Origin of the sequence: Pantoea sp. B65 (assembly GCF_047308185.1) — a bacterium.
Taxonomy (GTDB): Bacteria; Pseudomonadota; Gammaproteobacteria; order Enterobacterales; family Enterobacteriaceae; genus Erwinia.
The window spans coordinates 1-56,167 of the sequence record NZ_JAHXPU010000018.1 but is presented as its reverse complement, the minus strand read 5'-3'; the positions used below and the strand labels follow the sequence as shown (position 1 = coordinate 56,167).

Annotated in this window: 49 protein-coding genes, 6 tRNA genes, 1 rRNA gene and 1 pseudogene; 16 read left to right on the top strand and 41 right to left on the bottom strand. The window is 53.8% G+C overall.

Annotation, left to right across the window (positions count from 1 at the left end):
• The 4 genes and pseudogenes from JWF83_RS08665 to JWF83_RS08650 form a co-directional block, all read left to right on the top strand.
• A partial coding sequence (locus JWF83_RS08665; RefSeq protein ID WP_413649808.1) for an RHS repeat-associated core domain-containing protein occupies positions 1-637 on the top strand: 637 nt, incomplete at its 5' end.
• Between the two features lie 14 nt (positions 638-651).
• Positions 652-921, top strand: coding sequence for a hypothetical protein (locus JWF83_RS08660; protein WP_413649807.1), 270 nt, complete (start codon positions 652-654; stop codon positions 919-921).
• 104 nt (positions 922-1,025) lie between these two features.
• Positions 1,026-1,546: pseudogene (locus JWF83_RS08655) on the top strand (HNH/endonuclease VII fold putative polymorphic toxin); the annotation flags it as partial.
• Between the two features lie 13 nt (positions 1,547-1,559).
• Complete coding sequence (locus JWF83_RS08650; protein ID WP_413649806.1) at positions 1,560-1,949, top strand: Imm50 family immunity protein; 390 nt, start codon at positions 1,560-1,562, stop codon at positions 1,947-1,949.
• A gap of 566 nt (positions 1,950-2,515) precedes the next feature.
• Here JWF83_RS08650 and recQ read toward each other — a convergent pair.
• Both recQ and pldA read right to left on the bottom strand, forming a co-directional pair.
• A complete protein-coding gene (gene recQ, locus JWF83_RS08645) occupies positions 2,516-4,351 on the bottom strand; it encodes an ATP-dependent DNA helicase RecQ (RefSeq protein ID WP_413649805.1) in 1,836 nt (611 codons plus the stop codon).
• A 73-nt stretch (positions 4,352-4,424) separates the two neighbouring features.
• Positions 4,425-5,303, bottom strand: a complete 879-nt coding sequence (gene pldA / locus JWF83_RS08640; RefSeq protein ID WP_413649804.1) for a phospholipase A — start codon at positions 5,301-5,303, stop codon at positions 4,425-4,427.
• Between the two features lie 180 nt (positions 5,304-5,483).
• On the opposite strand from pldA, the gene JWF83_RS08635 reads away from it, so the two are divergent.
• Complete coding sequence (locus JWF83_RS08635; protein ID WP_413649803.1) at positions 5,484-5,954, top strand: thioesterase family protein; 471 nt, start codon at positions 5,484-5,486, stop codon at positions 5,952-5,954.
• A 30-nt stretch (positions 5,955-5,984) separates the two neighbouring features.
• Here the strand turns inward: JWF83_RS08635 and JWF83_RS08630 are convergent, their stop codons facing one another.
• The 8 genes from JWF83_RS08630 to lptM all read right to left on the bottom strand — a co-directional run bounded on the left by JWF83_RS08630 (position 5,985) and on the right by lptM (position 13,991).
• A complete protein-coding gene (locus JWF83_RS08630) occupies positions 5,985-7,031 on the bottom strand; it encodes an AbrB family transcriptional regulator (RefSeq protein ID WP_413649802.1) in 1,047 nt (348 codons plus the stop codon).
• 109 nt (positions 7,032-7,140) lie between these two features.
• Entirely contained in the window at positions 7,141-8,094 is a 954-nt protein-coding gene (gene corA / locus JWF83_RS08625) for a magnesium/cobalt transporter CorA (RefSeq protein WP_413649801.1), read from the bottom strand.
• Positions 8,095-8,386: 292 nt separating this feature from the next.
• On the bottom strand, positions 8,387-10,549 hold the full coding sequence (gene uvrD, locus JWF83_RS08620) for a DNA helicase II (RefSeq protein WP_413649800.1): 2,163 nt from the start codon (positions 10,547-10,549) through the stop codon (positions 8,387-8,389).
• A 58-nt stretch (positions 10,550-10,607) separates the two neighbouring features.
• Positions 10,608-11,324: a 5-amino-6-(5-phospho-D-ribitylamino)uracil phosphatase YigB gene (gene yigB / locus JWF83_RS08615; RefSeq protein ID WP_413649799.1), complete on the bottom strand. Its 717-nt coding sequence runs from the start codon at positions 11,322-11,324 to the stop codon at positions 10,608-10,610.
• Positions 11,324-12,232: a tyrosine recombinase XerC gene (xerC, locus tag JWF83_RS08610; RefSeq protein WP_413649798.1), complete on the bottom strand. Its 909-nt coding sequence runs from the start codon at positions 12,230-12,232 to the stop codon at positions 11,324-11,326. The genes yigB and xerC overlap by 1 nt, the downstream gene beginning before the upstream one ends.
• The gene (locus JWF83_RS08605) at positions 12,229-12,933 is read right to left on the bottom strand and encodes a DUF484 domain-containing protein (protein WP_413649797.1); all 705 of its coding nucleotides are present in this window, start codon (positions 12,931-12,933) and stop codon (positions 12,229-12,231) included. Before JWF83_RS08605 ends, xerC begins: the two co-directional genes overlap by 4 nt.
• Positions 12,930-13,754, bottom strand: coding sequence for a diaminopimelate epimerase (gene dapF / locus JWF83_RS08600; protein ID WP_413649796.1), 825 nt, complete (start codon positions 13,752-13,754; stop codon positions 12,930-12,932). The genes JWF83_RS08605 and dapF overlap by 4 nt, the downstream gene beginning before the upstream one ends.
• 39 nt (positions 13,755-13,793) lie before the next feature.
• A complete protein-coding gene (gene lptM, locus JWF83_RS08595) occupies positions 13,794-13,991 on the bottom strand; it encodes an LPS translocon maturation chaperone LptM (protein ID WP_413649795.1) in 198 nt (65 codons plus the stop codon).
• A gap of 239 nt (positions 13,992-14,230) precedes the next feature.
• Here lptM and cyaY point away from each other — a divergent pair, with 239 nt between their 5' ends.
• Positions 14,231-14,551 carry an iron donor protein CyaY gene (gene cyaY, locus JWF83_RS08590; RefSeq protein ID WP_413649809.1) on the top strand — a complete coding sequence of 107 codons (321 nt, stop codon included), beginning with the start codon at positions 14,231-14,233 and terminating at the stop codon, positions 14,549-14,551.
• A 35-nt stretch (positions 14,552-14,586) separates the two neighbouring features.
• On the opposite strand, the gene JWF83_RS08585 is transcribed toward cyaY, so the two are convergent.
• Positions 14,587-17,139: a class I adenylate cyclase gene (locus JWF83_RS08585; RefSeq protein ID WP_413649794.1), complete on the bottom strand. Its 2,553-nt coding sequence runs from the start codon at positions 17,137-17,139 to the stop codon at positions 14,587-14,589.
• Between the two features lie 289 nt (positions 17,140-17,428).
• Between JWF83_RS08585 and hemC the strand changes: the two genes are divergently transcribed.
• The 4 genes from hemC to hemY are packed head-to-tail and all read left to right on the top strand — an operon-like array spanning position 17,429 to position 21,502.
• Positions 17,429-18,370, top strand: a complete 942-nt coding sequence (gene hemC, locus JWF83_RS08580; RefSeq protein WP_413649793.1) for a hydroxymethylbilane synthase — start codon at positions 17,429-17,431, stop codon at positions 18,368-18,370.
• Complete coding sequence (gene hemD, locus JWF83_RS08575; protein WP_413649792.1) at positions 18,367-19,107, top strand: uroporphyrinogen-III synthase; 741 nt, start codon at positions 18,367-18,369, stop codon at positions 19,105-19,107. The genes hemC and hemD overlap by 4 nt, the downstream gene beginning before the upstream one ends.
• A 23-nt stretch (positions 19,108-19,130) precedes the next feature.
• On the top strand, positions 19,131-20,306 hold the full coding sequence (gene hemX / locus JWF83_RS08570) for a uroporphyrinogen-III C-methyltransferase (protein WP_413649791.1): 1,176 nt from the start codon (positions 19,131-19,133) through the stop codon (positions 20,304-20,306).
• A gap of 2 nt (positions 20,307-20,308) precedes the next feature.
• Positions 20,309-21,502 (top strand): protoheme IX biogenesis protein HemY, encoded by a 1,194-nt coding sequence (gene hemY / locus JWF83_RS08565; RefSeq protein WP_413649790.1) that lies wholly within the window; start codon positions 20,309-20,311, stop codon positions 21,500-21,502.
• Positions 21,503-22,093: 591 nt separating this feature from the next.
• Here hemY and JWF83_RS08560 read toward each other — a convergent pair.
• The 18 genes from JWF83_RS08560 to trxA form a co-directional block, all read right to left on the bottom strand.
• Positions 22,094-22,170 (bottom strand) — tRNA-Pro (locus tag JWF83_RS08560).
• A gap of 29 nt (positions 22,171-22,199) precedes the next feature.
• A tRNA-Leu gene (locus tag JWF83_RS08555) sits at positions 22,200-22,286 on the bottom strand.
• Positions 22,287-22,301: 15 nt separating this feature from the next.
• Positions 22,302-22,377: transfer RNA gene (locus tag JWF83_RS08550), tRNA-His, on the bottom strand.
• Between the two features lie 65 nt (positions 22,378-22,442).
• A tRNA-Arg gene (locus tag JWF83_RS08545) sits at positions 22,443-22,519 on the bottom strand.
• A gap of 190 nt (positions 22,520-22,709) precedes the next feature.
• Complete coding sequence (gene wecG / locus JWF83_RS08540; protein ID WP_413649789.1) at positions 22,710-23,450, bottom strand: lipopolysaccharide N-acetylmannosaminouronosyltransferase; 741 nt, start codon at positions 23,448-23,450, stop codon at positions 22,710-22,712.
• Between the two features lie 45 nt (positions 23,451-23,495).
• The gene (gene wzyE, locus JWF83_RS08535) at positions 23,496-24,848 is read right to left on the bottom strand and encodes an ECA oligosaccharide polymerase (RefSeq protein ID WP_413649788.1); all 1,353 of its coding nucleotides are present in this window, start codon (positions 24,846-24,848) and stop codon (positions 23,496-23,498) included.
• Positions 24,845-25,918, bottom strand: coding sequence for a TDP-N-acetylfucosamine:lipid II N-acetylfucosaminyltransferase (locus JWF83_RS08530; RefSeq protein ID WP_413649787.1), 1,074 nt, complete (start codon positions 25,916-25,918; stop codon positions 24,845-24,847). The genes wzyE and JWF83_RS08530 overlap by 4 nt, the downstream gene beginning before the upstream one ends.
• On the bottom strand, positions 25,915-27,165 hold the full coding sequence (gene wzxE / locus JWF83_RS08525) for a lipid III flippase WzxE (RefSeq protein ID WP_413649786.1): 1,251 nt from the start codon (positions 27,163-27,165) through the stop codon (positions 25,915-25,917). Before wzxE ends, JWF83_RS08530 begins: the two co-directional genes overlap by 4 nt.
• 1 nt (position 27,166) lies before the next feature.
• Positions 27,167-28,297 carry a dTDP-4-amino-4,6-dideoxygalactose transaminase gene (gene rffA / locus JWF83_RS08520; RefSeq protein WP_413649785.1) on the bottom strand — a complete coding sequence of 377 codons (1,131 nt, stop codon included), beginning with the start codon at positions 28,295-28,297 and terminating at the stop codon, positions 27,167-27,169.
• A 4-nt stretch (positions 28,298-28,301) separates the two neighbouring features.
• Complete coding sequence (rffC, locus tag JWF83_RS08515) at positions 28,302-28,997, bottom strand: dTDP-4-amino-4,6-dideoxy-D-galactose acyltransferase (protein ID WP_413649784.1); 696 nt, start codon at positions 28,995-28,997, stop codon at positions 28,302-28,304.
• Complete coding sequence (gene rfbA / locus JWF83_RS08510) at positions 28,975-29,856, bottom strand: glucose-1-phosphate thymidylyltransferase RfbA (protein ID WP_413649783.1); 882 nt, start codon at positions 29,854-29,856, stop codon at positions 28,975-28,977. The genes rffC and rfbA overlap by 23 nt, the downstream gene beginning before the upstream one ends.
• A 54-nt stretch (positions 29,857-29,910) precedes the next feature.
• Entirely contained in the window at positions 29,911-30,987 is a 1,077-nt protein-coding gene (gene rffG, locus JWF83_RS08505) for a dTDP-glucose 4,6-dehydratase (RefSeq protein ID WP_413649782.1), read from the bottom strand.
• Complete coding sequence (gene wecC / locus JWF83_RS08500; RefSeq protein ID WP_413649781.1) at positions 30,978-32,240, bottom strand: UDP-N-acetyl-D-mannosamine dehydrogenase; 1,263 nt, start codon at positions 32,238-32,240, stop codon at positions 30,978-30,980. The genes rffG and wecC overlap by 10 nt, the downstream gene beginning before the upstream one ends.
• Positions 32,237-33,367 carry a non-hydrolyzing UDP-N-acetylglucosamine 2-epimerase gene (gene wecB / locus JWF83_RS08495; protein ID WP_413649780.1) on the bottom strand — a complete coding sequence of 377 codons (1,131 nt, stop codon included), beginning with the start codon at positions 33,365-33,367 and terminating at the stop codon, positions 32,237-32,239. The genes wecC and wecB overlap by 4 nt, the downstream gene beginning before the upstream one ends.
• A 51-nt stretch (positions 33,368-33,418) precedes the next feature.
• Positions 33,419-34,471 carry an ECA polysaccharide chain length modulation protein gene (gene wzzE, locus JWF83_RS08490; protein ID WP_413649779.1) on the bottom strand — a complete coding sequence of 351 codons (1,053 nt, stop codon included), beginning with the start codon at positions 34,469-34,471 and terminating at the stop codon, positions 33,419-33,421.
• A gap of 22 nt (positions 34,472-34,493) precedes the next feature.
• A complete protein-coding gene (gene wecA, locus JWF83_RS08485; protein WP_413649778.1) occupies positions 34,494-35,591 on the bottom strand; it encodes a UDP-N-acetylglucosamine--undecaprenyl-phosphate N-acetylglucosaminephosphotransferase in 1,098 nt (365 codons plus the stop codon).
• Positions 35,592-35,947: 356 nt separating this feature from the next.
• A complete protein-coding gene (rho, locus tag JWF83_RS08480) occupies positions 35,948-37,207 on the bottom strand; it encodes a transcription termination factor Rho (protein WP_067434659.1) in 1,260 nt (419 codons plus the stop codon).
• A gap of 364 nt (positions 37,208-37,571) precedes the next feature.
• A complete protein-coding gene (gene trxA / locus JWF83_RS08475; RefSeq protein ID WP_017800639.1) occupies positions 37,572-37,904 on the bottom strand; it encodes a thioredoxin TrxA in 333 nt (110 codons plus the stop codon).
• Between the two features lie 117 nt (positions 37,905-38,021).
• On the opposite strand from trxA, the gene rhlB reads away from it, so the two are divergent.
• Positions 38,022-39,320: an ATP-dependent RNA helicase RhlB gene (gene rhlB / locus JWF83_RS08470; RefSeq protein WP_413649777.1), complete on the top strand. Its 1,299-nt coding sequence runs from the start codon at positions 38,022-38,024 to the stop codon at positions 39,318-39,320.
• 7 nt (positions 39,321-39,327) lie between these two features.
• Positions 39,328-40,812, top strand: coding sequence for a guanosine-5'-triphosphate,3'-diphosphate diphosphatase (gene gppA / locus JWF83_RS08465; protein WP_413649776.1), 1,485 nt, complete (start codon positions 39,328-39,330; stop codon positions 40,810-40,812).
• 22 nt (positions 40,813-40,834) lie between these two features.
• On the opposite strand, the gene rep is transcribed toward gppA, so the two are convergent.
• A complete protein-coding gene (gene rep / locus JWF83_RS08460; protein ID WP_413649774.1) occupies positions 40,835-42,856 on the bottom strand; it encodes a DNA helicase Rep in 2,022 nt (673 codons plus the stop codon).
• 88 nt (positions 42,857-42,944) lie between these two features.
• Here rep and ppiC point away from each other — a divergent pair, with 88 nt between their 5' ends.
• The gene (gene ppiC, locus JWF83_RS08455) at positions 42,945-43,226 is read left to right on the top strand and encodes a peptidylprolyl isomerase PpiC (protein WP_052900528.1); all 282 of its coding nucleotides are present in this window, start codon (positions 42,945-42,947) and stop codon (positions 43,224-43,226) included.
• Positions 43,227-43,321: 95 nt separating this feature from the next.
• Here the strand turns inward: ppiC and ilvC are convergent, their stop codons facing one another.
• The gene (gene ilvC, locus JWF83_RS08450) at positions 43,322-44,797 is read right to left on the bottom strand and encodes a ketol-acid reductoisomerase (protein ID WP_413649772.1); all 1,476 of its coding nucleotides are present in this window, start codon (positions 44,795-44,797) and stop codon (positions 43,322-43,324) included.
• 166 nt (positions 44,798-44,963) lie between these two features.
• On the opposite strand from ilvC, the gene ilvY reads away from it, so the two are divergent.
• On the top strand, positions 44,964-45,845 hold the full coding sequence (gene ilvY / locus JWF83_RS08445) for an HTH-type transcriptional activator IlvY (protein WP_413649770.1): 882 nt from the start codon (positions 44,964-44,966) through the stop codon (positions 45,843-45,845).
• A 40-nt stretch (positions 45,846-45,885) separates the two neighbouring features.
• Here ilvY and ilvA read toward each other — a convergent pair whose 3' ends face one another.
• The 6 genes from ilvA to ilvL form a co-directional block, all read right to left on the bottom strand.
• A complete protein-coding gene (gene ilvA, locus JWF83_RS08440; protein WP_413649769.1) occupies positions 45,886-47,433 on the bottom strand; it encodes a threonine ammonia-lyase, biosynthetic in 1,548 nt (515 codons plus the stop codon).
• 2 nt (positions 47,434-47,435) lie between these two features.
• Positions 47,436-49,286, bottom strand: a complete 1,851-nt coding sequence (ilvD, locus tag JWF83_RS08435; RefSeq protein ID WP_413649767.1) for a dihydroxy-acid dehydratase — start codon at positions 49,284-49,286, stop codon at positions 47,436-47,438.
• Positions 49,287-49,373: 87 nt separating this feature from the next.
• Positions 49,374-50,303 (bottom strand): branched-chain-amino-acid transaminase, encoded by a 930-nt coding sequence (gene ilvE / locus JWF83_RS08430; RefSeq protein WP_413649765.1) that lies wholly within the window; start codon positions 50,301-50,303, stop codon positions 49,374-49,376.
• Positions 50,304-50,321: 18 nt separating this feature from the next.
• Positions 50,322-50,579 carry an acetolactate synthase 2 small subunit gene (gene ilvM, locus JWF83_RS08425; RefSeq protein WP_413649764.1) on the bottom strand — a complete coding sequence of 86 codons (258 nt, stop codon included), beginning with the start codon at positions 50,577-50,579 and terminating at the stop codon, positions 50,322-50,324.
• A complete protein-coding gene (ilvG, locus tag JWF83_RS08420) occupies positions 50,576-52,222 on the bottom strand; it encodes an acetolactate synthase 2 catalytic subunit (RefSeq protein ID WP_413649763.1) in 1,647 nt (548 codons plus the stop codon). Before ilvG ends, ilvM begins: the two co-directional genes overlap by 4 nt.
• A 150-nt stretch (positions 52,223-52,372) precedes the next feature.
• The gene (gene ilvL, locus JWF83_RS08415) at positions 52,373-52,471 is read right to left on the bottom strand and encodes an ilv operon leader peptide (RefSeq protein WP_071590505.1); all 99 of its coding nucleotides are present in this window, start codon (positions 52,469-52,471) and stop codon (positions 52,373-52,375) included.
• A 347-nt stretch (positions 52,472-52,818) separates the two neighbouring features.
• Between ilvL and JWF83_RS08410 the strand changes: the two genes are divergently transcribed.
• Positions 52,819-54,345: a YifB family Mg chelatase-like AAA ATPase gene (locus JWF83_RS08410; RefSeq protein WP_413649762.1), complete on the top strand. Its 1,527-nt coding sequence runs from the start codon at positions 52,819-52,821 to the stop codon at positions 54,343-54,345.
• 26 nt (positions 54,346-54,371) lie between these two features.
• On the opposite strand, the gene JWF83_RS08405 is transcribed toward JWF83_RS08410, so the two are convergent.
• Positions 54,372-54,710 carry a DUF413 domain-containing protein gene (locus tag JWF83_RS08405; RefSeq protein WP_017800626.1) on the bottom strand — a complete coding sequence of 113 codons (339 nt, stop codon included), beginning with the start codon at positions 54,708-54,710 and terminating at the stop codon, positions 54,372-54,374.
• A gap of 121 nt (positions 54,711-54,831) precedes the next feature.
• On the opposite strand from JWF83_RS08405, the gene hdfR reads away from it, so the two are divergent.
• Positions 54,832-55,653, top strand: coding sequence for an HTH-type transcriptional regulator HdfR (gene hdfR, locus JWF83_RS08400; protein WP_413649761.1), 822 nt, complete (start codon positions 54,832-54,834; stop codon positions 55,651-55,653).
• A gap of 151 nt (positions 55,654-55,804) precedes the next feature.
• On the opposite strand, the gene JWF83_RS08395 is transcribed toward hdfR, so the two are convergent.
• The 3 genes from JWF83_RS08395 to rrf all read right to left on the bottom strand — a co-directional run bounded on the left by JWF83_RS08395 (position 55,805) and on the right by rrf (position 56,165).
• Positions 55,805-55,880, bottom strand: a tRNA-Trp gene (locus tag JWF83_RS08395).
• Between the two features lie 7 nt (positions 55,881-55,887).
• Positions 55,888-55,964, bottom strand: a tRNA-Asp gene (locus JWF83_RS08390).
• Positions 55,965-56,049: 85 nt separating this feature from the next.
• Positions 56,050-56,165, bottom strand: a 5S ribosomal RNA gene (rrf, locus tag JWF83_RS08385).
• Positions 56,166-56,167 lie beyond the last annotated feature (2 nt).

The following is a 56,167-nucleotide window of genomic DNA, read 5'->3' as shown; positions in this document are numbered from 1 at the left end:
CCCGGAGATTTACTGGTTTCACAACCAGGTGAACGGCATGCCGGAGCGGCTGACCGATGCGGAAGGCGGGCTGCGCTGGGAAGGACACAACAGCGCCTGGGGCAAACTGCTGCGTGAAACCTCGTCCCTGCGCGGCACGGGGTATGCGCAGAATCTGAGGATGCAGGGGCAGTACCTCGACAGGGAAACCGGGCTTCATTATAATCTGTTCAGATATTTTGACCCGGATTGTGCAGGGTTTACCCAGCCGGATCCGATCGGGCTGGCAGGTGGGCTGAATCTGTATGCTTATGCGCCGAATGCGCTGAGCTGGATCGATCCACTTGAGTTACCCAGGGAATACGGCACTACCAAAAGAAATGGCAAATATACCGAACCTGATTTACCTTCCAAAGTAGTAGCCGAGCAGGGAGATATTAAAATTGTCCACTACACCAGAAGTGGGGATCATGGCCCGGCACATCTACATGTCAAAGGTGGTGGACCTGAAACAAAAATAGGGCAAGCAGGGAAGCCAATCAAAGGTTCACCATCATTAACGTCTAAGCAACAAGTTGTAGTTGATGTCAATCGATCCGTAATTCGTAAAACTGTCGATAAAATACAACGATGGTTTAGATACCAAAATTTAGAGTGAATGGTTAATTACATATGAAAGAAGTATGGGTATTTAATGGTGCAATGGCTCGTTTCCCTTCGGGAATATTCCTTTCTTTGGAAAATGCTAAAGATTGGATAAAAAAAAATCGATTATCAGGAGCATTGACAAAATATCCTGTTGATAAAGGAGTTTATGATTGGGCAATTGAAAATGACCTTTTTTGTCCAAAGGAGGACAAGCATAAATCACCATCATTTATAGGTGGCTTCACATGTGCATCAATGGAGCATCTTCACTTTGAAAATGGTGAAGAAGACTAAAACTACTTATAAAGTGAAACGGTTAAGCCAGTTCGTGGCGGAGCCAGAGCGACGGTTTTCAGCGCTTTGAGGCGATAGCTGGATGCAGACGAAAAGATCGATTTCACTATAATCTGTTCAGGCATTATGATCCGGTGGTGGGGAGATTTACCCAGCCGGATCCGATCGGGCTGGCGGGTGGAATTAACCTTTGCCAGTATGCGCCGAATGCGCTGAGCTGGATTGATCCGCCTGGACTAACAAAATGTTCACCAAACAAGAAAACGACCTATGAAGGCGTCAGTCGGAGGGATGCGTTCAGACAGGCTAAACGTGATGCTGGAATACCAATGAACCAGCATCCGCAATCAATAACGCGACCTGATTTACTTGATGGTAATGGCAAAATAATTTCATATAATAATGGCAAGCCAATAACGACAAGGCAATAACAATAAGGCAATATGAATATATCAACAGTAAAAGAGAATCTGTTTTCCTACAAGAGCACAGCTTAGGGCATGTTAAAGCTATACCTGGGCATGGTGCAGAGCCGCATTTCAACGTAAGGCCATCGGACAAAATTACCGGGGAAGTATTAAATACAGGTAGTATCTTAGGTACTCATGGTCATTATAATTTTTAAGAAGAGAGGATGTATGTGGTTTGAACATGCAATAGGGAAGGAAAAAATTAACTTCTTGTTTAATAATGAGTTATCATTGATGGACGTTGGGCTGGAAAGCTTTTACTTTCATTCTTATTCAACTTTACGTTTTCATTTCATTTGCAAGAAAATCCCAAGTAGCTATCCTGAAAAATGGGATAAGGAAAAATTTAATTCACTTAGTCTAGTTTTTAATTTAGGTGAGGTTTTATCTTTTGAATCTAAAGGAAATAAAGTGGGTTTTATTTGCACGCCTGATGTAGTAACACACAAAGATAAATCCTCAATAAGTATTTTCAGTGATGATTTAATTATTAATTGTGAGGCTAAATTTTTAACGATTGAAGGAATAACACCTTATATTGATGAACGGTGGGATTAATTTTAACAATAAAATTTTCAAAAAATGGTCTAAAAAATCCTCTTGCTCTTTACCTTTTTCTGCCTAATGCCTGGGAAAGGAGCCAGTTTAATTAACAGTCACCAATGTCTACCTCTTGCATAGGAACCAAGTGATATGCACTACGATGCAAAAATGAGGGTGAATTATAACCAAAACTGATAGTACGACTCGGTAACCGGGCGGTTTACCCAGCATGATCTGATAGGGCTGGAAGATGGGTTAAACACATACGCTTACGCCCCAAATCCGCTGAGCTGGATCGATCCGCTGGGGTTATCCAGGGAATACGGCACTAGCAAAAGAAATGGCAAATATACCGAACCTGATTTACCTTCCAAAGTAGTAGCCGAGCAGGGAGATATTAAAATTGTCCACTACACCAGAAGTGGGGATCACGGCCCGGCACATCTACATGTCAAAGGTGGTGGACCTGAAACAAAAATAGGGCAAGCAGGGAAGCCAATCAAAGGTTTACCATCATTAACGTCTAAGTACGTGAACAGTGCGAGAGCACTGCCCGGATGTAAAATCGCAAGTAAGGTAGCTTATTCGTCGTCCCCGTCCACATGCTCTCTGATCATCACCATAAACGGCTTACCAAATCTCTCCAGCTTGCGCTGGCCGACACCGTTGACGCTCAGCATTTCGGCAGCGGTAAGCGGCATCTGTTCGGCCATTTCAATCAGCGTGGCGTCGTTAAACACCACATACGGCGGAATATTCTCTTCGTCGGCAATCGCTTTACGCAACTTGCGCAGTTTGGCAAATAGCTTGCGGTCATAATTGCCGCCATAGAATTTCTGGCTGCTATTTTTACTTTTGATCGTCACCAGACGCGGCACTGCCAGCATCAATGGCTCTTCGCCGCGCAGAATCGGGCGCGCAGCCTCAGTCAGCTGCAATGCGGAGTGCATCGCGATATTTTGCGTAACCAGCCCCAGATGAATCAGCTGGCGCAGTACGCTTACCCAATGCTCCGTGGTCTGTTCACGGCCAATACCATAGACCGGTAATTTATCGTGCTGAAACTCGCGGATGCGCTGGTTATTCGACCCGCGTAACACTTCAACGATATAGCTCATACCGAAACGCTGGCCAACACGGTAGATACTCGACAGCGCTTTCTGCGCCTCGACTAACCCATCATAGCGCCGTGGCGGATCGAGACAGATATCGCAGTTGCCGCAGGCTTGCTGGCGTCCTTCACCGAAATAGTTCAGCAGCACCAGACGACGACAGGTTTGCGCTTCAGCAAAGGCCCCCATCGCGTTCAGCTTATGCCGCTCGATATCCTTCAGCGCACCGGGGGCTTTCTCTTCCAGACACCGGCGCAGCCACGCCATATCGGCTGGATCATAAAACAGCAGGGCTTCGGCGGGCAGGCCATCACGCCCGGCGCGACCGGTTTCCTGATAGTAGGATTCAATATTGCGCGGAATGTCGAAATGCACCACAAAACGCACGTTCGGCTTGTTAATACCCATGCCAAAAGCCACGGTGGCGACCACGATTTGCAAATCGTCACGCTGAAAAGCTTCCTGAACCTGCGCGCGATGCAGATTATCCATACCGGCATGATAAGCGCCGACGCTGATGCCGCGACTCTGCAAACGCGCAGCGGTATCTTCAACTTTTGCCCGGCTGTTGCAGTAAATTATGCCGCATTTACCACGCTGATCCTGCACATAGCGCATCAACTGGTCGGTAGGTTTAAACTTTTCCACCAGCGTATAGCGAATATTCGGGCGATCAAAGCTGCTGATCTGAATCAGCGGATCGTTAAGCTGGAGCAGGCGCGCAATATCGTTACGCGTGGTTTCATCAGCAGTGGCGGTCAGCGCCATCACCGGCAGCGTCGGGAAACGCTGGCGTAGCTGACCGAGCGCACCATATTCGGGACGGAAATCGTGGCCCCACTGCGAGATACAGTGCGCCTCGTCAACCGCCAGCATCGCCGGATTCCAGTGGGTCAGATTATCAAGGAAGTTGTCCATCATCAGACGCTCTGGCGCAATGTAGAGCAGACGAATACGCCCGCTACGACATCCGGCCATCACTTCCTGCTGCTCTTCACGATTTTGCGTCGAGTTAAGACAGGCGGCTGCCACACCATTGGCCAGCAACTGATCGACCTGGTCCTTCATCAGTGAGATCAACGGTGAAACTACCAGCGTCAGCCCTTCACGCACCAGCGCGGGGATTTGGTAGCAGAGAGACTTACCGCCACCGGTGGGCATCACGACCAGACAATCACGCCCGTTTAGCGATGCCTGAATGATGGTTTGCTGGCCCGGACGAAACTGCTGATAGCCGAAGGTATCCTGTAATACCTTTTCCGCCAGCGCTTCATCTTGATCGTTGCTTACTGCAGCCGTTGACACATCTTCCCCGTTTATCTTGTTATGACATGATTGATCGTTGCTGGCGGGCCAGGCATCAGCCTGACCCGGAGCATCAGAACAGGTCGTTCAGGGTGACGCCGACGCCAAGACGCGTCTGGCGGTGGTTATAATCAATTAACGATTCGCCGTAGCCGCTAAATAACTGGGTATAGAAACGCACGTGTTCGCTGATTGGATAGCTCCAGCCCAGCTCTGCGCCGCCATAACCGCTGTTCCAGTTATAGTTGCTCTGCACGCTGAAAATGCTGTCGCCCACCATATAGCCCAGCTTCAGGCGGTAATAACCCATATATTTGGTGATATCCGGATTATCATCATTATTCTCATTTTCCGGCAGACGGTACCATGGTTTCACTTCCACCATAAAGTTGCCGTTCTGGGCCATCAGACGCGAATAGACGCGATTCCAGCTGCGAGAGGTGGGATCGGAACGTCCGTTCGACTCATGATCCAGACCGAACTCAACATCGCGTAACGTCCAGCCCGCCAGACTGTAATCGGTGGCCCAGCCGAGGAAAATCTGCGGCTCATAGTTGGTTTCACGGAATGGCGAAGAGGCCGCGCGATTAGAGAGCTGCCACCATGAACGCTGAGTATACGCGGCGGCCAGTACGGAGTTATCGCCAAGAATACCGCGCCACAGCGGGAAAGCCAGGCTTAGCTGAAATTTAACTTCATCTTTCTTGGCATTATCGGACCAGTTGTAAGACTGAATCGCTTCTTTATTCAGGTCGCTGGTGTAGGTGTAGAGTAAATAATTGTTTTCATAAGGATAAAGCACAAAAGGATTATCATGCTTCTCCAGCAGGTTGGCGATAATGCTGCCACGCACAGCCGGTGCATCATGAACATCTTTAATGGTCGCTTCCTGCGCCAGTGCCACAGCAGGCAATAACATGGCCGCTGCCAGCAGTCCCCGAAGCATACGCATAGTGTTCTCCAATAAAGCAAACGCTGCAAGATAGATGAGTAAAAAGCACGTCATTCTACACAGAAAAACGGCCCAACATTAGCGCTGATTTCTGAAACTGGAAAGCAGCCTGGCAGAAGCATAAGATATACAAATTCTTAACATTTTCGTTATCCCTAATTGCTTGCAGGAAGTCACAACATGTCGGGTACTTTGTTAACTCAGGATGCCGCTCGCCAGCTGATTGGTGAAATTTTTGTCTATGATATGCCGTTCAACCGCGCCCTCGGCCTGCAGCTCGATCGCCTTGAGCCGGACTACGCCGAACTGAGCTTTGTTAATCAGCAGATGCTGGTCGGCAATGCGGCGCAAAAAATTCTGCACGGCGGCGTCATTGCTTCCGTGCTGGACGTCGCCGCCGGTCTGGTCTGCGTCAGCAGCACGCTGACGCGCCAGGAGAGTATTAATGAACAGGAGATGCGCCAGCGCTTATCACGCATGGGCACCATCGATCTACGCGTTGATTACCTGCGTCCGGGACGCGGCGAGCGTTTTACCGCCAGCAGCAGCCTGCTGCGCGGCGGCAATAAAGTCGCGGTGGCGCGTGTTGAGTTGCATAACGACGCCGGAGTGTATATTGCCAGTGCAACCGCAACCTATATGATTGGTTAATTTGCCTGCGGGTCGCCTTTATCTGGCCCGTTAAGCATGCGCATAGCGTGAAATAAAACGCGCCAGCGCCGGGCCGGTAAGCAGAATGGTAAACAGTCGCAGGGTCTGCATCGCCATCACAAAAGCGATATCCACCCGGCTACCCGCCGCGATAATCGCCACGGTATCCAGTCCACCCGGGCTGGTGGCCAGATAAGCGGTCAGCAGATCGACATGCAATAGCTGCGTCAGCATCCACGCCATCGCACCGCATAACAGCATCAGGCCAATAATCGACAGCACCATTTGCGGCAGGGTACGCAACGCCAGCCGGAAGATCGGTTTGGTAAAGCGCAAACCCACACTCCAGCCAATCAGCGCATAAGCCAGCGCCAGCAACCACTCCGGCACCTGGAGCGAGAGCGTACCGCTGGCATGCAGCGTCGCGCCAAACAGCGCCGGCAACAGTAAGGCCCCGGAAGGAATACGGAACCGTTGCCCCAGCCAGGCGCCGCCGAGAGCAATAGCGAGAGTGGCGGCAAAACGCTGATCCAGCGGCGGAAACCACAGCAGCGGCGTGGCGCTTTGCGCGCTGTCGCCCAGTCCGATACGCGCCACTATCGCCGCCGCCGTCGCCACAAACAGCACGCGCAGATACTGCATAAAGGCGACCAGCCGCGCATCCGCGCCATATTCGCCGGCCATCGCCACCATCGCGGAGGCGCCGCCCGGCGACGATCCCCAGGCACCGGTGGCGCCAGGCAGATCGCTAAAGCGTACCAGCAAAAAACCGGATAGCCCGCTGGCGGCAAGCGTCAGCAGCAGCACGGCAAGCACTACCGGCCAGTCGGTGATCAAAGGTGTCAGGATCGAGGGTGACAGGCTCTGCGCAATCATGCAGCCGAGTATCGCCTGCGCCAGAATAAACAGGCGTTTATCAATACGTAAGGTGGCGCCGGTTAGCCCCATCACTACGCCGACAATCATCGGCCCCAGTAACAGCGCGGCGGGAACATGGAAATATTGCAGCAAACATCCCAACAGCAGCGAGACGCTGAGCAGGAGAAACCATTGCACTCTGAGTGACAGCCGTTCCATATTAAGCAAACTTGTGTTGGTAAAAGAACAGCTTATAACTTACGCGGATGTCAGACGATCTGCCAGCGGCAATCTGCCTTCACCCATCCCTGGGTGAAGTTCAGCGGCCTTACAGCCAGTTCCGGCGTTTAAAATAAGCGTACGGCGCCAGCCCGGCGAGGATCATCAGCGCAATGGCGCCGGGATAACCGAAGCTCCATTTTAACTCTGGCATAAACTCGAAGTTCATCCCGTAGCTGGAAGCCACCAGCGTTGGCGGCAGGAACACCACGGATACCACCGAGAAGATTTTAATAATGCGGTTCTGCTCGATATTGATAAAGCCCATCGCCGCCTGCATCAGGAAGTTGACCTTCTGAAACAGTGATTCATTATGCGGCAACAGTGACTCGATATCGCGCAGGATTTCCCGTGCCTGCTCCAGCTGCGTGGCCGGTAAACGCGCCTTGCGCACCAGGAAGTTCAGCGCACGCTGGGTATCCATCAGGCACAGACGCACTTTCCAGCCGATATCTTCCAGTTCCGCCAGTGTCGACAGCGCGCGGTCAAACTCATCGCCCTGCTGCCCTTCCATAATTACCCGGCTGAGTTTTTCCAGATCGCTGTAGACGTTTTCGATCTCATCCGCCAGCTGCTCAATTTTGGTTTCAAACAGATCCAGCAGCAGTTCAAAAGCGTTACCGTCGATCAGTACCTGATTGCGCGCCCGCATGCGGTAGAGGCGAAACGCCGGTAATTCACGCTCACGCAGAGTATAAAGACGTCCTTCACGGATGGTAAATGCCACGGTGGAGTTACCGGCATGATCTTCCGCATCTTCATAGAAGAAGAAGGAGTGGATATGCAGACCGTCTTCATCTTCAAAGAAACGCGCCGAAGCTTCGATATCTTCCAGTTCCGGACGGGTGGCAAGGCTCTGGCCTAATTCACACTGGACCCGTTCACGCTCCTCTTCTTCCGGTTCAACGAGATCAACCCAGACCGAAGAGGTCAGAGAGTCAGTCGCGTCATCCAGTTCCAGGCGGGATAAACGATTATGATCCAGTTTAAATGCGCTCAGCATAGCTGTACTCCCAATTGCAGTAACAAATGGGACATTGCGCCAGAACACGGGAAACGAAGACGTTTCAGTCAGTGACAGAGCTAACTCAAGCGACGGGAAATACGAGGTCGCTGACAACCACAAAGGCTACCAGCAGTAAAGAGGATAGCCTTAGGCGTTGCACCTGCTAAACAGGTTTTTGAGCCAGCATCGACTGGGTGTGTCCAAGGCGAATGTCCTCTTAGGGTAATCGTGGGCGCATGTTACGCTGAGTCGAAAAAGGCGTCAAGCGGCCCACTCTGCCGGTACGGTATCAGACTGTTTCCAGCCGGGCATATGCCGCCACCAGCCATTTAATACCCTGTCCCTGAAAGGCGACCTGTAGCCGACTATGTTCGCCGCTACCCTCCATATTAATAATGGTGCCTTCGCCAAACTTGCTATGGCGCACCCGCTGTCCCAGTGCAAAACCACTGTCGTTGCTGGTTACCGGCGTCCCCAGACGCTGATGATTAACCGGACGACTGACGCTGGCGCGCAGGCGCACTTCATCGACGCACTCCACCGGCAGCTCGCCAATAAAGCGTGATGGCCGGTGATACACTTCCTTACCATAAAGCCGCCGGGTCTCCGCATAGGTCAGCGTCAACTTCAACATCGCGCGCGTCACGCCGACATAAGCCAGACGACGCTCCTCTTCCAGCCTGCCGCCTTCATCCAGCGACATCTGACTGGGGAACATCCCCTCCTCCATGCCGACGATAAACACCTGGCTAAACTCCAGCCCTTTCGCCGCATGCATGGTCATCAGCTGAACCGCATCCTGCCATTTGTCTGCCTGGCCTTCACCCGCTTCCAGCGCCGCATGGGAGAGAAACGCCTGCAATGGCATCAGATCTTCATCTTCATCCTGATAGCTGTACTGACGGGTGGCGTTGACCAGCTCCTCTAAGTTTTCGATGCGCGCCTGACCTTTTTCGCCTTTTTCCTGCTCATACATTATCCACAGGCCGGAGTCTTTGATCACCCGGTCGGTTTGTACATGCAGCGGCATTTCCGCGGTGTCCTGCGCCAGCGCATCCACCAGTTCGCAAAAACGTTGCAGTGCCGAAGCGGCACGACCGGCCAGCACTTTCTCCTGCAGCAATACACGCGTCGACTGCCATAAGGTCAGCTGTCGTTCGCGCGAGGTCTGGCGCACCACATCCAGAGTACGGTCGCCAATGCCACGGGTCGGGGTATTGATCACCCGTTCAAATGCCGCATCGTCATTACGATTCGCCATCAGCCGCAGGTAGGCCAGCGCATCTTTAATTTCCTGACGTTCGAAGAAGCGCATACCGCCATAAATACGGTATGGCATGCTGGTCTGCAGTAATGCTTCTTCCAGCACACGCGACTGGGCGTTACTGCGATAGAGAATGGCGCAGTCATTTAAGGCGCCGCCGTTCTCCTGCCACACCTTGATGCGATTGACCACGAAGCGCGCTTCATCCAGCTCGTTAAACGCGCAGTAGAGGGAGATCGGTTCGCCATCGCTGCCATCGGTCCATAACTCTTTACCAAGACGGCCGTTATTATTGGCGATCAGGGCATTGGCCGCTTTCAGAATGTTATTGGTTGAACGGTAGTTCTGCTCCAGACGGATGGTTTCCGCACCGGAGAAGTCTTGCAGGAAGCGCTGAATATTTTCAACCTGCGCACCGCGCCAGCCATAGATCGACTGGTCGTCATCGCCGACGATAATCACCCGGCCGGTATCACCGGCCAGCATACGGATCCAGGCGTACTGAATGTTGTTGGTATCCTGAAACTCATCTACCAGGATATTGGTGAAACGTTCACGATAGTGATTCAGGATATGGGGTTTGTTCAGCCACAGTTCATGCGCGCGCAGCAGCAGCTCGGCAAAGTCCACCAGCCCGGCACGATCGCAGGCCTCCTGATACGCCTGATAGACGCGCAGCCAGGTCTGTTCAATCGGATTGCCATAGCTTTCAATATGCTTTGGCCGCAAACCTTCGTCTTTTTTGCCGTTGATGTACCACATCGCCTGGCGCGCCGGCCACTGCTTGTCATCAAGGTTCATCGCTTTGATCAGGCGCTTCAACAGGCGCAACTGATCTTCGCTATCGAGGATCTGAAAATCCTGCGGCAGTCCGGCATCGAGATGATGCGCGCGCAGCAGCCGGTGGGCTAAGCCGTGGAAAGTCCCGATCCACATGCCACCCTGACTGGTGCCGATCAGCTGCTCGATACGGTGACGCATCTCAGCCGCCGCTTTATTGGTAAAGGTTACCGCCATCACCGAATACGGTGAGCAGTTCTCTACCGTCAGCAGCCAGGCGATACGATGTACCAGTACGCGCGTTTTGCCGCTACCCGCACCCGCCAGCACCAGCAAATTGCTGCGTGGCGCCGCCACGGCTTCGCGCTGTTTGTCATTCAAACTGTTTAGCAGGTCAGAAACGTCCATAAGCACCATTCAGGCAGGGAAAACGCCGCCAGCGTTTTACTGGATATATTAACAGTTATTATACCAGCGCGGTCAGCGATGCCAACTGCGAAATTTCAAGGTGCGGTAACAGACGGCTGTCGCGGATATGCATCAGGTTACCGCCACGCAGATTAATCCAGCAGGCCTGCATCCCGCAGCGCACCGCACCGGCGACGTCGGTGGTCAGATCGTCGCCCACATGCAGAATGTTCTCCAGCGGTAAATCCAGCTTTTCTGCCGCCAGCTGATACATATCCGCGAAGGGTTTGGCGCGCCCGTGCGGACCGGCGCGCAGGATACATCGGAAATAGCCGTCGAGACCGAACAGGTGCGGCTCGGCATTGCCATTGGTAATCGCCACCAGCGGGACGCGCTGAGCCAGCAGCGCCAGCGCCTGGTGGGTCGCTTGCGCCACTTCAATCTGGCTGCGCCAGTGGGCAAAGTTGGCCATCACCGCGCGTGAACCTTTCTCCGCTTCCGCCGCCGGCAGACCGACGTTCAGCATCACCTCCGCGACCGCACGGCGTCGCCATTCGGTCACATCGTGATAGATTTCCGGCTCCTGCCGCAGCAGCTTATCGCGCAGCGCCTGATAGGCTTCGTGGCTAACCTCACGTAGCGCCGGATGGTAAGCCTGCAGAAAAGCATGGGATTCCTGTTGTGTACGCCGGATCACGTCATGATTGTCATACAGGGTGTCGTCAAGATCGAAGGTAATCGCTTTAACCGGGCGCAAAGTGCGGTAAAAGTGCATCAGGATTTTCCTCGTTTAGCACGGGGATGTGCCGCATCGTAAACCGATGCAAGATGTTGAAAGTCGAGGTGAGTATAGATCTGGGTGGTCGACAGATTGGCGTGACCAAGTAACTCCTGCACCGCACGCAGGTCGCCGCTTGACTCCAGCATATGCGTGGCAAAGGAGTGGCGCAGCTTGTGCGGATGAATATGGCTGTTCAGGCCCTGTTTCACGCCCCACTCCGCAAAACGTTTCTGCACATTACGCGCCGAAATACGTTTGCCCTGGTTGGATAAAAACAGCGCATCATCATCCGGAGCGAACAGTTCGCGCAGTACCATCCACTGCTCTACCCATTTCACTGCGGTTGACCCCACCGGCAGCCGGCGTTCTTTACTGCCTTTCCCCATCACCCACACTTCACCGGAGGCGAGATCAAGATGACGGCAGTCGATACCAACAAGTTCAGAAAGACGCAGACCGGCGCCATACATGATTTCCAGCATCGCCCGATCGCGTACCGCCAGCGGATCGTTAACATCGATCTCCAGCAGCTGACTCATTTCGTCGACATCAATATTTTTCGGCAGATGGCGCGGCGCACGCGGCGTGGCAATGCCTTTCGCCGGGTTCGCTTTCAGCTGTCCCTGGCCGACCAGCCAGTCAAGAAAGCTGCGCAGCGCCGAGAGCCGCAACGCCAGGCTGGCGGGTTGCAGTCCGGCACGACGGCTGCGCGACGCCAGCGAACGCACCTGAGCGGCATCGAGCTTCGCCCAGTCAGTGATTTTCATCTCATCAGCCAGCGCCACCAACACGCTAAGCTGATGGGTATAACTCTTTTGCGTCAGCGGACTCAGCTGCCGCTCCACTTTCAGGTAACGCAGGAAGCCCTCTACGGCTGGCTGTAGAGGCGAGTCGCTGCTCATGCCCGTTCAATCCAGCGTGACAGCAATTCCGGCATCATCAGCGCCAGGTGCTGCAGTAACAACGTCCCCATACCGGACTGATAATGCTGTGTATCACGGCTGCTGAAGAGCAGTACGCCGAGATCGCCGCGTTCGCCCATCAGCGACATGGCGACAGACCCGATCGCTTTGGCCTGTGGCAACAGCAACAGTAACTCCGGCCCGTTGAGGTTACCGAGATAATGTTGCTCTTTACCCAGACGCTGAATGCGCACCGCTTCAAATGCCTGCGCGGAGAGCGCCAGCTGGGTGAAGTCCGACGGGGCGCCAATGCGCCACTTGTCGCTGAACAGGCGCACATTGGCCCCGGCCAGACCGAGCTCACGCGCCCAGCGATGCAGACGGTTCAGCATATCATGCAGAGTCGGCGCCGCCGCCAGATGACCCTGTAGTGCCAGCAGACGGTCGAACAATTGATGGTTAGCGGTTGCCTGCTCCATCAGCAAAGTGATCTCTTCTTCCAGTTGAGTGATGTGGTTACGCTGGCGCGCCAGCTGCCACTCGACCAGCGATACCGTGCCGCGCACCGGATGAGGTATCACCATCTGCTCAGTCTGGCGCGCGTTGCGGATAAAGAAATCCGGATGTTGCAACAGGTAGTCACTCACCGCCTGATCGTCCAGCATCACCTCACTGGCCCTCTGTTCCCCGACATTTTTCATAAATGAATAAATCCGTCGTAAACGTGGGTGGCAGGTCCGGTCATAAACAGGGGATGACCTGGCCCTTTCCAGGCGATATGCAGCGTGCCGCCCGGTAGATCGACGCGGACTTTCTCCGCGAGTTTACCTTGTTGGATGCCGACGGCGACCGCAGCACAGGCGCCGCTGCCACAGGCTTGCGTTTCGCCGGCGCCGCGTTCATAGACGCGCAGGCGGATATGCTCGGGGTTAACCACTTCCATAAAGCCGACGTTGACACGCTCCGGGAAACGCTCATGGCTCTCCAGCACCGGGCCAAGGGTTTCGACCGCAGCGGTTTTCACATTCTCGACCTGGATCACGCAGTGCGGGTTGCCCATCGACACGACGCCACACATCACCGTCTGTTCCGCGACGCGCATCAGATACAGGTTTTCCGCTTTATTTGCGCGGAACGGTACCTGCTGCGGCTCGAAGTTTGGCTCACCCATATTCACGCGCACCAGATCGTCACTGGTGACACTCAACACCATGCGCCCGGTTTGGGTACTGACGTTGATATCGTTCTTATTGGTTAAGCCTTTCAGGCGGACAAAACGGGCAAAACAACGGGCGCCGTTGCCACACTGTGCCACTTCGCTGCCGTCAGCGTTGAAAATGCGATAATGGAAATCCAGATCGGGATCGTACGGCGGTTCAACGATCAGCAACTGATCAAACCCGATCCCCAGATGACGATCGGCCAGACGGCGAATCAGTTCTGGTGAAAAATAGACATTTTGCGTGACGGCATCAACGACCATAAAGTCGTTGCCAAGGCCGTGCATTTTGGAGAACTGCATTTTCTGCTCCGCCGGATGCGCCATAGGTTACTCAGTCAGTTACATACCCGGCTGGCCAGAGGTCTGATCCTGACCGCTGGCGTGTTGTTGGGTCGTGGTGGGTTCCTGCGTCGTCTGCTGCGCAGGCTGCTGTTGTGGCTGATCCTTCGGCGGGAAGTAGAGCGGGCCTTTCAAACCGCAGCCAACCAGGCTCGCCAGCGCCAGCGCCATCGTCAGCTGGCATATCGTTTTGTTCATTATCGTTCGGCTCATGATTAATGCTTACTGGTTGCTTATCATCGCAGGTGAACTCTGAAAAGCAATAGGAATTGGCGATTCGATGTTGCTGCCGTTGTCGCATTTTCGCTATTTGCTGCCGTAGCGATGAGCAAACATTATCCCCCTTCTGTGGGTGGATGGCGCATTTTTTTGCCGATATAACCCCTAAATAATTCGCCATGGCGGGTATACTCAGCCAAAAGAAAAAGGAAACAATGATGAACGACAGCGAATTTCACCGACTGGCTGACAGCCTGATGCTGACCATTGAAGAACGTCTCGACCAGCATGATGGCGATGCTGATATCGATTACGAAACCCATGGCGGCGTCATGACCCTCAGCTTTGAGAATGGCAGTAAGATTGTGATCAATCGTCAGGAACCCTTACATCAGGTGTGGCTGGCGACCAAAAGTGGCGGTTATCACTTTAAACGTGAAGGGGGGGAATGGATTTGCGACCGCAGTGGCGCTGAATTCTGGCAGCTATTAGCCGAAGCCTGCAGTCAGCAGGCTGGAGAAGCGGTGTCGTTTAGCTAATCGCTCTCTGACGCCGCCGGTGATGGCGGCGTCGATCAATGCATCTGGATACGCTGTTGGTAATCGGTATTGTCGTTGTCAGAAACAGTGGCGCAGAGCTGCGTCAGTGTCTGGCTACGAAAAGGAATCACCTGGAAGCGCTCATCGACCTGCACAATCTGATAAAACTGCGGCAAATTGAAATTGACGAAGCTTGAACCATAAGTGAAACGGTCGTGTGAGGATGAGTAGAAGCGGCTGACATCCCGCACCAGATCCTCTTTACTGCCTTCACAGTGGTGGTAAATCTCAATACGGTTGCTTTCATCAAGAATATAGATGTTGAAGCCATGATCATCACTGGTGTCTTCAAAGAAGAACTGAATAATACCTTCACTGGCATAGCCATTCACCACGCCCGGTAAACGCGTCTGGTCAGTTTCAACTTTGATCGATAAACCATGCAGCTTATTGTTGGAAATCGCGCCGTAAAACTCCACCGCATTTTCCAGTTTCTGCACCGACACACCGAGACGTTCGAAGAACAGCCCCCAGGTTTGCCCGGCAACGCGCAGTGCTTTAAAACGTCCCGGCTCCTGACGCGTACTGGAAAGACGCAACTCGATACACTCCGAAACCAGCTGCTGCACCCGGGTACGGATTAAGCCACGCAGATGCTGGCTGTAGCAGAACACTTCCACCGCATCCGGTGGCGCCGCATCCTGGTGCATTTTGCCTAAAATGGTTTTCAGCGCTTCAATCATCGCCTGCGGACCATTGAAGTGCAGCGTACGCACCTCATTCCATGAGTTGCGGTACAGCAAATCGATACTGCCGACTAAACATTGCTGCTGCTGACCAAAGCTGAAGACATCCAGCTTGCGGAAATCAAAATGAACCACCTGATTACGGAAAGCCGCCGTCGGGTCATATTCAAGGTTGACGATAATCGCCAGATGGCGAATCTCGCACGGACTGTACAACGCTTTTGGCGTCGGTGAAGGCAGGCGCAAGGGGAAATGATGGGAGACATCGGCCACCAGCTCTTGCAAACGCGCCAGATCGCAAATTTCATTACCTTTGATATGCAGACGGGTTTTACTGGTCAGCAAACCATTGAACCACGCCCACGACACCAGCTTATTCAGATAGCGGTTATATTCCAGCGGCTGATGGCTGATAATCGACCCCATATCCGGCGACTGATTATACAGATACCAGCCGGCGCGATTAGCGCGGCCATTAGGCACATGAATAAAGGTCAGATGCGGTTCGGAGAGATCCGGCGAAATTTGCGGATTAAGCAGCGTGACCTTGCCCGGCAGCGCTTCAAAAGCGGCATACAGCTTACGGGTCAGCACGCCGATATCCTGCGGGCTGGCGCTGACACTTAAGTTGTTGCGGCGGGCAAAACGAATCAGGTTACGATAGCTTTGCATCATCGCATCCAGCAATTCGTTATGCGCTTCCCGCACCTGACCGATTTTCCAGTCGGAACGACTATCGAGGATCGCCAGACGTGCGCTATCCCAGCCCCAGTCTTTCACCAGCTGACCGAGGATTTCGCGGCGCCAGCCCGCTTTGCTGCCATCAACCGACAGTTTCTCGCACACTTTCAGATAGAAACAGCGGCGCACCAGGTCAAGACGCGCATGGTCATCAATGCTGGTCAAATAGTGCGTGACGCGTTCCAGCATCATGCAGTAAGGATCAAGGCCAAAGGAGACGATTTCGCCATCATGCAGGCGCTGTTTAATATCCATCGCCAGCAGTTTGGTATCCGGGTACTCCCAGGAGTAGGCTTCCAGCAGCAGGGTTTTCAGCACTGCCTTGTAGGGCGAGTCGATACTTTTATACAGCTGCCATAAGCTGGCGCCGAAGTACTCCTCCGCCGACAGCGTTCCCAAACCGCCCAGATCCAGCCATTCATTGGGCGTCAGCACCCCCTGCGAATAGAGGGACATCACATAGTCGTCGTAATGCTCTTCCTCTTCTCCCGGCACCATATTCCACAGAATACGCTTACCGGCCAGCCGCACGGCGGTACGATAAAATTCATCAAGCAGTAAGATGTGCTGGGTTGAACCGCAATCTTCGCCGCCCAGGCTGCCACTTTCATTATGGCGGAAACGGTTCTCGTCAATCAGGAAGAAGCTGACCTCCACGCCCATCGACGCGCACCACTTCTGCAGCTGGATGCATTTTTTCTGCAGACTCAGACGCTCTTCATTATCCAGCCAGGATTGATGACATACCCAGATATCAAGGTCAGAAGTAAAATTCTGCCCGACCGAGGAGGTGCTGCCCATCGAGTAAACACCGGTGATCGGCCGTTCACCCTGGGCCGGCTGAGCGGCACTTACGCCAGATTTACCTTCTAAATCATTCAGATAGCTTAACTGACTTTCATCAGGCGTAAAGAAGCTGATGCCATGTGGAACGTTACCTTCGAGGTAACCCGGCATCAGCGGATGATGATAATGTAATAAGGTTGGCAGCAGACTATAAACCTGCTGGAAAGCAGGTCCCATGGCAGCCAGTGCACGATCGACGCGCAGCTGATTGATGGCATCCAGTCTCTGTTTCAGTGTCTCAATGTAGAGGTACAAGACGTCTCGCCTGATTGTCCCAGTGTTTGAAAACAAACCCTGTTTCCGACATTCACCCTTTGCTTTAAAAATAGTCGGGCGAATAATTGCTGGAAACGTGATCAATCTAACACCTGGCAGATTGACCGTAAAGAAAGTTGCGCTACTGCACAGTTTAGCACGTTTTCCGATCAATCAACCTTTCTGATGGTTCTCTCATCCCTGACGTACCGTTTAAAAGCCGTTGAAACTGACAGCATTCACGTATCAATGATAGGATAATCAATGAACGATCAAAACGGTAAGAAGCATGTTAGACAAAATTTTAAGAATTGCCACCAGGCAAAGCCCGCTCGCTTTATGGCAGGCACAATATGTACAACAACGCCTGATGGCTTGCCATCCGGGGCTTCGTGTTGAACTGGTGCCAATGGTCACGCGCGGTGATGTGATCCTCGACACGCCATTAGCGAAAGTTGGCGGCAAAGGGCTATTTGTCAAAGAACTTGAGCTGGCGATGCTGGAAGCGCGGGCGGATATCGCCGTGCATTCGATGAAGGATGTGCCGGTAGCCTTCCCGGAAGGACTGGGGCTGGTGACGATTTGCGAGCGCGACAATCCGCTCGATGCTTTTGTCTCTAATCACTATGACTGCGTTGATGCGCTGCCGCTGGGAGCGATTGTCGGTACGTCAAGCCTGCGTCGCCAGTGCCAGCTCAGTGAACGTCGTCCCGACCTGGTGATCCGCTCGCTGCGCGGCAATGTCGGCACGCGGCTGGGCAAACTGGATGCCGGTGAATATGACGCCATCATCCTTGCCGTTGCCGGTCTGAATCGTCTCGGTTTACAACAGCGCATCCGCCAGGCGATGCCGGCGGAAGAGTCCCTGCCCGCTGTCGGTCAGGGTGCGGTAGGTATTGAGTGTCGTCTTGACGATCATCACACTATTACCCTGTTATCAGCGCTGAACCACGAAGATACCTCGGTACGCGTCAGGGCCGAGCGGGCGATGAATACCCGCCTTGAAGGCGGTTGCCAGGTGCCGATCGGCAGTTATGCGATGCTGGAAGGCGACACTCTGTGGCTGCGTGGCCTGGTCGGCTCGCCGGATGGCAGGCAGATAATTCGTGGTGAACGGCGCGGTTCGCGTGCCGATGCCGAACAAATGGGTGTATCTCTCGCTGAAGAGCTGCTGGATAACGGCGCACGCGCGATTTTAGCCGAGATTTATCAGGGAAATCCGCCGCTATGACCATTCTGGTAACCCGTCCATCACCCGCTGCTGAAGAGCTGGTTAGCCGCCTGCGCGCGCTGGGACAGGTTGCCTGGAGCCTGCCGTTGATTGAATTTACCCCCGGTCGCGATCTGGATCGCCTGCCACAGCAGCTGGCCAGCCTGACCAGCGGCGATTTACTGTTTATTCTCTCGCAACATGCCATTCACTATGCTCAGCCGCTAATGCACCAGCACGGATTAACATGGCCTGCCAGCCTGAACTATTATGCTATAGGTCGCACCACGGCGCTGGCGATGCATACCGTAACCGGCTACCCGGTGGAATATCCGCACCAGCGCGAAAGCAGCGAGATCCTGATTCAGTTACCGGCGTTAAGGCAGGTAGCGGGTAAGCGCGCGCTGATTCTGCGCGGTAACGGCGGTCGTGAGCTGTTAGCGGAAACGCTGACGGAACGTGGTGCGCATGTGACGTTTTGCGAATGTTATCAGCGTTGCGCCCGGTTTTACGACGGCTTTAGTGAAGGCCGCCGCTGGCGCAATCGCGCGATTAATACCCTGGTAGTGACCAGTGGTGAAATGTTGCAACAACTCTATGCACTGTTCCCCGAGATCGATCGTGAGGAATGGTTACTGCACTGTCGGCTGGTGGTCGTCAGTGAACGTTTGGCTACCCTGGCCAGGGAATTTGGCTGGCAGGACATTACGGTAGCCGATGGGGCCGATAACGACGCGCTGTTGCGCGCGTTACAATAAACTTAAAGATGGGATGTGCCACAATGACGGAACAAAAAGATTCATCCGCCATGGTTGAAGATACCCCCCCTGCGGTAGCAACCACTGCGCCAGCGGAACAAAAACCGCCACGTAAGGCGAAAAATAGCGGTATGGCATTGGGCGCACTGGCCATAGTGATCGCCCTGGCGTTAGGCACCGGGCTGTATATTAACGCTAAACACCAGGCGCAACTGCAAACGCAGGCGACACAGGCCTTAGCGGATCAGCTGACGGAACTGCAACAACAGGCGAAAAATGACAAGCAGCAACTGACTGAGCAGCTCGCCGCGCAGACCCGCGCATTGCAGACCGCACGCGATCAACAGGCGGCAACCAGTCAGCAGCTCGATGAATTAAAAGAGAAGGTCACCACTATTTCCGGTAACGACTCACGCACCTGGCTGCTGGCGCAGGCGGATTACCTGGTAAAACTGGCCGGACGTAAACTGTGGAGCGATCAGGATGTCACTACCGCCGCCGCGTTGCTGAAAAGCGCCGATGCCAGCCTGGCCGATATGAACGATCCAAGTCTGATTGAAGCGCGCCGCGCGTTAACCCAGGATATCAGTACTCTGTCGTCAGTCAGCCAGGTCGATTACGACGGCATTATTCTGAAACTCAATCAGCTCGCTAACGGCGTGGATAATTTACGTATCGCCGATAAAGACAGTGATGAATCACCGATGGACGAAGACAGTAGCGAACTCTCTTCATCCCTGCATGAATGGCGGCAGAATCTGGTGAAGAGCTGGCATAAATTTATGGATGATTTCATTACTGTCCGCCGCCGTGACACCAGCGCGGAGCCACTGCTGGCGCCGAATCAGGACGTTTATCTGCGTGAGAATATTCGCTCGCGCTTACTGATCGCCGCCCAGGCGGTGCCGCGTCATCAGGATGAAACCTATAAACAGTCGATTGATACCGTTTCAACCTGGGTGCGTGCCTGGTTTGATACCAGTGACGCGACCACCAAAGCCTTCCTTGAACAGCTGGATGAATTAAGCCAGCAGAGTGTCTCAATGGATGTGCCGGACACGCTGGAGAGCCAGCCGATGCTGGATAAGCTGATGCAGACGCGGGTACGCAATTTGCTGGCGCAGCCGTCAGGCGATCAGCAGCAGCAGCAGCAGCAGCAGCAGCAGCAGCAGCAGCAGCAGCAGCAGCAGGGAGAATAAGCATGCTTAAAGTTCTTTTGCTATTCCTTCTGTTAATTGCCGGTGTGGTCATTGGCCCGATGATCGCCGGTCATCAGGGATATGTTCTGATTCAGACCGACAACTGGAATATTGAAACCAGCGTCACCGGTCTGGTGATCATTTTGATCCTGGCGTTACTGGTTATTCTCGCGGTGGAGTGGCTGTTGCGGCGTATTTTTCGCACCGGCGTCAGAACCCGCGGCTGGTTTGTTGGACGTAAACGCAGCCGGGCACATAAGCAGACACAGGAAGCACTGATGAAGCTGGCTGAAGGCGATTACAAGCAGGTTGAAAAACTGCTGTCGCGTAATGCCGATCATGCAGAGCAGCCGGTAGTCAATTATCTGCTGGCGGCTGAAGCCGCCCAGCAGCGCGGTGACGAAATGCGCGCCAATCAGCATCTGGAGCGCGCGGCCGAACTGGCGCACGGCGATCAGCTGCCGGTTGAAATCACCCGGGTGCGCATTCAGCTGGCGCGTAATGAAGATCATGCCGCACGTCATGGTGTTGATCGTCTGCTGGAAGTGGCGCCGCGCCACCCGGAAGTTCTGCGGCTGGCGGAACAGGCGTATATCCGTACCGGCGCCTGGGGTTCATTGTCAGAGATCCTGCCATCTATGCGGAAAACCCAGATTGCGGATGACAGCCATTGCGCCGCACTGCAGCAGCAGGCATGGCTGGGGTTAATGAGCCAGGCGATGGCCGAACAGGGCAGCGACGGGCTGAAGCGCTGGTGGCAGAATCAGAGCCGTAAAACCCGTAATGAAACTGCTCTGCAGGTGGCGATGGCGGACCATCTGATTGAATGTGACGATCATGAGACCGCACAGACTATCGTGCTGGATGGGCTGAAACGTCAGTATGATGAGCGTCTGGTGTTACTGATGCCGCGCCTGAAAACCGGGAACCCGGAACAGCTGGAAAAAGCGCTGCGTCAGCAGATCAGGCAGCACGGCGCTACGCCACTGCTGCACAGTACGCTGGGACAGCTGTTAATGAAGCATGGTGAGTGGCAGCAAGCCAGTGAAGCTTTCCGTGAAGCACTAAAACAGCGTGCGGATGCCTTTGATTATGCCTGGCTGGCAGATACCCTTGACCGGCAGCACAAACCAGAAGAAGCGGCGCAGATGCGACGTGACGGTTTATTGTTGACGCTAAAGAATAATCCTCAATAAGCGGACGGCATTAATGGCGTCCCTACCGGGGATTTGGCAGGGCGGCATTTATGCCGCCCTTCTTTTATTCAGGCAAAAAAAACACCTGCCAAACTGGCAGGTGTAAAGATCAGGTCGGTAAGACAACCGATTGGTACCAGACTCAACGTAATGCCCGGGAATCCAATAAGATCAAAAGACGATATTGGCTGGCTGGACAACTGGTACCGTAAAATGGCTCTGCATCATTCCCAAGTTTATGAAGCTTACGCAAACATAAGAGGTGGAATGAGCATCTACAACCTTAGTATTGCATAATACGTGCCATGAAGGCAGTTATCTTGCTATTTATTTTTTAACCCGATGATTTTAATCAATTTAAAAATCATTTACGCGCTAAATCCAGCGTCAGAATCTGTCGCCAAAAAACCACATCTGCCTCAATCAGCGTCTCCAATCGACGACGACCAGCGTCAGCTTATGCAAATACCTTAAATAACATACTGTTATACGTCTCCGAATTGAGACATTCGCGGTTTTTTATTATCAGGACAAAAATTTTGCTGACGTCAAAACGCAAAAAACCCCGCTATAAAAGCGGGGTTTCGAATATGGTCGGCGAGAGAGGATTCGAACCTCCGACCCACTGGTCCCAAACCAGTTGCGCTACCAAGCTGCGCTACTCGCCGAAATATACTGCGTACTGCCTGATTTTGCGTGGTGCGAAGAGAGGGACTTGAACCCTCACGTCCGTTAAGACACTAACACCTGAAGCTAGCGCGTCTACCAATTCCGCCACCTTCGCATGCCTTGCAAAATCTGGGGTGGCTAATGGGACTCGAACCCACGACAACTGGAATCACAATCCAGGGCTCTACCAACTGAGCTATAGCCACCACACCTACTGCTTACTTCCAAACGCGATAAATATTACCACCGCAGCTCTTGCGCCCAAATAAAATGGCGCGCCCGACAGGATTCGAACCTGAGACCTCTGCCTCCGGAGGGCAGCGCTCTATCCAGCTGAGCTACGGGCGCGTAGCGCCGTTGCGGATGTGCATACTACGGATGTGAGCCGATCCTGTCCAGTGCTTTTTTCACAAAAAAACGCGTTTGATTACGCTTTGTGCGTTCCGTCGAAACAACCGCCGTTTTTCACGCCGGTTATCAGCGCTTCTGTTGCAAAAACAAGCGCAAACCGCAACAAACCATTATGTAGCTCAACAAATTACAGCTGGCCACGATAATGATAGTTAAGATATTTCAGCAGTCTGAGCTGGCGACGTAAACGACTCGGCTGCAAAATCAGGCGATACAGCCACTCTAAACCCATATTTTGCCAAATCAGGGGAGCGCGCTTCACATGGCCGGTAAATACGTCGTAGGTACCACCGACTCCCATATAGAGCGCATCAGGATAGAAGGCTTTGCAATCACGCATCAGCATCTCCTGCTTTGGCGATCCCATGGCTACGGTGACAATTTTTGCGCCGCTGGCGCGAATCCGGTTAAACAGCGCCTCGCCGTCGGCGGGCGCAAAGTAACCATCCTGGCTGCCGACAATATTGACGTTCCACTGGCGGCGCAGCTTATCTTCGGTTTGGGCCAGAATCGCCGGTTTACCGCCGATCAGAAATACCGGCGTGGCTTCACGTCCGGCGCGTTCCATCAGGGCTTCCCATAAATTCGCCCCGGCAATACGCGCAACCTGCGCCTGCGGATACTTTTTGCGGATTGAGCGCACAATGCTGATGCCATCGGCATATTTATATTCAGCATCATCAATCAGTTTATACAGGCTGGCATCACTCTCCGCCGTCAGCACTTTTTCGGCATTAATTGCCACCAGCGTGCCGGTTATGAGCTGGCCATCGCCATAGAGAAAGTCCAGGCACTGAGCCATATCGCGAAAGCCATACAACGACAGGCCTCGAATTTGATACTGCGGCGCGGCAGAGGTGACATCCATTTTGTTCCCTTACATCATTCAGGCGCCGGGGCGCCGGAAGAGAATTTATTGTTGTGTTGCGGGTTGCATCGTGCGACGTGAAATGCGCTGACGGATCAGCCCGGCACGATCAAACAACCAATAAAGAAGTTTAGCTGCCACGACGCAGGCGCCAAAAATGATGCAGAAAAACACCACCCGCGAAGCAAAGGCATCCAGGCCTTCACGGGCCAGCACAATCATATTGAACACCGCGCCAAAACAGAAACTTTGCAGAATGGCGGCCTTATAGCGATTGGCTTCCCCTTTCCCCAGTTCGTACAGCCAGTCAAACCATTTGATAATCAGCCCCACCAGCACCGCCCCCAGCGGAATAAATACCACGCCGCCCATCACCACCAGCGAACCAATCAGCGTGGGTGAAATCGCCAGTCCGGAATGGTTGTTCAGCACTTCCCATGTGAAGTAGTTGGCGCTGTTCAGCACCATGCCGGGCCGGCCATGCCATAGCCAGCTGGGGATAAAAACGTAAAAGTCGCGCACAATCGGCGCCAGTCCCTGGAACTCAATCTTGTCGTAATTTTGCAGCAGCAGACCCAGATTCTCCCACGGCGAGAAGGTATCGCGCGTCAGATACAGGAAGGTATAAAACGCTTCTGCGCCACTGACATCGAGATTGTAACGACGTAATGCCAGCCAGAACATTGCCACCACCCCCAGCATGCCGGCAACCGCCAGCATCCACAGCGTTATCCAGCCGCGAATAATGCCGATAAACAGGAACAGAGCAAAAGCGATGATGATGTTGGCGCGCGTGCCCCCCACCAGCACATAGGTCAGCAGACCAAAAGCCACGGTACTGACGAGGAAAAACAGCCAGGCGCGTGAATTCTGGCGCAGGAAGTAAACCACCAGCATCGCCGGGATAAAGAAATAGAAAAAGCGCTTCAGCGCCACCCCGGAAACGTCACTGGAGAAGATCTGGCTGTAAGCCCGCAGACGGAACAGCAGAAAGCCATTGTGCAGAAAGAACATCGTGACCGTAACCAGCGCCACCAGCGCCAGCATAATCCAGGTGAGATGGGTCTCTACCCGGTTCATATTGAATACCGGCCGCCGTGGCCGCGTGGCTGGCGCACGTAAGCGGGTCTTATAGCTGACGTAGTAAATAGCGTAGAAACAGCTGGCGGCCAGCATCGCCTGCAACAAGTTCTCTGCTGGCACCACATTGACATTAAACTGAAACACCAACACCGTGGTCAGGGGAAAGCCAAAGTAGAAAGTCAGCAAAAACAGCAGTGAAAAGAAGACATTAAAATTAAAACGCACCCGGCGAAATTCGCGCCAGGTCAGGGTCAGAATAAATCCGACTGAAACCAGATACACCACCAGCAAACCACTAAACTGCATCAGACTCATGCATTTTCCCCTTCAGCCAGCGTTAACGCCTGTTGCCAGCCCGCAATAAATGCCGGATCGAAAAAGGCAATGCGTTGTTTATCCAGCAAACTCAGCTGGCGACGCGCTTCCGTCACCACCTGCCTGTCCAGCGTATCCCCGGAGAACAATACCGGCACCTGCTGTTCGGTCAAATCCTGCCAGAAGGGGTTTTCCCGACTGAGCACAAAAGGGATGTTAGCCTGAATCAGCAGGCATAACGTACCAATTCCCTGCTGACGGCGAAAAATAAAGTAACCCAGATCACAACGCGCAATCAGCTGTAAATAGTCGGCAAAAGCGATGTTATCGGTCAGCAGCTGGAGATTCTGCGCACTGAACAGCGCCTCGCCGGCCTGGCGCACGCTGGCGATGTAAGCCTGATTATTGGGCGGATACCCCAGCGGCACTATCACTTTGACCCGATCGCCAAACTGGCGGTGAATCTCGCGTAACGCTTCACAGTGGCGATTACTGGCGTCGCCGGAGTTACCCAGCAGAATGGTAAACGGGCGCGGCTCAGCGTCAGGCTGCGGCGGCTGCGCCGCCATACGCGTCGGGAAATAGAGTAACGATGACGGCGTATGCGGATGGCGCTGCTGATAGTAATTAATATCGCCACGCGTGGCAAACAGATGGCCAACCCGCCCCTGAGCCAGACGGCGCAACAGATAAAACAGACGAAACTTCAGGCTGGACGACTCTTCATACAGATCGGCGCCCCAGACATGCCACAGCAGCTGGGATGAACGCAGTCTGCCAGTCAACAGCGCCAGCCACAGCTGCGGGTTAAACTGACCATGACAGAAAAAGCGCGTCTGCCGCTGCCGCGCACGCGCGATAACCGCCTGCACCAGCGCTTTTTTACTGCTAAACAGCTCAATATGCAGCGCAGTGAACGCAGCAAAAGCGCTGCCATCACGCGCTACCACCATAAAATGGCGGGCAGCGGTGGTCGGCTGCTTAATACTTAACACATCGTTAAAAAAGCGCAGCACGGTAAGGTTATGGTGGGGAATATCCGATCCCAGCAGGTGAATCAGTGTAGTCATGCTCGTCGACGATAAATTAAGAACGCGCTACAGCAAAGCGCAAAATAGACCACATAGGTTGCGAGGTAGGCTTGCGCCGCCCCCGTGGCGCCATGCAGCGGGATCAGCCAGCGTGAAAATGCCGTCAGCAAGATAAACTGGCTGATTTCGGTCAAAATATAAAAGCGTAGCGACGCTTTGGCGATCACCAGATATCCGAAAATATAGCTGCCGACCTTTAGCACATCACCGGGCAACTGCCAGGCAAACAGATCGCGCATCGCGCTAAACTGACTGGAGAACAGCAGCCAGATGGCAACATCACGCAGCAGCCAGACACAGAAACTGGCGGCGGCGACCGCCGGAATCACAAAACGCAACGCACGCCAGATTTCGTCTGAGATTTCCGTTGTGCTCTGCAGTCGCGATAATGTCGGCAGCAGCCAGACGCTGAAAGTGGCGGTGATAAATTGCAGATAAGCATCGGAAATACTGGTTACCCCCTGCCATAAGCCTACCTGCTCCCAGCCCTGATGGGCCGCCAGCAGATTACGCATCATCACCCATGCAACCGGCAGGGTTACCGAAGTGATAAGCGCCATCAGCGTAAACTTACCGAGATTAGCCGCCAGTTCACCGTGCCACTGCGGCAATAAATAGCGCAGCGGCAGATGATCGCGCTTTGCCAGCAGTAGCGCCGCAGGCAGCACGACTAATGCCGGAACCAGCGCCAGCCCGACCAGCGCACCGCTGTAACCGCCAACCCGATAACAGGCGTAGTAAGCCACCACTCCCGTCAGGCTGCCGGCGATTAGCGCCAGCGCATTACCCATCGCATCGCGAAAACCTTTCATAATCGCCAGCGACAGGTTGGCCCAGGCGATCCCCATCTGCAGAAACGCCACCATGCGCACCACCTGCTGATAATCAGCGTGGCCGAACAAAGCGATACTGATCGGCTTTGCCGCCAGCAGGAAGATCACCGCCAGCAGGGTCGAAAAGCCAAGCACCATACTGGATGCCGTGCCGGTGACCGCGCAAAGTTTCGCCGGTTGCTGCTGATATTCGGCGACATACTTGGTAATGCCGTTAAAAATGCCGGCGCCCGCCAGCACACCGAGCACCGTAATCAACTGGCGAAAGTTACCCGCCTGTCCGACGCCAGCCGGCCCGTAAGAGACCGCCAGCAGTTTCACTACCAGCAATCCGGCAGCAATTTTTACCAGCGTCGACGCAGCGGTCCACACCGAGGCTTTAGCCAGTGACATATCAGTGAAAGAAGCTCAGCAGCGAATTGATAACCGTGCTCTGGTTATTGTCGGATAGATTATAGAACAGCGGCAGACGCAGCAGGCGCTCGCTTTCTGGCGTGGTTACGCGATCTTCACCGACAAAACGGCCAAAACGCTCTCCGGCAGGCGAGCTGTGCAGCGGAATGTAGTGGAATACCGCAAGGATTTCCGCTTCCTTCAGCCAGGCGATTAGCGCCTGACGATCGTCATGGTCGCGCAGCTTAATCCAGAACATATGCGCGTTATGCCGGCAATCTGCAGGCAGCGACGGCAGCACGATGCGCCCGCGCGCCGCCAGCGGCTGCAGAGCGGCATAATAGCGCCGCCACAGGCGTAAACGCTGGTCATTAATCCGTTCAGCCGCCTCCAGCTGCGCCCAGAGATAAGCCGCCTGCAAATCTGCCATCAGGTAACTGGAGCCGATATCACGCCAGGTATATTTATCCACCTGGCCGCGGAAGAACTGGCTACGGTTAGTGCCCTTTTCCCGGATAATCTCGGCGCGTTCAATCAGCGATGCGTCATTGATCAGCGTCGCGCCGCCTTCCCCGCCAGCGGTGTAGTTTTTGGTTTCATGGAAGCTAAAGCAGCCAATATGACCAATGGTTCCCAGCGCCTTGCCTTTGTAGCCGGACATCACTCCCTGTGCCGCGTCTTCGATAACAAATAGCTTATAGCGCTTTGCCAGCGCCATAATCGTGTCCATCTCGCAGGCTACTCCGGCGTAATGGACCGGTACAATGGCGCGGGTACGCTCGGTGATGGCCGCTTCAATCAGCGTCTCATCAATATTCATGGTATCCGGTCGCACATCGACAAACACAATGGTCGCACCGCGCAGCACAAAGGCATTAGCCGTCGAGACAAAGGTGTAGCTCGGCATAATCACTTCATCGCCGGGCTGGATATTAATCAGTATCGCCGCCATTTCCAGTGAGGCGGTACAGGATGGCGTTAGCAGCACTTTTTTGCTGCCGAACTGATGTTCCATCCACTGCTGGCAGCGACGGGTGAAGCCGCCATCGCCGCACAACTTACCGCTGCCCATCGCGGACTGCATATATTCTATTTCGGTTCCCACCACCGGTGGCGCATTAAATGGGATCATTGAGTCACCTGTATAGCCAGTACGCAGTGCTTTCCAGCCGGGCACCGCAACCAAGATAGAGCCGCATCGCGGCAAGATTGCTGAGTTGTGTCGCCACACGCAGGCGCGGGATACGGCGCGCCTGACACCAGTCCGCCGCCGCATGCACTAAACGCTGACCAACCCCTTTTCCACGCGCCCCGGGCAGGCTTGCCAGTAAGCCGATACGCGCCTCATCGTTGCCCAAATCGCGCAGCGAAACAAAGCCTTCCATCGCCCCGGCGTCGTCAATCGCCAGCAGGCACTGATGGTCAAAAGTGCCGCGTACCGCATTTTCAATCCATTGCGCATAGAAGCGACCGCTATCAGCTGGCTGATACCAGGGCGCACGGAAGCGGCTGTTGGCAAACGCCTCGCTGGCAACCGCTCGCAGCTGGGGGATATGTTCGACACGGGCAATACGCATACCGGGCTGCCGTTGTGTCGCCTTAATGACGATCAGCAGATCGGCTTCTCCCTCCACCAGCCGGAAACCAAGGTGGTTCAGCGCGTCCAACTGATCGCTGCGTGGCGCAGCAATCCGGGCCTGTACTAAATCCCAGCGAGCCAGTAATGCCTCAGTCAGCGGGGCGCTGGCGTCAGAAAAATCAATTCTGGCGCTGTTGCGAGAGAAAAAATCATTCTCCCAGCGGAGAGGCTCAATACCTGCGTGGATAGCCATCAACCAGATCCAGCAGATATTTTCCGTAGCCGGTCTTTTCCAGCGCTTTTCCGGCGCTGCGCACACCCGCGTCATCAAGCCAGCCATTACGCCATGCAATCTCTTCGAGGCAGGCTATTTTAAATCCCTGCCGTTTTTCTACGGTTTGCACAAAAGTACTGGCCTCAATCAGACTGTCATGTGTACCGGTATCGAGCCAGGCAAATCCGCGCCCTAATAGCTCGACCGTAAGCTCACCGCGCTCAAGGTACATCTGATTGATCGCGGTAATCTCCAGTTCACCACGCTCCGAGGGTGTTACCTGCTTAGCGTACCCGACGACCTTATTGTCATAGAAGTAGAGTCCGGTCACCGCCCAGTTAGATTTAGGCTGTTTCGGTTTTTCCTCAATGGATAAAGCATGGAACTCTTCATCAAACTCCACTACACCGAAACGCTCAGGATCCATCACCTGATAGCCAAATACCGTCGCGCCAGAGGTTTTCGCCGCCACATTGCGTAATTTATGGCTAAAGCTCTGACCAAAATAGATATTATCACCCAGCACCAGGCAACAGGCATCATCGCCGATAAAGCTTTCACCGATGATAAAAGCCTGAGCAAGCCCATCCGGATGGGGCTGTTCGGCATACTGTAATTGGATGCCAAACTCTTCACCGTTACCCAGCAGACGCTCAAAAAAAGGCAAATCTTCCGGGGTAGTAATAATCAGAATATCTTTGATACCCGCCAGCATCAGTACGGAAAGCGGATAGTAGATCATCGGCTTATCATAAATTGGTAGCAACTGCTTGGACATGCCGCGCGTAATCGGATACAAGCGCGTGCCTGAACCGCCAGCAAGAATAATACCTTTCATCGTGATCTCCTGATCCGGGCTGCAAAACGTTGTTATTTTGCCGCCAGGAATCAATTATTCGCTTTTCAGACCTAACCTTTCACCGGCATAGGAACCATCCTGCACACGCCGCCACCAGGTTTCATTATTCAGATACCATGCCACTGTTTTACGCATGCCGCTTTCAAAGGTCTCCTGCGGATGCCAGCCAAGCTCGCGCTCAATTTTACTGGCATCAATGGCATAGCGCATATCATGACCCGGACGATCGGCCACATAGGCGATCAGATCTTCGTAGCGGCCGACACCGGCAGGCTTTTCTGGCGCTAACTCTTCCAGCAGCTCACAGATAGTCTTCACCACATCGATATTGCGCCGCTCATTATGCCCACCAATATTATAGGTCTCACCCGGCACTCCGCGGGTGACCACCAGGTAGAGGGCGCGGGCATGGTCCTCAACAAACAGCCAGTCGCGGATTTGCGCGCCATTGCCATAGACCGGCAGCGGTTTAGCCGAAATGGCATTGAGAATAATCAGCGGGACCAGTTTTTCCGGGAAGTGGTAAGGACCATAATTATTTGAGCAGTTGGTCACAATGGTAGGGAAACCATAGGTGCGCAGCCAGGCACGGACTAAATGATCGCTTCCCGCTTTGGAGGCGGAATAAGGGCTGCTGGGTGCATAAGGCGTGGTTTCAGTAAACAGATCATCGGTGCCATGCAAATCGCCATACACTTCATCCGTTGAAATATGGTGAAAGCGGAAAGCCTGTTTTCTGTCGGCGTCCAGTTTTGTCCAGTACTGGCGCGCAGCTTCCAGCATGGTATAGGTGCCCACCATATTGGTTTCGATAAATGCCGCGGGCCCGTCAATGGAGCGATCCACATGACTTTCGGCCGCCAGATGCATCACAATATCTGGCTGGTAGCGGGCAAAAACCGCATCAACGCCGGCACGGTCGCAAATATCGACCTGCTCAAATGCATAGCGTTCATTATCAGCAACCAGCGCCAGAGACTCGAGATTGCCGGCGTAGGTTAGCTTATCGATAACCACCACGCTGTCCTGCGTTTCACTGATAATGTATCGCACCAGTGCTGAACCAATAAAGCCGGCACCGCCGGTGATTAGAATGCGTTTCAACGCCATACTCCTTTGGTATCAACGATCCAGCGCTGAGTAATCTGCGCGGCATCAATCGCTTTAAACTGCTGATGATCCACCAGCATCACCAGTACATCTGCCTGCTGCAGCGCCATCTCCGCAGAGACCAGTTGCGCCTCATACGCCAGTTTTTCCGGGATCGCCGCCACATTAGGCTCAACCACCCAGGTTGCGCCGGCGTGCCAGCCAGCGATCAGATGCGCCACTTCCATTGCCGGACTTTCACGCAGATCGTCAATATTCGGTTTAAAGGCCAGGCCAAAACAGGCCACTTTCAGCTCACTGGCACGTTTATCACTGTTCGCCAGACAATCGGCTACCGCGCGCTTAACCTGATCCAGCACCCAGTGCGGTTTGCTGTCATTGACTTCGCGGGCAGTACGGATTAACCGTGCCTGAGCCGGATTCTGCGCCACAATAAACCAGGGATCGACCGCAATACAGTGTCCACCGACGCCCGGCCCGGGCTGCAGCACATTAACGCGCGGATGACGGTTCGCCAGCGCAATCAGTTCCCAGACGTTAATTCCCTGATCGGCGCAAATCAGCGATAATTCGTTGGCAAAAGCGATATTTACGTCGCGGAAGCTGTTTTCAGTCAGCTTACACATTTCGGCGGTACGTGAGTTGGTGATCACACACTCGCCCTCGAGAAAGATGCGATACAGCTCGCTGGCGCGGGCGGAGCAAACCGCCGACATGCCGCCAATCACCCGATCGTTTTTAATCAGTTCAACCATAACCTGGCCCGGCAACACCCGCTCCGGACAGTAGGCGATATTAATATCTGCCTGTTCGCCAGCCTGCTGGGGAAACGTCAGATCGGGACGCGCGGCTGCCAGCCACGCCGCCATCTGCTCAGTGGCCCCCACCGGCGAAGTAGATTCAAGGATCACCAGATCACCTTTCTTCAGCACCACCGCCAGCGACAGCGCTGCCGCCTGCACATAGGACAGATCGGGCTGATGGTCGCCTTTAAACGGCGTCGGCACCGCAATTAAAAATGCATCGGCGGCAACCGGCTGCAGCGCCGCCTGCAGAAATCCGCCCTCCACCGCCTGTTTTACCAGCCGATCGAGATCCGGTTCAATAATATGAATTTCACCGCGATTGATGGTCTCAACTGCACGTTGATTAATATCGATGCCAATCACTTTTCTCTGGCGCGAGGCAAAAGCGGCGGCGGTTGGCAGGCCAATATAGCCGAGGCCAATAACTGAAATGGTATTAAAACTCATAGGGTTACTCTGTTACTCTTCAGTGCCTGCACAATGCGCTCGCAGGCATGACCATCGCCATAGGGATTATGCGCACGACTCATGGTTTGCCATGCCTCTTCATCGGTCAGCAGGCGCGTAACTTCCGCCACAATCTTCCCGACGTCGGTACCCACCAGCCGCACCGTGCCGGCATCGACCGCCTCCGGCCGTTCGGTCGTATCGCGCATCACCAGCACCGGTTTGCCCAGCGCTGGCGCCTCTTCCTGAATACCGCCGGAATCGGTCAGAATCAGCCATGAGCGATTCATCAGCCAGACAAACGGCAGATACTCCTGCGGCTCAATCAGCACGATATTATCGATATCTTTCAGGATACGATTAACCGGCTCGCTGACATTAGGGTTCAGATGCACCGGATAGACAATTTGCGTATTGGGATGCAGGCGGGCGATTTCCGCCAGTGCACAGCAGATACGCTCAAAACCACCGCCAAAGCTCTCACGCCGATGGCCGGTAACCAGAATCATCTTCTTATCCGCCTGTAAAAACGGATAGCGTCCGGCCAGGCGGGCGCGCAAATCATCGTCGCTTAATACCCGGTCGCGCACCCAGAACAGCGCATCAATCACCGTATTGCCGGTAATAAAAATGCGCTCGTCGCACAGGTTTTCCCGCAGCAAATTCTGGCGGGAGTTTTCTGTCGGAGTGAAGTGTAAGGTGGCTAAATGACCGGTCAGCTTGCGGTTAGCCTCTTCAGGCCAGGGGGACCAGATATCGCCAGTACGCAGTCCGGCTTCCACATGGCCCACCGGAATACGGTGATAAAAGGCCGCAAGACTGGCGGCCATCGTGGTGGTGGTGTCGCCATGAACTAACACCATATCGGGTTTAAATTCGTCAAAAACGGCTTTTAAGCCTTGTAGAATGCGGCAGGTAATCTCAGTCAGTCCCTGCTCCGGGCGCATAATGTTCAGATCATAGTCCGGCTGTAATGCAAACAGGTGCAATACCTGGTCCAGCATCTCACGATGCTGAGCAGTGACGCACAGGCGTGACTCTATCTCAGGATCCTGAGACAGAGCGTGAACCAGCGGCGCCATTTTTATGGCTTCCGGGCGCGTGCCGAAAACAGTCAATACTTTCACTGTAACTCTCTTAATTCGTCTGCCGTTATACGGAATCAGGTAAGCGCGCAATTAAGCGCGTGGTCGACGCACCAGCGCAACGCCTGCGCCGGTTAGCGCACCCACTGCACCCCACATAATCATTAACAACAGGCGACGCGGACTGTCGCGTTTTACTGGTTCTTCAGGTGTTCTCAGGTAGCGGTAGGTCTGGAATTTTTTGTCCAGCGTTGGTCCGACATCCAGTGTTGACAGCATCGCTCTGTTTTGATCATAGTCCAGATCGTAGCCAGGGCCGCTGGCCTGCAAACTCTCTAAACGCGCCTGCAACATCGGGCGTCCCAGCAGGAACAGTTCTGAGTCAGGTAATTGTTCGGAAGGTGTATTGGTTTTTGCCTGATCAATCCCTTGCTGCCGGGCGATTTTCAGCGCCTGCTGCACCGAATTAAGCTGGCGATCATAAATCGCTTTTGCTACCGCTTCCTGCCGTTTAACCTGCGCTTTTAACTGGATAGTACGCGCCGCCCAGGCACCGCTCAGCTCTTCATTCAGATGCTGCACGGCACGCTGGCTGGCAAAAGCCACATACTGACGTAACAGGTTGTTGGCATCAGCAGCGGTTTCCGCCACCAGTCTGACGCTATCGCTGGTATTTTTCAGTGCGTCTGCCGCGGTAAATTGAATGTTGTTGATCATCTCATCCAGCAGTGCCGCATCGTTGCCGCTCTTGCCGCTTTTACGCTGCTGGTAATAATCGCTCTGTAGCCAGAAGTCGCGACGCGTGTCCCAGGACGACAGTTGCATCACAAACTCCTGATAAGCATCCGCCATAACCGTCGGCTGCGGCGCAACAGTCATGGTATTGCTGCGGGAATCCAGGTTACGCAGAAACTGTTGCTGCGAGTAAAAACTACCCAGCATATTCACTGTCGGGCGGTCAGTAATCGCAGTAGCACTCCACTCCTGCCTGACCAGCAGTGACCAGATAAAAGCGACGAGAACAAACAGTAACGCCAGACCGACAATCCATGGTTTACCCCGCCATAAGGCGCAGCAAAGACCGCGAATATCCAATTCATTATCAACCGGATCTGAGTGGGATAAAAGTTCAGGTTCAGTTTTCATGGCGTTCCTAATGTCATCCATTTCAAGAAAGTTTCTTATTGGCACTGGCATTGCGCATTCTGCGCTTCACGCGCTTGATAAACCGCGCAACTCGCCAGGCCCGCTTTATGCAGTATCCGTACAGCACAAATGCAAGCAAGAATAATACCAACATTAACCATTCAGGGACGAAATTCAGGTACTCACCCAGCACCCCCACTCCGGCGAGTAACGCCGCCGCCAGGGTGATCAGCAAAAAGGCCTGACGCGAGGTAAAACCGGCACGCATAATCAGATGGTGGATATGCTGTCGATCGGCCGAGAAGGGGCTCATACCTTTACGCAGACGACGGTACATAATGGCAATCATATCCATCAGCGGAATGGCGATCAGCCAGAGCGCAGTAACCGGGGTAATGGGATGGGTCTGACCCTGGGTGGTTTCGAGTAAGATCCAGATAATGGTAAAACCGATTAGGGTACTGCCGGCATCGCCCATAAACACTTTGTAGCGGCGGCCAAAAATGCCCAGATTAAGTAAAATATAGGGCACGATGGCGGCAATCATCGCGAAGCACCACATGGCGAGGCTAAGCTGACCATCAAAATAGAGGATGATGCCGATGGCGCCAAAAGTGACACAAGAGAGACCGCCCAGCAGACCATCAATGCCATCCACCATATTGAATGCATTGATTGCCGCCCATACCGCAAACAGGGTGAGCACATAGCCAAACGGCCCGACCACCAGTTCCCAGGAGCCGAAAATATGACCCAGGCTCAACAGGTAAAGGTTGCCGTAATACATCATGACAATGGCGATCAGCGCCTGCACCGAAGCGCGCAACTTTACGCTAATATCATAGCGGTCATCCAGCGCCCCGATCAGTACCAGCACTCCCGCACTACCGAGGTAGAGCCAGGAATGCGGTATGTAGTAATTGGTGATCAAAAAAGTAAAGCAAATCCCTGCATAAACTGAGATTCCACCGACGAGTGGAATCACTCCCTGATGGCGCTTACGGTAGTTTGGTTTGTCCACTAATCCAATTTTCTTGGCTACTTTACGTGCGAAAAACAGGAACACCAGTGAAAACAAAAAGATTGAAGCAAGCTCAGTACTCATCGTGAGTAAATTCACATTAACAGCTCTCAGCAAAGAATCTCAGGTTTAACCTGCACTTTATATGCAAGATTCATACCCGATTCTGAAATCCTGTAATGGTGAAGGGCAAATACGTTAACGCCGTCCTTACCATCATTTTATATGCCGGCTCTCCGCCGCATTAAATCAGTTAACCCTGACATCGGAACACCGGCTATCGGTGAAAACCGAAAAAAAGGCCAATCTGAAGATAACAACTCGTAAAATTTAAACTTATGATTGTTGTTAACGTCGGTGCCGGGGCAAATGCCCCATGACCATTTCATATCGTATAGCCCATAAACGAAAAACGCCACGTCTGAGCGTGGCGAATTCCGTGTTTTTCTGCTTTTTTACGAGCGCTTCATCATGTCGAAGAACTCATCGTTGGTTTTGGTCATCGCCAACTTATTAATGAGGAACTCCATTGCATCAATCTCACCCATTGGGTGGATAATTTTGCGCAGGATCCACATCTTCTGCAGTTCTTCCTGGGTAGTGAGCAGCTCTTCTTTACGCGTACCAGAGCGGTTGTAGTCGATCGCCGGGAAGACACGCTTTTCAGCGATTTTACGCGCGAGATGCAGCTCCATATTACCGGTGCCTTTAAACTCTTCGTAAATCACTTCATCCATCTTCGAACCGGTATCTACCAGCGCGGTGGCGATAATGGTCAGGCTTCCGCCCTCTTCCACGTTACGCGCGGCACCAAAGAAACGCTTCGGACGATGCAGGGCGTTAGCATCCACACCACCAGTCAACACTTTACCGGAAGCCGGTACTACGGTGTTGTAGGCACGTGCCAGACGGGTAATCGAGTCAAGCAGGATGATCACATCTTTCTTGTGTTCAACCAGACGCTTCGCTTTCTCGATAACCATCTCCGCGACCTGAACGTGACGCGATGCCGGCTCATCAAAGGTGGAAGCGATAACTTCACCTTTCACCAGACGCTGCATCTCGGTCACTTCTTCCGGACGTTCATCGATCAGCAATACCATCAGCACACAATCCGGGTGATTGTAGGCAATGCTCTGCGCGATATTCTGCAGCAGCATGGTTTTACCCGCTTTTGGCGGCGCCACAATCAGACCACGCTGACCGCGACCGATTGGTGAAGCCAGATCCAGAACACGTGCGGTTAAATCTTCAGTAGAACCGTTACCACGCTCCATACGCAAACGTGAGTTGGCGTGCAGCGGCGTTAAGTTCTCAAACAGAATTTTGTTACGCGCGTTTTCTGGCTTGTCGTAGTTAACCTCGTTGACCTTCAGCAGCGCAAAGTAACGTTCACCCTCTTTTGGCGGACGAATTTTGCCTGAAATGGTATCACCGGTACGGAGGTTAAAGCGGCGAATTTGGCTGGGGGAAACGTAGATGTCATCAGGACCGGCAAGGTAGGAGCTATCTCCAGAACGGAGGAAACCAAACCCGTCCTGCAATATTTCCAATACGCCGTCGCCGAAGATATCTTCGCCACTTTTTGCATGCTGCTTGAGGATGGCGAAAATAATATCCTGTTTGCGCATACGCGCCAGGTTTTCCAGCCCCATGTTTTCGCCGAGAGTAATCAGCTCAGAAACCGGCGTATTTTTTAATTCGGTAAGATTCATAATGGTGGGTTCTTAAACTCGGGGTAAATCTCGAAATGATTGTCGTGAATGGTATGGCAAGAACGTCCATGCCTGTTTAATGGCATTGTTTCCGTCGTCCGCTCGGCGATCATGTGCAGGAAAATGCAGATCTGAAAACGAGGAGACGGTTGGAACGCGATGCCGGAAAATATTGATGCTGACCGTCAGATTGCTGAACGCATGCGCACTTCGCTATGAGATGCCGTGTTCAACAAGGGAAAATCTAAGATTCAAACTACCAGGTAAGTTCGTAATGCAGTAAAAGTAACTTAGCACGCTTAAAGCGTGGCGTCTAGCGGTCTGCAAAAAATAACCAGACCGCCAGCGCCAACCGGGGATGGGATTAACCCAGATTCGCGTTCAGGAACTCTTTCAGCTGGCCTTTAGATAAGGCGCCAACTTTTGTCGCTGCCACTTCGCCGTTCTTAAACAGCAGCAAAGTAGGAATACCGCGGATACCATACTTAGGCGCAGTGCCCGGGTTTTCGTCGATATTCAGTTTAGCAATGGTCAGCTTACCGTCGTATTCGTCAGCGACTTCATCCAGAATAGGTGCAATCATTTTGCATGGGCCACACCACTCTGCCCAGAAATCAACCAGCGTTAAACCTTCGGCTTTCAGGACGTCGGTTTCGAAGCTGTCATCGGTCAGGTGAACAATTTTATCGCTGCTCATGTCTTACTCCACAAGATTATGCCTGGCTGGTTGGCGTAAAATCTGCCAACTTAGGTTGACTTTATTTCACCGGATACGCTTTCGTAAAGCAATAGTAAGCTGATATTCTACCACACTATGAGCAAAACACACTTAACTGAACAGAAGTTTTCCGACTTCGCCCTGCACCCTCAGGTCATTGAAGCCCTTGAAACTAAAGGGTTTCATTATTGCACGCCGATTCAGGCGCTTGCATTACCTTTCACGCTCGCTGGGCGTGATGTAGCAGGTCAGGCGCAAACCGGTACCGGCAAAACGATGGCGTTTCTGACGTCAACGTTCCATCATCTTCTCTCTCACCCGGCTGCGGAAGGTCGCCAGGTGAATCAACCGCGTGCGCTAATCATGGCACCAACGCGCGAATTGGCCGTGCAGATCCATGCCGATGCTGAGCCGTTAACCAACTCTACCGGACTGAAAATCGGTCTGGCATATGGCGGTGACGGATACGATAAACAGCTTAAAGTTCTGGAAAGCGGTGTGGACGTGTTGATTGGCACCACCGGTCGTTTGATCGACTATGCCAAACAAAACCACATCAACCTCGGCGCGATTCAGGTCGTCGTGCTGGATGAAGCCGACCGCATGTTCGATCTCGGTTTTATTAAAGATATTCGCTGGTTGTTCCGCCGTATGCCGGCGACCAGTCAGCGTCTGAATATGCTGTTCTCCGCCACGCTGTCATACCGCGTGCGCGAACTGGCGTTTGAACATATGAATAACGCCGAATATGTTGAAGTGGAGCCAGAACAGAAAACCGGCCACCGCATTCAGGAAGAGCTGTTCTACCCGTCCAACGAAGAAAAAATGCGTTTATTACAGACGCTGCTGGAAGAAGAGTGGCCAGATCGCGCCATTATCTTCGCTAACACCAAGCACCGCTGTGAAGATATCTGGGGTCATCTGGCCGCCGATGGTCATCGCGTAGGCTTGCTGACCGGCGATGTGGCACAGAAAAAACGCCTGCGTATCCTCGACGACTTCACCAAAGGTGATGTGGATATCCTGGTGGCCACCGATGTTGCCGCCCGTGGTTTACATATTCCAGCCGTGACCCATGTCTTTAACTACGATCTGCCTGACGATCGTGAAGACTATGTGCATCGTATTGGTCGTACCGGTCGTGCCGGCGCCAGCGGTCACTCAATCAGTCTGGCTTGTGAAGAGTACGCCCTCAACCTGACGGCTATCGAAGAGTATATTGGTCACAGCATTCCGGTGAGCAAATACAATAGCGATGCGCTGATGACCGATCTGCCACCGCCGAAGCGCCTGACGCGCAACCGCTCTGGCAACGGCCCACGTCGTGGTGGTAGTACTAATAACCGTCGTGGTAGTGGTGCGCCGCGTAATAACAACCGTAAACGTTCGAGTTAAGTCAGCCATGCTAAGCGCGTCGTCACTCTATGCTGCGATAGACCTTGGTTCTAACAGTTTTCATATGTTGGTGGTGCGTGAAGTGGCGGGGAATATCCAGACCGTCGCACGCATTAAGCGTAAAGTGCGTCTCGCCGCAGGTCTGGGTCCGCATAACCATCTGTCGGATGAGGCGATGGCCCGCGGCTGGCAGTGTCTGCGGCTATTTTCCGAACAGCTGCAGGACATTCCGCCGGAACAGATCCGCGTGGTGGCGACCGCCACCCTGCGACTGGCGGAGAATGCCCAGGCTTTCCTGCAGACCGCCGGAGAGATCCTTGGCTGTGCGATTAACGTCATTAGCGGCGAAGAGGAAGCGCGCCTGATTTATCAGGGCGTGGCGCATACCACCGGCGGCTCCGATAAACGTTTAGTGGTGGATATCGGTGGCGGCAGTACCGAGCTGGTCACCGGCAATGGCTCCCATGCCACCACGCTATTCAGTCTGTCGATGGGTTGTGTCACCTGGCTGGAACGTTACTTCGCCGATCGCCATCTGGGCAAAGATAACTTTGAACAGGCGGAAGCGGCCGCACGCGCGATGATCCAGCCGATTGCCGCCCAGCTGTGCGCGCAGGGCTGGCAGATTTGCGTCGGTGCGTCGGGCACCGTGCAGGCGTTGCAGGAAATTATGGTGGCGCAGGGGATGGACGAACGCATCACCCTGAAGAAACTTCAACAGCTTAAGCAGCGCGCCATTCAGTGCGGCAAGCTGGAAGAGCTGGAGATTGAAGGACTGACGCTGGAACGCGCGCTGGTTTTCCCCAGCGGTTTATCAATCCTGATCGCGATTTTTCAGGAACTGAATATCGAAAGCATGATGCTGGCCGGCGGTGCACTGCGCGAAGGTCTGGTATATGGCATGCTGCACCTGCCAATCGATCGCGATATCCGCAACCGTACGCTGCAAAACATTCAACGCCGTTTTACCATTGATGCCGAACAAGCCACCCGGGTACGCCAGCTGTCAGAGAGTTTTGCCCGTCAGGTGAGCCAGAACTGGAAGCTGGATGAGCGATGTCGTGAACTACTGGAAAGCGCCAGCCTGATCCACGAAATTGGCCTGAGTGTCGATTTCAAGCAGGCGCCTCAGCACGCCGCCTATTTAGTTCGTCATCTCGACCTTCCCGGCTTTACTCCCGCACAGAAAAAACTGCTGGCAACGTTGCTGCAAAACCAGAGTAACGGCATCGATCTGGCGCTATTAAGCCAGCAAAATGCAGTACCGCCGCGAATGGCGGAACGGATGTGCCGCCTGCTGCGTTTAGCGATTATTTTTGCCAGCCGCCGTCGGGATGACACACTGCCAGCGGTACGTTTGCACGCCGATGATGACACGCTGCATTTGACCTTACCGCCAGGCTGGCTGGAAGCGCATCCGTTACGTTCCGAGCTGCTGGAGCAGGAGAGTCACTGGCAAAGTTATGTACACTGGCCACTGACTATTTCATAATTTCTACTGCGCCCGGCGGTGATCAGCCGCCTTTCGCTTTATCTAACATCGCACGCAAATTGGCCACCCTACTCTGGCCGGTTTGCATGCGCTCTTCGGCCGTCACTGCTTTACGTTCGCTTTCCCATTTCAGGTCATCCTGCGGCAATTCCAGCAGAAAACGGCTTGGTTCAGGCCGCACCGTCTCGCCATACTGGCGACGCTCACGACACAGGGTAAAAGTCAGCTCTTTCTGCGCGCGCGTGATGCCGACGTAGGCCAGACGCCGCTCCTCTTCTACGTTGTCTTCATCGATACTGCTCTGATGTGGCAGCAATCCCTCTTCCATGCCCACCAGATAGACATAGGGAAACTCCAGACCTTTTGAGGCATGCAGCGTCATCAGCTGGACCTGATCCAGCTCCTCATCGCTTTCACCGCGTTCCATCATGTCGCGCAGGGTAAAGCGCGTTACCACCTGGGTTAACGTCATCGGCTCATCAATATCGCTGCCTTCCAGCATTTCCGTCATCCACTGAAACAGGGTATTGACGTTCTTCATGCGCATTTCCGCCGCCTTTGGGCTGGCCGAGGTTTCAAACAGCCAGCTCTCATAGTCGATGCCGCGAATCAGGTCGCGCACCGCAGCAATCGGCTCACGTTCAGCCAGGCGGGCAATTTCCTGCAGCCATAAGGTAAAACGTTGCAGTGACTCCAGACCGCGGCCGGTCAGGCTCTGACTGAGCCCCATATCAAAACTGGCGCTAAACAGGCCTTTGTTACGTTGCATCGCCCACTCGCCCAACTTCTGTAGCGTTGCGGAGCCAATCTCACGCCGTGGGGTATTCACGATACGCAAAAAAGCGCTGTCATCATCCGGGTTGGTCAGCACCCGCAAATAGGCCAGCAGATCCTTAATTTCCGGGCGCGAGAAAAATGAGGTACCGCCGGAGATACGATACGGAATACGGTTCTGCATCAGCATCTTTTCAAACACCCGCGACTGATGATTGCCGCGATAGAGAATGGCGTAATCTTTGTAGCGGGTTTTATTAATAAAGTGATGGGCGATTAGCTCACCCGTGACCCGCTCGGCCTCATGTTCTTCATGATTGGCGGTCACTACTTTCAGCTCCGCACCGTAACCCAGTTCGGAAAATAGGCGTTTTTCGAACACGTGCGGGTTATTGGCGATCAGAATATTGGCCGCTTTCAGAATACGTTCGGAGGAACGATAGTTCTGCTCCAGTTTGATCACCTGCAGCGCCGGAAAATCTTCCTGCAACAACACCAGGTTTTGCGGCCGCGCACCACGCCATGAGTAGATTGACTGATCGTCATCCCCCACCACCGTAAAGCGCGCCCTTGCCCCCACCAACAGCCTGACCAGCTCATACTGACTGGTGTTGGTATCCTGATACTCATCCACCAGCAGATAGCGAATACGTTGCTGCCAGCGCTCACGCACCTCTTCGTTACGCTGTAAGAGCAGCGTCGGCAGCAGGATCAGATCGTCAAAGTCGAGTACGTTGCAGGACTTCAGGTGACGATCGTACAGGGCATAGCAGTGGGCAAACATTTTATCGCGCTCGCCGCTGGCATGGGCCGCAGCGCGTGCAGGATCGACCAGATCGTTTTTCCAGTTGGAAATGGTGGAAATCAACTGCTGCAGCAGATTCTTATCATTCTCCAGCCACTCTTCAGTAAGATCCTTCAGCAGCCCCAGCTGGTCCTGATCGTCAAACAGCGAGAAATTCGATTTCATGCCCAGCGCGGCATGCTCGCGTTTAATAATTTCCAGCCCAAGGGTGTGGAAGGTGGAGATCATTAAACCGCGCGCCTCTTTGCGGCCAAGGGTTTGCGCCACACGCTCTTTCATTTCTCGCGACGCTTTATTGGTAAAAGTCACCGCCGCAATATGGCGCGCCTGATAACCGCATTCGCGGATCAGATGGGCAATTTTATTGGTGATCACGCGTGTCTTACCGGAGCCGGCACCGGCCAGAACCAGACAAGGCCCGGTAACGAATTCTACGGCTTGTTGTTGGCCAGCATTCAGACGCATAGGAGAAGTCACTCAATGAATTTGCGGAGGGAGGAAATAATAGCGTGGTAGTATAGCGAGCAGAATCCCTAAGACTCAAGGCACGATCATGGCAAAAACCGCGGCAGCATTGCATATCCTTGTTAAGGAAGAGAAACAGGCGCTGGACATTCTGGAACAGCTGAAAAACGGCGGCGACTTCGAGAAACTGGCGAAGAAGCACTCCACCTGCCCGTCAGGTAAGAAAGGGGGACATTTAGGTGAGTTTAAGCAAGGGGCGATGGTGCCAGCCTTCGATAAGGTGGTGTTCTCCTGTCCGTTGCTGGAACCCTATGGTCCGCTGCATACGCAGTTTGGCTACCATATTATCAAAGTGTTATACCGTAATTAACCAAGGCGCCCTCAGGCGCCTTTCAGACCGGCGGCATCCATACCGCCCGGATGACACACCGAACGGGAGCCATGTATGGCTCCCGTTGTGGGTGATTAACCGGCTACCGCGATACGTTTCATATCAGTCATATAACCACGCAATTTGCGGCCCACAGACTCGATTGGATGGTTACGGATAGCTTCGTTAACATCACGCAGCTGAGCATTATCCACCGTGGTGGTGGCCACCGCTTTACCCAGATCGCCAGCCTGCAGAGTGGTCATAAACTCTTTCAGCAACGGCACTGCCGCATAAGAGAACAGGTAGTTACCATATTCTGCGGTATCAGAGATAACCACGTTCATTTCATACAGACGCTTACGTGCGATGGTGTTAGCAATCAGCGGCAGCTCATGCAGTGATTCATAGTAAGCGGACTCTTCGATGATACCGGCAGCAACCATGGTTTCAAATGCCAGCTCAACGCCTGCTTTTACCATGGCGATCATCAGCACGCCCTGGTCGAAATAATCCTGTTCAGCAATTTTGCCTTCGAACTGTGGTGCTGTTTCGAAGGCGGTTTTACCGGTCTCTTCACGCCAGCCCAGCAGTTTTTTATCGTCGTTGGCCCAGTCAGCCATCATGCCGGAAGAGAACTCGCCGGAAATGATATCGTCCATATGTTTCTGGAACAGCGGAGCCATAATTCCTTTCAGCTGCTCAGAGAGAGCGAATGCACGCAGTTTCGCCGGGTTAGACAGGCGATCCATCATCAGTGTGATACCACCCTGTTTCAGCGCTTCGGTCACGGTTTCCCAGCCGAACTGAACCAGTTTTTCGGCATAAGCCGGGTCAGTGCCTTCGGCTACCAGCTTGTCGAAGCACAGCAGAGAACCGGCCTGCAGCATGCCGCACAGAATAGTCTGCTCACCCATCAGGTCAGATTTCACTTCGGCAACGAAGGAAGATTCCAGTACGCCAGCACGGTGACCACCGGTCGCAGCCGCCCAGGCCTTAGCAATCGCCATACCTTCGCCTTTTGGATCGTTTTCCGGATGAACAGCGATCAGCGTCGGCACGCCGAAACCACGTTTGTACTCTTCACGGACTTCGGTACCCGGACATTTCGGCGCGACCATTACCACGGTGATGTCTTTACGAACCTGCTCACCCACTTCAACGATGTTGAAGCCGTGTGAGTATCCCAGTGCCGCGCCATCTTTCATCAGCGGCTGAACAGCCTGAACCACTGCAGTATGCTGTTTGTCCGGCGTCAGGTTAACCACCAGGTCCGCCTGGGGGATCAGCTCTTCGTAAGTCCCGACTTTGAAACCGTTTTCGCTCGCTTTACGCCATGAAGGACGTTTCTCGGCGATTGCTTCGGCGCGCAGGGCGTAGGAAACATCGAGGCCAGAGTCACGCATGTTCAGACCCTGATTCAGGCCCTGAGCACCACAACCAACGATGACGACTTTTTTACCTTTCAGGTAGCTCGCTTCATCAGCAAATTCTTCACGTGCCATAAAACGGCATTTACCTAATTGCGCCAATTGGTTGCGCAGGTTCAAAGTATTGAAATAGTTAGCCATGGGTACTCCGTATGAGGTTATGTTTGTCATTTATTCTGCCGGTGCGGCGCTAATTCGCCTTACCGATAATTGTCCCCATCATATGACAGGAAATGCGTTGCTTAAATTGATATATTAACAACGTGACATTGCAAGAACTGCAACGTAAAAACGAGGCCCGCATCGCATGGATTTACGTGACCTGAAACTGTTTCTCCATCTGGCTGAAAGCCGCCATTTTGGCCGTAGTGCGCGCGCCATGCATGTCAGCCCTTCCACCCTGTCGCGCCAGATCCAGCGTCTGGAAGAAGATCTTGGTCAGGCACTGTTCCTGCGCGACAACCGCACAGTAACGCTGACCGATGCCGGTGAGCGCCTGCGCCAGTTTGCCCAGCATACCCTGTTGCAGTATCAGCAGATGCGCCATGCCATCGGACAGAACGGTCCCTCGCTGAGTGGCGAGATGCGGCTGTTTTGTTCAGTCACCGCCGCCTACAGCCATTTACCGCCGATTCTCGATCGCTTTCGCGCCGAACATCCGCTGGTAGAAATTAAACTTACCACCGGTGATGCCGCCGACGCGGTAGAGAAAGTACAGTCCAGTGAGGCCGATTTAGCAATTGCCGGACGCCCGGAAACGTTGCCGGCCAGTATCGACTTCACCCCGCTGGGCTATATTCCGCTGGTGTTAATTGCTCCGGCGCTCGCCTGTACGGTTCGTCATCAGGCGACCCAGGAGCAGCCGGACTGGTCGCAAATCCCGTTTATTTTGCCGGAACAGGGACCGGCGCGCCGCCGTATCGATTTGTGGTTCCGCCGCCATCACATCGCCAACCCGCTGATTTACGCCACGGTTTCCGGTCATGAAGCCATTGTTTCAATGGTGGCGCTGGGCTGTGGCATTGCGCTGCTGCCTGATGTGGTGCTGGAGAACAGCCCGGAGCCGGTGCGTAATCGCGTACTGGTGCTGGATGGCGTGGAGTCGGTGGCGCCATTTGAGCTCGGTGTTTGCGTACAAAAAAAACGGCTCAATGAGCCGCTTATCGATGCGTTCTGGAATCTGCTGTAATCGGCAGCATAAATTACCGCCCTACAGCAGGTGTAGCGGCCTATTTACCTGCCAGAAAAAAGCTAAACGCCGGATTGCGCGTCTCATCGTGGCAGTCATAGCCCAGCGCGGTCAGATGATGCTCAAACTCCGGCTCACTTTCGCCCAGTTCAAAACCGGCCAGCACGCGGCCATAGTCGGTACCGTGACTACGGTAGTGGAATAACGAAATATTCCAGTGCGTACCGAGCGTCTGCAGAAAACGCAACAACGCCCCGGGAGATTCCGGAAACTCGAAGCTGAACAGCCGCTCGCGCAGTGGTTTTGACGGGCGTCCGCCGACCATATAGCGTACGTGCAGTTTCGCCATCTCGTCATCCGAGAGATCCACCACCTGATAACCACCTTCACGCAACTGACTGATAATTTCTGCCCGCTCTTCAAGACCGCGGGTTAAACGCACGCCAACAAAAATGCAGGCATTATCAGCATCAGCATAGCGATAGTTAAACTCGGTCACTGCCCGGCCGCCCAGTAGCTGGCAGAAGTTCAGGAAGCTGCCCTTCTGTTCAGGAATCGTCACCGCCAGCAGCGCTTCACGCTGTTCACCCAGTTCACAACGCTCCGACACGTAGCGCAGACCGTGGAAATTGACGTTAGCGCCGGAAAGCACATGCGCCAGTCGTTCCCCTTTAATGTCGTGCAGCTGGATGTATTTCTTCATCCCGGCCAGCGCCAGCGCCCCTGAAGGCTCCGCTACCGCCCGCACGTCCTCAAACAGATCCTTCATCGCCGCGCAAATCGCATCGCTATCAACGGTAATGATATCGTCGAGGTACTCCTGGCACAGACGGAACGTTTCATTGCCGATACGCCTGACCGCCACGCCTTCGGCAAACAAACCGACGCGTGCCAGATCAACCGGTTCCCCGGCTTCCAGCGCCGCTTTCAGGCAGGCTGAATCGGTCGCTTCAACCGCAATCACTTTGATTTGCGGCATCAGCTGCTTAATCAGCACTGCCACGCCTGCCGCCAGACCGCCGCCGCCAACCGGAACAAACACCCGGTCGAGGTGCGCATCCTGCTGCAGCAACTCCATTGCCAGCGTGCCCTGACCGGCGATCACCGCCGGATGGTCAAAAGGCGGCACAAAAGTGTAGCCCTGAGCTTCAGACAGTTCGATGGCTTTGGCTTTCGCTTCGTCGAAGTTAGCGCCAAACAGAAAAGCCTCACCGCCAAATGCCCGCACCGCATCAACTTTGATATCGGCCGTGGCAACCGGCATCACAATCAGCGACTTAATCCCCAGTTTGCTGGCCGACAGCGCCACGCCCTGAGCATGATTGCCAGCCGAGGCCGTAACCACACCGCGCGCCCTTTGTTCTTCATTCAGGCCGGCGATCATCGTATAAGCTCCGCGCAGCTTGAAACTGTGTACCGGCTGACGATCTTCGCGCTTCACCAGAATGGTATTGCCAAGGCGCAAAGAGAGCTTTTCCATCTTCTGCAGCGGTGTCACCTGCGCCACTTCGTACACCGGCGCGCGGAGTACCGCGCGCAGATACTCGGCGCCACAAGGTGCGTCGGGTAGCGGTTGAGACTCTGCCATTTTTAGCCTCCCAGCTTGCTCTTGTCGCGGATTGCGCCTTTATCGGCACTGGTCGCCAGCAACGCATAGGCACGCAGCGCAAAGGAAACCTGACGCTCACGGCCATGTGGCGTATAAGCGGCATCGCCGCGTGCTTCTTCCTGCTCACGACGCGCCTGCAATTCGCTGTCCGTGATATCCAGCTGAATGCCACGATTCGGGATATCGATATTGATCATGTCACCCTCTTTCACCAGCGCGATAACGCCGCCGCTGGCTGCTTCGGGTGAGGCATGACCGATCGACAGGCCGGACGTGCCGCCGGAGAAGCGACCGTCGGTGATCAGTGCACAGCTTTTACCAAGGCCCATCGATTTCAGATAGGTGGTCGGATACAGCATTTCCTGCATCCCCGGGCCGCCTTTCGGACCTTCGTAGCGAATCACCACCACATCACCCGCCACCACTTTGCCGCCGAGAATCGCTTCTACCGCTGCATCCTGGGACTCATAGACTTTCGCCGGGCCGCGGAACGTAAGGATCTCTTTATCCACCCCTGCGGTTTTTACAATACAGCCATCTGCCGCGATATTGCCGTAGAGCACCGCCAGACCGCCATCCTGACTAAAGGCAAATTCGCGCGAGCGGATACAGCCTTCCTGACGATCGTTATCCAGCGTATCCCAGCGACACTCCTGGGAGAATGCCTGGGTGGTACGGATACCGGCCGGACCGGCGCGGAACATTTTCTTCACGCTTTCGTCTTTGGTCAGCATGATGTCGTACTGTTCCAGCGTCTGTTGCAGACTGAGGCCCAGCACATTGCGTACGTTGTTATTCATCAGGCCTGCGCGATCCAGCTCACCGAGGATGCCCAATACGCCACCGGCGCGATGCACATCTTCCATATGATATTTCTGGGTGCTTGGCGCCACTTTGCACAGATGCGGCACTTTGCGCGACAGACGATCAATATCGCTCATATCGAAATCGATCTCACCTTCCTGCGCCGCCGCCAGCAGATGCAGAACGGTATTGGTAGAACCGCCCATGGCGATATCCAGCGTCATCGCATTCTCGAACGCCGCTTTGCTGGCGATACTGCGTGGCAATGCGCTGGCGTCGTCCTGCTCGTACCAGCGTTTCGCCAGTTCGACAATACGTGTACCGGCACTGAGGAACAGCTGCTTACGATCGGCATGCGTAGCCAACAGTGAACCGTTCCCCGGCTGAGACAGACCCAGCGCTTCGGTCAGGCAGTTCATTGAGTTGGCGGTAAACATCCCGGAGCAGGAGCCACAGGTCGGACAGGCGGAACGCTCGATCTGATCGCTATCGGCATCGCTGACGTTCGGGTTCGCCCCCTGAATCATCGCGTCGACCAGATCCAGTTTAATAATTTTGTCTGACAGCTTGGTTTTACCGGCTTCCATCGGGCCGCCGGAGACAAAGATCACCGGAATATTCAGGCGCAGAGACGCCATCAACATACCCGGGGTGATTTTGTCACAGTTAGAGATACACACCATCGCATCGGCGCAGTGTGCATTGACCATATATTCAACCGAATCAGCAATCAGCTCACGAGACGGCAGCGAATACAGCATGCCGCCATGACCCATGGCGATCCCGTCATCAACTGCGATGGTGTTGAACTCTTTGGCCACACCACCGGACGCTTCAATCTGCTCTGCGACCAGTTTTCCGAGATCGCGCAGATGCACATGTCCCGGTACGAATTGGGTGAATGAGTTAACAACCGCAATGATCGGCTTGCCGAAATCATCGTCAGTCATTCCGGTTGCGCGCCACAGGGCACGTGCACCCGCCATATTACGGCCATGGGTGGTGGTGGCGGAACGGTACTTAGGCATGCTCTGGTTACTCCAGTCTGAATAAGAGCCTGGTGGACCAGGCTTTAAGTTGCGAACGGACAGTCGTCCGCTCGCCAAATCTTTATCTTATGGGTTTACCTGATCCAGCCAGCCCCACTTGTCTTCCGTCTCACCGGTGAACAAGCCGAAGAATGCCTGCTGGATACGTTTGGTGACCGGGCCACATTTGCCCGCCCCCACTTTGATACCATCAACGCTGCGCACCGGGGTGATTTCAGCGGCGGTACCGGACATAAATACTTCATCTGCCAGATACAGAGATTCACGCGACAGCACCTGCTCGCGCACTTCGATATCCATATCTTTGGCTAATTTGATAATCGCATCGCGGGTGATGCCCGGCAGCGCAGAAGAGGTAAATGGCGGCGTGAACAGAATGCCATCTTTTACTTCAAACAGGTTCTCACCGGCGCCTTCAGAGATATAGCCGTTAGTATCCAGGGCAATACCTTCCTGGTAACCGTGACGACGCGCTTCGCTACCAACCAGCAGCGAGGACAGGTAGTTACCGCCGGCTTTGGCCGCGGTTGGCAGGGTGTTTGGCGCCACACGGTTCCATGAAGAAACCATCGCATCAATACCCTGCTCCAGCGCTTCAGCACCGAGGTAAGCACCCCACGGGAATGCAGCAATAATCACATCGGTCTCGTAGCCATCTGGCGGGTTAACACCCAGCCCCACATCACCAACAAACACCAGCGGACGAATGTAAGCACTTTTCAGGTTGTTTTTGCGCAGTACCGCGCGGCACGCTTCCATCAGCTCGTCGACGCTCTGAGCAACCGGGAAACGATAAATTTTGGCAGAGTCATGCAGGCGCTGCATATGTTCACGATGGCGGAAAACTACCGGGCCTTTGTGCGAGTCGTAGCAACGGACGCCTTCAAATACAGACGTACCGTAATGCAGTGCGTGGGACATCACGCTAACCTTCGCGTCTTCCCATTTAACCATCTCGCCATTGAACCAGATAAAGTCTGCTTTCTTCGTCGTCATTCTTATTTCCTTTCGCGACTATGCGCGGATTTGTTGTGTTGTCTGTTGTTGAACCTGAACGCACGCAACGTCCATCAGTTTGCTTAATTGCGTCGACAGTAAATCGACAGAGCGCTGGCTGGCAACGGTCATTTCAATATTAATATTATTCACGTTGTTCGCCGCTGCCATATTCATTGAGCAAATCTGGAATCCACGGTGGCGAACGACACGTAAAATGCGCTCCAATATTTCAGGTCGGAAACGCGCTTCGATAGACAATTGATGCTGATTCATGAGGTTTTCTCCATCATATTTGCGTTACTGGCACCCGGTGGCACCAGCGGCCAGACGTTTTCATGCTCATCGATTGAGACATGCAGCATGTAAGGCCCTTCGCTATTCAGCAGAGCGTCTAATGCAGCGTCGACTTGATCTTTGCGGGTAATGCGCTGGCCGGGGATATCAAAAGCGCGGGCCAGCATCAGGAAATCGGGGTTATCAGAGAGGTTGGTTTCACTATAGCGTTCTGAGAAAAACAGCTGCTGCCACTGGCGAACCATACCTAATCGTTGATTATCCAGCAGCACGATTTTTACCGGCAGCTGCTTGCGCTTAATGGTACCCATCTCCTGCACATTCATCATAAACGAACCATCGCCGGAGATGCAGATAACGGTGTCATTCGGTCGGGCAACCTGAGCGCCTACCGCGGCCGGCAGGCCGAAGCCCATGGTGCCAAGGCCGCTGGAAGTGATGAAATTCTCCGGCGCGCTAAAACTCATATGCTGTGCTGTCCACATCTGGTGCTGGCCAACATCGGTGGTGACTACCGCAGTGGCGGGTTTGCGCGCCGACAGCTGCTGTAAAAACAACGGAGCGTAGATCGCTTCACCGGGATGATCGTAACGCCAGCCATTACCGGCTTTCAGCGCCATAACCTGCTCGCGCCATGGCTCAATGGCAATCGGTTGATACAGCTCCGGCAACAGGCGGTTGAAATCCCCCTGCAGCGCAACATTGGCACGGCGCAATTTGTGCAACTCAGCGGGGTCGATATCCAGATGGATCACACTGGCGTGTGGAGCAAAGGTGTCCAGCTTACCGGTGACGCGATCATCAAAGCGCGCGCCGACCGCAATCAGTAAATCACACTCCTGCACCGCAAGATTAGCCGCTTTGGTACCGTGCATCCCCAGCATTCCGAGGTAACAGGGATCGTTAGCATCCGGCGCGCCCAGACCTTTCAGCGTGGCGACGGTAGGAATACCGGTCTCTTTGGCAAAGGCTCGCAGTGCCGGAACCGCCTGCGCGATCCCCACGCCGCCACCAACATACAGCACCGGCTTTTTCGCCTGCGCCAGCATGGCACGCGCCTGTTGCAGTTCGTTGACCGGGTGTTCCAGCGGGGGCTCAACCGGCAGCAGATGCGGGGTGAACTCGCCGCTGGCCAGCTGAATATCTTTCGGGATATCAACCAGCACCGGGCCGGGGCGGCCAGATTGAGCAATCGCGAAGGCTTCAGCCATTACCGCAGGCAGATCGTCGAGGGACTCAACGAGGAAACTATGTTTGGTGCAAGCCAGTGACAGACCTAATACGTCGATCTCCTGGAAAGCATCAGTACCGATAAACGCCGAGGAGACCTGACCGGTAATGGCGACAACCGGCACCGAGTCCATCATCGCATCAGCCAGGCCGGTAATCAGGTTCGTGGCGCCAGGACCAGAAGTGGCGATACAGACGCCGACTTTGCCGGTAGAACGCGCATAACCAATTGCCGCCATCGCAGCACCTTGCTCATGACGACACAGTAGGTGTTCCACGCCGCCATCATAGAGTGCATCGTATACCGGCATAATTGCACCACCCGGATAGCCGAATACGGTTTCTACACCTTGCGCACGCAACGCCTGAACCACCCACTGAGCACCATTCATAGTTATTCCCCCGCCTCTCGCTGGGAACAACAGCATTTTATGCTACTGTTCATTATTTATTCCTCTTACATTTGCTCTCATTGCATTGAGCCGAAAAAAAACCCCCGGACCTTTCGGTGCGGGGGTTTTTTGTGAATTCAGACTTGATTTTTAAGCCTTTCTTTCTCCAAGCGAAGCCCCGCAAGGTGTGATAATAATCACCACCACGCTAATCACGACTAGGCTAATCACTCGTAGAAGGGCTGTCATTTTCAGTTCGATATTTCGCTGGTTCGAAGTAATGCCTACAGAGTTATCACAGTTAGCAGCTCAAAGACAACTTTTTTCCGCAAAAAGTTTAATCATCGATAGTGCCAAATGACAAAAAACGATTGTTATTCAGTGAATAAGCCAAATACTGAAAAATCTTCATAACTCACCTGCCGTGATGAATCTTTTTCCATATGGATTGACTGGCTATTTGTGACCGGGTTCGGGCGAATGCTGTTTCAGTGGTAAATCTGCGCGATTAATTTCGCGCGGTTGCACAAAAGCGGTTTTTGCCCGTCGTCGCTCTGACTCCTCACCGGCACACTGGCTGGTAACAAGGAGCCATTATGACACTAGCCATCGTCTTCACGCGGGCAGCGCTGGGTGTTGAAGCCCCGCTCGTTTCCGTCGAAGTGCATTTAAGCAACGGACTGCCCGCACTTTCTCTGGTGGGCCTACCGGAAACCACGGTGAAAGAGGCGCGGGATCGGGTCAGAAGCGCCATTATCAATAGCGGATTCACCTTCCCGGCGAAACGCATTACCGTCAACCTGGCGCCGGCGGATCTGCCGAAAGAGGGTGGGCGCTACGACCTTCCCATCGCTATCGCCATTCTCGCAGCCTCAGAGCAAGTCCCTGCGGCGAAATTGCCTGCGTATGAATTCCTGGGCGAACTGGCGCTTAGCGGCGCGCTACGGGCCGTACAGGGCGCTATTCCGGCAGCGATGGCAGCATTGCAAAATGATCGCCAGCTCATTCTTTCGCTTGAGAACCAACAGGATGTCGGTTTGATCCGCCACGGCGAGAGTTTAGTCGGCGCTCATTTGCTTGAGGTATGCGCTTTTCTGCATGGGCAGTCAGCGCTGGCACCCGCGGCAATCGCCGCCGCAGGACCGGACGCAATCACCAGTCAGTACGATCTCAATGAAATTATCGGCCAGCAGCAGGCGAAACGCGCACTGGAGATCACCGCTGCTGGCGGCCATAACCTGCTACTGATCGGCCCACCGGGTACCGGTAAAACCATGCTGGCGTCACGGCTGGTCGGATTGCTGCCGCCCTTAAGCGACAGCGAAGCGCTGGAGTGCGCCGCGCTCGCCAGTCTGGTCAGCAGCAGCAGTATGCAACAACAGTGGCGCCAGCGGCCGTTCCGCTCGCCTCACCACAGCTCTTCGATGTATGCGCTGGTTGGCGGAGGTTCTTTGCCACGCCCCGGTGAGATTTCTCTCGCCCATAATGGCGTGCTTTTTCTTGATGAATTACCGGAATTCGAAAAACGCGCGCTGGACGCGTTACGTGAACCCATCGAATCAGGTGAAATCTGCATCTCACGCGCACGCGCGAAAGTCACCTACCCGGCGCGTTTCCAGCTGGTGGCGGCCATGAATCCCAGCCCCTCTGGCCACTACGCCGGCAGCCATAACCGCAGCTCGCCGCAACAAACCTTGCGCTACCTGAGCCGTCTTTCCGGACCCTTCCTCGATCGTTTCGACCTGTCACTGGAAGTGCCCCTGCTGCCTTCAGGTACGTTAAGCAGTAATACACGCAGCAGTGAATCGAGTGACGCCGTCAGAGCCCGGGTGTTAGCGGTGAGAGAACAACAGTTACAGCGCAATGGTAAAATCAATGCCATGCTCAGCAACACTGAGATTCAGCAGTGGTGTGTGGTAACGCAGCAGGATGCCGAATGGCTGGAATCGGTACTTAACCAGTTAGGGCTTTCAGTCAGGGCCTGGCAGCGCATTCTTAAAGTTGCGCGCACCATTGCCGACCTGGCACAAGAAGAAAATATTCAACGTGAACATCTGCATGAAGCACTCAGCTATCGCGGCATCGATCGTCTGCTGATTCATTTGCATAAATTACTGGAATAAAAAATGGGGCGTTAGCCCCATTCATATTAATCATCGCTGTCTGAGTAATCTTCAACACCTTCCATCTGCGGCTTACCACCTGAGAGAGTGTGGAAACGTTTCGGACGCTTAATTCGTGTCATATACTTCGACCATACGCGTTCCGCTTCAGTCTGCGGCTCACGTATGCCACGGCAAACCTCGATAAACAGACGCTCTTCTTCTGTTACCGGCTCCCGTTTCGCCAGGTCCAGCTCATTGAATGCGTAACCATGACGCTCAAGAAGCTGTGCTTCCTTGATGGTGAAATCACCGTGACGCGAGAATCCACGTGGATAATGTTTGTTATCGAAAAAACGATTAGTTGTTGCGAAGCTTTCCGCCATTTTACACGCTCCTAACTCTTTTATGGCCGTGCTATTTATGGCGCGGAGTATTAGATACGCTTGACAGAGTGTAAAACAAAACATTTAAATCATGACGACAAATGTTTTTTGGGAGATAACTGTGGATACGGAATTACTTAAAACCTTTCTTGAAGTGAGCAGAACCCGCCACTTTGGACGTGCCGCTGAAGCGCTTTATCTCACACAGTCTGCCGTTAGTTTTCGTATCAGACAGCTGGAAAATCAGTTAGGTGTGAATCTTTTCACCCGCCATCGCAATAATATTCGCCTGACGTCAGCAGGGGAGCGTTTGCTACCTTACGCCGAGAGTCTGATGAGTACCTGGCTGATGGCCAAGAAGGAGGTATCGCACACCCAGCAGCATCATGAGCTCTCTATCGGAGCCAGCGCATCCCTATGGGAGGCCTATCTCACTCCGTGGCTACAGATGCTGTATGAGAACCGTGAGAACCTGCATCTTGAAGCGCGGGTGGCTCAGCGACATCTGCTGGTTAAACAGCTACACGAACGCCAGCTTGATCTGCTGATCACCACTGAAGCACCCAAGATGGACGAACTGACCAGTCAGCAAATTGGTCATATCTCGTTGACGCTGTTTCGCTCACGAAAAAGCGAAAAGCGTGAAAAATATGGTTACATCAAGCTGGAATGGGGAGCCGATTTTCATCAACATCAAAGCTATATGGTCGGGGCTGATGATGTGCCGGTTCTGACCACCACTTCGGCGCATTTAACCCGGCAATTACTGCATACCACCGGTGCTTGCGCATTTTTACCCGACGTTTGGCACAATCTCTATCCTGACCTGATGGTGATCCCTGACACGCCGGTTGCCGTCCGTCCACTGTATGCCGTCTGGTTGCAGAATAGCGATCAGCAGTCACATATCCGTCAGCTGTTAAAGTTTCCGGCAGTGAACTAATTTATTGATTTATAAGCAACAGAGATTAAAGGGGGTCAGTAAAGGCTGGCTCTTTTTTTTGTGATTTTGGCCGGACCGGGAACTGAAATGAGAAGTGAGCAGTTAATTTTAGGCAAAAAAAATCCTTTGCCGAAGCAAAGGATCATTTTTATGGCAGGGGCGGAGAGACTCGAACTCCCAACACCCGGTTTTGGAGACCGGTGCTCTACCAATTGAACTACGCCCCTAAAAGGGTGGCGGAACGGACGGGGCTCGAACCCGCGACCCCCTGCGTGACAGGCAGGTATTCTAACCAACTGAACTACCGCTCCACCGATTCTGTACTGACTTCAGACATCTGTCTGACTTCAGGTATTTCTCTCACTTCCGCGTCACGGGAAATGGTATTAATTTGATGCCTGGCAGTTCCCTACTCTCGCATGGGGAGACCCCACACTACCATCGGCGCTACGGCGTTTCACTTCTGAGTTCGGCATGGGGTCAGGTGGGACCACCGCGCTACAGCCGCCAGGCA

Bases quoted from the DNA above. Each gene is read 5' to 3' on its own strand.
- JWF83_RS08660 (WP_413649807.1), top strand. From the start codon at position 652: ATGAAAGAAGTATGGGTATTTAATGGTGCAATGGCTCGTTTCCCTTCG.
- JWF83_RS08650 (WP_413649806.1), top strand. From the start codon at position 1,560: ATGTGGTTTGAACATGCAATAGGGAAGGAAAAAATTAACTTCTTGTTT.
- pldA (WP_413649804.1), bottom strand. From the start codon at position 5,303: ATGCGTATGCTTCGGGGACTGCTGGCAGCGGCCATGTTATTGCCTGCT.
- JWF83_RS08635 (WP_413649803.1), top strand. From the start codon at position 5,484: ATGTCGGGTACTTTGTTAACTCAGGATGCCGCTCGCCAGCTGATTGGT.
- JWF83_RS08630 (WP_413649802.1), bottom strand. From the start codon at position 7,031: ATGGAACGGCTGTCACTCAGAGTGCAATGGTTTCTCCTGCTCAGCGTC.
- corA (WP_413649801.1), bottom strand. From the start codon at position 8,094: ATGCTGAGCGCATTTAAACTGGATCATAATCGTTTATCCCGCCTGGAA.
- uvrD (WP_413649800.1), bottom strand. From the start codon at position 10,549: ATGGACGTTTCTGACCTGCTAAACAGTTTGAATGACAAACAGCGCGAA.
- yigB (WP_413649799.1), bottom strand. From the start codon at position 11,324: ATGCACTTTTACCGCACTTTGCGCCCGGTTAAAGCGATTACCTTCGAT.
- xerC (WP_413649798.1), bottom strand. From the start codon at position 12,232: ATGAGCAGCGACTCGCCTCTACAGCCAGCCGTAGAGGGCTTCCTGCGT.
- JWF83_RS08605 (WP_413649797.1), bottom strand. From the start codon at position 12,933: ATGAAAAATGTCGGGGAACAGAGGGCCAGTGAGGTGATGCTGGACGAT.
- dapF (WP_413649796.1), bottom strand. From the start codon at position 13,754: ATGCAGTTCTCCAAAATGCACGGCCTTGGCAACGACTTTATGGTCGTT.
- lptM (WP_413649795.1), bottom strand. From the start codon at position 13,991: ATGAACAAAACGATATGCCAGCTGACGATGGCGCTGGCGCTGGCGAGC.
- cyaY (WP_413649809.1), top strand. From the start codon at position 14,231: ATGAACGACAGCGAATTTCACCGACTGGCTGACAGCCTGATGCTGACC.
- hemC (WP_413649793.1), top strand. From the start codon at position 17,429: ATGTTAGACAAAATTTTAAGAATTGCCACCAGGCAAAGCCCGCTCGCT.
- hemD (WP_413649792.1), top strand. From the start codon at position 18,367: ATGACCATTCTGGTAACCCGTCCATCACCCGCTGCTGAAGAGCTGGTT.
- hemX (WP_413649791.1), top strand. From the start codon at position 19,131: ATGACGGAACAAAAAGATTCATCCGCCATGGTTGAAGATACCCCCCCT.
- hemY (WP_413649790.1), top strand. From the start codon at position 20,309: ATGCTTAAAGTTCTTTTGCTATTCCTTCTGTTAATTGCCGGTGTGGTC.
- wecG (WP_413649789.1), bottom strand. From the start codon at position 23,450: ATGGATGTCACCTCTGCCGCGCCGCAGTATCAAATTCGAGGCCTGTCG.
- wzyE (WP_413649788.1), bottom strand. From the start codon at position 24,848: ATGAGTCTGATGCAGTTTAGTGGTTTGCTGGTGGTGTATCTGGTTTCA.
- JWF83_RS08530 (WP_413649787.1), bottom strand. From the start codon at position 25,918: ATGACTACACTGATTCACCTGCTGGGATCGGATATTCCCCACCATAAC.
- wzxE (WP_413649786.1), bottom strand. From the start codon at position 27,165: ATGTCACTGGCTAAAGCCTCGGTGTGGACCGCTGCGTCGACGCTGGTA.
- rffA (WP_413649785.1), bottom strand. From the start codon at position 28,297: ATGATCCCATTTAATGCGCCACCGGTGGTGGGAACCGAAATAGAATAT.
- rffC (WP_413649784.1), bottom strand. From the start codon at position 28,997: ATGGCTATCCACGCAGGTATTGAGCCTCTCCGCTGGGAGAATGATTTT.
- rfbA (WP_413649783.1), bottom strand. From the start codon at position 29,856: ATGAAAGGTATTATTCTTGCTGGCGGTTCAGGCACGCGCTTGTATCCG.
- rffG (WP_413649782.1), bottom strand. From the start codon at position 30,987: ATGGCGTTGAAACGCATTCTAATCACCGGCGGTGCCGGCTTTATTGGT.
- wecC (WP_413649781.1), bottom strand. From the start codon at position 32,240: ATGAGTTTTAATACCATTTCAGTTATTGGCCTCGGCTATATTGGCCTG.
- wzzE (WP_413649779.1), bottom strand. From the start codon at position 34,471: ATGAAAACTGAACCTGAACTTTTATCCCACTCAGATCCGGTTGATAAT.
- rho (WP_067434659.1), bottom strand. From the start codon at position 37,207: ATGAATCTTACCGAATTAAAAAATACGCCGGTTTCTGAGCTGATTACT.
- trxA (WP_017800639.1), bottom strand. From the start codon at position 37,904: ATGAGCAGCGATAAAATTGTTCACCTGACCGATGACAGCTTCGAAACC.
- rhlB (WP_413649777.1), top strand. From the start codon at position 38,022: ATGAGCAAAACACACTTAACTGAACAGAAGTTTTCCGACTTCGCCCTG.
- gppA (WP_413649776.1), top strand. From the start codon at position 39,328: ATGCTAAGCGCGTCGTCACTCTATGCTGCGATAGACCTTGGTTCTAAC.
- rep (WP_413649774.1), bottom strand. From the start codon at position 42,856: ATGCGTCTGAATGCTGGCCAACAACAAGCCGTAGAATTCGTTACCGGG.
- ppiC (WP_052900528.1), top strand. From the start codon at position 42,945: ATGGCAAAAACCGCGGCAGCATTGCATATCCTTGTTAAGGAAGAGAAA.
- ilvC (WP_413649772.1), bottom strand. From the start codon at position 44,797: ATGGCTAACTATTTCAATACTTTGAACCTGCGCAACCAATTGGCGCAA.
- ilvY (WP_413649770.1), top strand. From the start codon at position 44,964: ATGGATTTACGTGACCTGAAACTGTTTCTCCATCTGGCTGAAAGCCGC.
- ilvA (WP_413649769.1), bottom strand. From the start codon at position 47,433: ATGGCAGAGTCTCAACCGCTACCCGACGCACCTTGTGGCGCCGAGTAT.
- ilvD (WP_413649767.1), bottom strand. From the start codon at position 49,286: ATGCCTAAGTACCGTTCCGCCACCACCACCCATGGCCGTAATATGGCG.
- ilvE (WP_413649765.1), bottom strand. From the start codon at position 50,303: ATGACGACGAAGAAAGCAGACTTTATCTGGTTCAATGGCGAGATGGTT.
- ilvM (WP_413649764.1), bottom strand. From the start codon at position 50,579: ATGAATCAGCATCAATTGTCTATCGAAGCGCGTTTCCGACCTGAAATA.
- ilvG (WP_413649763.1), bottom strand. From the start codon at position 52,222: ATGAATGGTGCTCAGTGGGTGGTTCAGGCGTTGCGTGCGCAAGGTGTA.
- ilvL (WP_071590505.1), bottom strand. From the start codon at position 52,471: ATGACAGCCCTTCTACGAGTGATTAGCCTAGTCGTGATTAGCGTGGTG.
- JWF83_RS08410 (WP_413649762.1), top strand. From the start codon at position 52,819: ATGACACTAGCCATCGTCTTCACGCGGGCAGCGCTGGGTGTTGAAGCC.
- JWF83_RS08405 (WP_017800626.1), bottom strand. From the start codon at position 54,710: ATGGCGGAAAGCTTCGCAACAACTAATCGTTTTTTCGATAACAAACAT.